The organism is Scandinavium sp. NPDC088450, from assembly GCF_044900545.1.
GTDB lineage: Bacteria > Pseudomonadota > Gammaproteobacteria > Enterobacterales > Enterobacteriaceae > Scandinavium.
Map to the genome: position 1 here is coordinate 1 of NZ_JBJDNI010000031.1, position 57,671 is coordinate 57,671.

50 protein-coding genes (1 of these 50 running past the window's edge) are annotated in these 57,671 nt (G+C 54.7%); 25 read left to right on the top strand and 25 right to left on the bottom strand.

Annotated elements, in window-relative coordinates; all coding sequences use genetic code 11:
• Positions 1–182: 182 nt before the first annotated feature.
• On the bottom strand, positions 183–2,888 hold the full coding sequence (gene malT / locus ACI2I2_RS21190) for an HTH-type transcriptional regulator MalT (RefSeq protein ID WP_404659773.1): 2,706 nt from the start codon (positions 2,886–2,888) through the stop codon (positions 183–185).
• A gap of 571 nt (positions 2,889–3,459) precedes the next feature.
• Here malT and malP point away from each other — a divergent pair.
• Together malP and malQ are read left to right on the top strand one after the other, a co-directional pair.
• Positions 3,460–5,850 (top strand): maltodextrin phosphorylase, encoded by a 2,391-nt coding sequence (gene malP / locus ACI2I2_RS21195; protein ID WP_404659774.1) that lies wholly within the window; start codon positions 3,460–3,462, stop codon positions 5,848–5,850.
• Between the two features lie 9 nt (positions 5,851–5,859).
• Positions 5,860–7,941: a 4-alpha-glucanotransferase gene (gene malQ, locus ACI2I2_RS21200; RefSeq protein WP_404659775.1), complete on the top strand. Its 2,082-nt coding sequence runs from the start codon at positions 5,860–5,862 to the stop codon at positions 7,939–7,941.
• A gap of 117 nt (positions 7,942–8,058) precedes the next feature.
• Here malQ and nfuA read toward each other — a convergent pair whose 3' ends face one another.
• Together nfuA and gntX are read right to left on the bottom strand one after the other, a co-directional pair.
• Complete coding sequence (gene nfuA, locus ACI2I2_RS21205) at positions 8,059–8,634, bottom strand: Fe-S biogenesis protein NfuA (RefSeq protein ID WP_330984985.1); 576 nt, start codon at positions 8,632–8,634, stop codon at positions 8,059–8,061.
• A gap of 58 nt (positions 8,635–8,692) precedes the next feature.
• Positions 8,693–9,361 (bottom strand): DNA utilization protein GntX, encoded by a 669-nt coding sequence (gene gntX, locus ACI2I2_RS21210; RefSeq protein WP_404659776.1) that lies wholly within the window; start codon positions 9,359–9,361, stop codon positions 8,693–8,695.
• Between the two features lie 42 nt (positions 9,362–9,403).
• On the opposite strand from gntX, the gene bioH reads away from it, so the two are divergent.
• Both bioH and ACI2I2_RS21220 read left to right on the top strand, forming a co-directional pair.
• Positions 9,404–10,177, top strand: a complete 774-nt coding sequence (bioH, locus tag ACI2I2_RS21215) for a pimeloyl-ACP methyl ester esterase BioH (protein ID WP_404659777.1) — start codon at positions 9,404–9,406, stop codon at positions 10,175–10,177.
• Positions 10,178–10,281: 104 nt separating this feature from the next.
• A complete protein-coding gene (locus tag ACI2I2_RS21220) occupies positions 10,282–10,551 on the top strand; it encodes a YdgH/BhsA/McbA-like domain containing protein (protein WP_404659778.1) in 270 nt (89 codons plus the stop codon).
• A 36-nt stretch (positions 10,552–10,587) separates the two neighbouring features.
• Here ACI2I2_RS21220 and feoC read toward each other — a convergent pair whose 3' ends face one another.
• From feoC to greB, 5 genes are all read right to left on the bottom strand, one after another.
• A complete protein-coding gene (feoC, locus tag ACI2I2_RS21225) occupies positions 10,588–10,827 on the bottom strand; it encodes a [Fe-S]-dependent transcriptional repressor FeoC (protein WP_404659779.1) in 240 nt (79 codons plus the stop codon).
• A 10-nt stretch (positions 10,828–10,837) separates the two neighbouring features.
• On the bottom strand, positions 10,838–13,156 hold the full coding sequence (gene feoB, locus ACI2I2_RS21230; RefSeq protein ID WP_404659780.1) for a Fe(2+) transporter permease subunit FeoB: 2,319 nt from the start codon (positions 13,154–13,156) through the stop codon (positions 10,838–10,840).
• Between the two features lie 29 nt (positions 13,157–13,185).
• On the bottom strand, positions 13,186–13,413 hold the full coding sequence (gene feoA / locus ACI2I2_RS21235; protein ID WP_404659781.1) for a ferrous iron transporter A: 228 nt from the start codon (positions 13,411–13,413) through the stop codon (positions 13,186–13,188).
• A gap of 343 nt (positions 13,414–13,756) precedes the next feature.
• Complete coding sequence (locus ACI2I2_RS21240) at positions 13,757–16,084, bottom strand: Tex family protein (protein WP_404659782.1); 2,328 nt, start codon at positions 16,082–16,084, stop codon at positions 13,757–13,759.
• 101 nt (positions 16,085–16,185) lie between these two features.
• Positions 16,186–16,659, bottom strand: coding sequence for a transcription elongation factor GreB (gene greB / locus ACI2I2_RS21245; protein ID WP_404659783.1), 474 nt, complete (start codon positions 16,657–16,659; stop codon positions 16,186–16,188).
• A gap of 226 nt (positions 16,660–16,885) precedes the next feature.
• Between greB and ompR the strand changes: the two genes are divergently transcribed.
• Together ompR and envZ are read left to right on the top strand one after the other, a co-directional pair.
• Positions 16,886–17,605 carry a two-component system response regulator OmpR gene (gene ompR / locus ACI2I2_RS21250; protein WP_001157751.1) on the top strand — a complete coding sequence of 240 codons (720 nt, stop codon included), beginning with the start codon at positions 16,886–16,888 and terminating at the stop codon, positions 17,603–17,605.
• Positions 17,602–18,954, top strand: coding sequence for a two-component system sensor histidine kinase EnvZ (envZ, locus tag ACI2I2_RS21255; protein ID WP_404659784.1), 1,353 nt, complete (start codon positions 17,602–17,604; stop codon positions 18,952–18,954). The genes ompR and envZ overlap by 4 nt, the downstream gene beginning before the upstream one ends.
• A gap of 114 nt (positions 18,955–19,068) precedes the next feature.
• On the opposite strand, the gene pckA is transcribed toward envZ, so the two are convergent.
• The 5 genes from pckA to ACI2I2_RS21280 form a co-directional block, all read right to left on the bottom strand.
• A complete protein-coding gene (gene pckA, locus ACI2I2_RS21260) occupies positions 19,069–20,688 on the bottom strand; it encodes a phosphoenolpyruvate carboxykinase (ATP) (RefSeq protein WP_404659785.1) in 1,620 nt (539 codons plus the stop codon).
• A 403-nt stretch (positions 20,689–21,091) separates the two neighbouring features.
• Positions 21,092–21,970 carry an Hsp33 family molecular chaperone HslO gene (gene hslO, locus ACI2I2_RS21265; RefSeq protein ID WP_404659786.1) on the bottom strand — a complete coding sequence of 293 codons (879 nt, stop codon included), beginning with the start codon at positions 21,968–21,970 and terminating at the stop codon, positions 21,092–21,094.
• A 23-nt stretch (positions 21,971–21,993) separates the two neighbouring features.
• The gene (gene hslR / locus ACI2I2_RS21270; RefSeq protein WP_404659787.1) at positions 21,994–22,395 is read right to left on the bottom strand and encodes a ribosome-associated heat shock protein Hsp15; all 402 of its coding nucleotides are present in this window, start codon (positions 22,393–22,395) and stop codon (positions 21,994–21,996) included.
• Between the two features lie 10 nt (positions 22,396–22,405).
• Positions 22,406–23,074: a GMP/IMP nucleotidase gene (gene yrfG / locus ACI2I2_RS21275; RefSeq protein WP_330984999.1), complete on the bottom strand. Its 669-nt coding sequence runs from the start codon at positions 23,072–23,074 to the stop codon at positions 22,406–22,408.
• Positions 23,075–23,142: 68 nt separating this feature from the next.
• Positions 23,143–25,290 (bottom strand): intracellular growth attenuator family protein, encoded by a 2,148-nt coding sequence (locus ACI2I2_RS21280; protein WP_404659788.1) that lies wholly within the window; start codon positions 25,288–25,290, stop codon positions 23,143–23,145.
• A gap of 319 nt (positions 25,291–25,609) precedes the next feature.
• On the opposite strand from ACI2I2_RS21280, the gene nudE reads away from it, so the two are divergent.
• On the top strand, positions 25,610–26,170 hold the full coding sequence (gene nudE / locus ACI2I2_RS21285; protein WP_404659789.1) for an ADP compounds hydrolase NudE: 561 nt from the start codon (positions 25,610–25,612) through the stop codon (positions 26,168–26,170).
• An 85-nt stretch (positions 26,171–26,255) separates the two neighbouring features.
• Here nudE and mrcA read toward each other — a convergent pair whose 3' ends face one another.
• Positions 26,256–28,808, bottom strand: coding sequence for a peptidoglycan glycosyltransferase/peptidoglycan DD-transpeptidase MrcA (mrcA, locus tag ACI2I2_RS21290; RefSeq protein ID WP_404659790.1), 2,553 nt, complete (start codon positions 28,806–28,808; stop codon positions 26,256–26,258).
• Positions 28,809–28,926: 118 nt separating this feature from the next.
• Between mrcA and ACI2I2_RS21295 the strand changes: the two genes are divergently transcribed.
• The 12 genes from ACI2I2_RS21295 (at position 28,927) to trpS (ending at position 38,975) form a co-directional block, all read left to right on the top strand.
• Complete coding sequence (locus ACI2I2_RS21295) at positions 28,927–29,649, top strand: pilus assembly protein (RefSeq protein WP_404659791.1); 723 nt, start codon at positions 28,927–28,929, stop codon at positions 29,647–29,649.
• A gap of 1 nt (position 29,650) precedes the next feature.
• Positions 29,651–30,190 (top strand): PilN domain-containing protein, encoded by a 540-nt coding sequence (locus ACI2I2_RS21300; RefSeq protein WP_404659792.1) that lies wholly within the window; start codon positions 29,651–29,653, stop codon positions 30,188–30,190.
• Entirely contained in the window at positions 30,174–30,596 is a 423-nt protein-coding gene (locus ACI2I2_RS21305) for a hypothetical protein (RefSeq protein ID WP_404659793.1), read from the top strand. The genes ACI2I2_RS21300 and ACI2I2_RS21305 overlap by 17 nt, the downstream gene beginning before the upstream one ends.
• Positions 30,589–30,984, top strand: coding sequence for a HofP DNA utilization family protein (locus ACI2I2_RS21310; RefSeq protein WP_404659794.1), 396 nt, complete (start codon positions 30,589–30,591; stop codon positions 30,982–30,984). Before ACI2I2_RS21305 ends, ACI2I2_RS21310 begins: the two co-directional genes overlap by 8 nt.
• Positions 30,902–32,137 (top strand): DNA uptake porin HofQ, encoded by a 1,236-nt coding sequence (gene hofQ, locus ACI2I2_RS21315; protein ID WP_404659795.1) that lies wholly within the window; start codon positions 30,902–30,904, stop codon positions 32,135–32,137. Before ACI2I2_RS21310 ends, hofQ begins: the two co-directional genes overlap by 83 nt.
• A 270-nt stretch (positions 32,138–32,407) precedes the next feature.
• Positions 32,408–32,929, top strand: a complete 522-nt coding sequence (gene aroK, locus ACI2I2_RS21320) for a shikimate kinase AroK (RefSeq protein WP_297196781.1) — start codon at positions 32,408–32,410, stop codon at positions 32,927–32,929.
• 171 nt (positions 32,930–33,100) lie between these two features.
• A complete protein-coding gene (aroB, locus tag ACI2I2_RS21325) occupies positions 33,101–34,189 on the top strand; it encodes a 3-dehydroquinate synthase (RefSeq protein WP_404659796.1) in 1,089 nt (362 codons plus the stop codon).
• A gap of 89 nt (positions 34,190–34,278) precedes the next feature.
• Entirely contained in the window at positions 34,279–35,583 is a 1,305-nt protein-coding gene (gene damX / locus ACI2I2_RS21330; RefSeq protein WP_404659797.1) for a cell division protein DamX, read from the top strand.
• Positions 35,584–35,704: 121 nt separating this feature from the next.
• The gene (dam, locus tag ACI2I2_RS21335) at positions 35,705–36,526 is read left to right on the top strand and encodes an adenine-specific DNA-methyltransferase (protein WP_404659798.1); all 822 of its coding nucleotides are present in this window, start codon (positions 35,705–35,707) and stop codon (positions 36,524–36,526) included.
• A gap of 20 nt (positions 36,527–36,546) precedes the next feature.
• The gene (gene rpe, locus ACI2I2_RS21340; RefSeq protein ID WP_404659799.1) at positions 36,547–37,224 is read left to right on the top strand and encodes a ribulose-phosphate 3-epimerase; all 678 of its coding nucleotides are present in this window, start codon (positions 36,547–36,549) and stop codon (positions 37,222–37,224) included.
• On the top strand, positions 37,217–37,978 hold the full coding sequence (gene gph / locus ACI2I2_RS21345; protein WP_404659800.1) for a phosphoglycolate phosphatase: 762 nt from the start codon (positions 37,217–37,219) through the stop codon (positions 37,976–37,978). Before rpe ends, gph begins: the two co-directional genes overlap by 8 nt.
• Positions 37,971–38,975 (top strand): tryptophan--tRNA ligase, encoded by a 1,005-nt coding sequence (trpS, locus tag ACI2I2_RS21350; protein ID WP_404659801.1) that lies wholly within the window; start codon positions 37,971–37,973, stop codon positions 38,973–38,975. The genes gph and trpS overlap by 8 nt, the downstream gene beginning before the upstream one ends.
• 70 nt (positions 38,976–39,045) lie before the next feature.
• Here the strand turns inward: trpS and ACI2I2_RS21355 are convergent, their stop codons facing one another.
• From ACI2I2_RS21355 to nirB, 4 genes are all read right to left on the bottom strand, one after another.
• Positions 39,046–39,213, bottom strand: coding sequence for a YhfL family protein (locus ACI2I2_RS21355; RefSeq protein WP_404659802.1), 168 nt, complete (start codon positions 39,211–39,213; stop codon positions 39,046–39,048).
• A 178-nt stretch (positions 39,214–39,391) separates the two neighbouring features.
• The gene (cysG, locus tag ACI2I2_RS21360; protein ID WP_404659803.1) at positions 39,392–40,765 is read right to left on the bottom strand and encodes a siroheme synthase CysG; all 1,374 of its coding nucleotides are present in this window, start codon (positions 40,763–40,765) and stop codon (positions 39,392–39,394) included.
• Between the two features lie 61 nt (positions 40,766–40,826).
• Positions 40,827–41,153 (bottom strand): nitrite reductase small subunit NirD, encoded by a 327-nt coding sequence (gene nirD, locus ACI2I2_RS21365; RefSeq protein WP_404659804.1) that lies wholly within the window; start codon positions 41,151–41,153, stop codon positions 40,827–40,829.
• Complete coding sequence (nirB, locus tag ACI2I2_RS21370; protein WP_404659805.1) at positions 41,150–43,693, bottom strand: nitrite reductase large subunit NirB; 2,544 nt, start codon at positions 43,691–43,693, stop codon at positions 41,150–41,152. The genes nirD and nirB overlap by 4 nt, the downstream gene beginning before the upstream one ends.
• A 241-nt stretch (positions 43,694–43,934) precedes the next feature.
• On the opposite strand from nirB, the gene ACI2I2_RS21375 reads away from it, so the two are divergent.
• Positions 43,935–45,251 carry a cytosine deaminase gene (locus ACI2I2_RS21375; RefSeq protein ID WP_404659806.1) on the top strand — a complete coding sequence of 439 codons (1,317 nt, stop codon included), beginning with the start codon at positions 43,935–43,937 and terminating at the stop codon, positions 45,249–45,251.
• Between the two features lie 7 nt (positions 45,252–45,258).
• Here the strand turns inward: ACI2I2_RS21375 and tsgA are convergent, their stop codons facing one another.
• Entirely contained in the window at positions 45,259–46,440 is a 1,182-nt protein-coding gene (gene tsgA, locus ACI2I2_RS21380; protein WP_330985019.1) for an MFS transporter TsgA, read from the bottom strand.
• Between the two features lie 279 nt (positions 46,441–46,719).
• Between tsgA and ppiA the strand changes: the two genes are divergently transcribed.
• From ppiA to ACI2I2_RS21400, 4 genes are all read left to right on the top strand, one after another.
• Positions 46,720–47,292 carry a peptidylprolyl isomerase A gene (ppiA, locus tag ACI2I2_RS21385; RefSeq protein WP_330985020.1) on the top strand — a complete coding sequence of 191 codons (573 nt, stop codon included), beginning with the start codon at positions 46,720–46,722 and terminating at the stop codon, positions 47,290–47,292.
• A 106-nt stretch (positions 47,293–47,398) separates the two neighbouring features.
• On the top strand, positions 47,399–47,998 hold the full coding sequence (locus ACI2I2_RS21390) for a putative adenosine monophosphate-protein transferase Fic (protein WP_404659807.1): 600 nt from the start codon (positions 47,399–47,401) through the stop codon (positions 47,996–47,998).
• 31 nt (positions 47,999–48,029) lie between these two features.
• Positions 48,030–48,593 carry an aminodeoxychorismate synthase component 2 gene (gene pabA / locus ACI2I2_RS21395; protein ID WP_404659808.1) on the top strand — a complete coding sequence of 188 codons (564 nt, stop codon included), beginning with the start codon at positions 48,030–48,032 and terminating at the stop codon, positions 48,591–48,593.
• Between the two features lie 79 nt (positions 48,594–48,672).
• Entirely contained in the window at positions 48,673–49,890 is a 1,218-nt protein-coding gene (locus tag ACI2I2_RS21400; RefSeq protein ID WP_404659809.1) for an aspartate aminotransferase family protein, read from the top strand.
• Between the two features lie 71 nt (positions 49,891–49,961).
• On the opposite strand, the gene ACI2I2_RS21405 is transcribed toward ACI2I2_RS21400, so the two are convergent.
• Positions 49,962–52,034, bottom strand: coding sequence for a YccS/YhfK family putative transporter (locus ACI2I2_RS21405; RefSeq protein WP_404659821.1), 2,073 nt, complete (start codon positions 52,032–52,034; stop codon positions 49,962–49,964).
• Between the two features lie 53 nt (positions 52,035–52,087).
• Entirely contained in the window at positions 52,088–52,720 is a 633-nt protein-coding gene (gene crp, locus ACI2I2_RS21410) for a cAMP-activated global transcriptional regulator CRP (RefSeq protein WP_000242758.1), read from the bottom strand.
• 306 nt (positions 52,721–53,026) lie between these two features.
• Between crp and ACI2I2_RS21415 the strand changes: the two genes are divergently transcribed.
• The gene (locus ACI2I2_RS21415; protein ID WP_330985025.1) at positions 53,027–53,431 is read left to right on the top strand and encodes an OsmC family protein; all 405 of its coding nucleotides are present in this window, start codon (positions 53,027–53,029) and stop codon (positions 53,429–53,431) included.
• Between the two features lie 171 nt (positions 53,432–53,602).
• Here the strand turns inward: ACI2I2_RS21415 and ACI2I2_RS21420 are convergent, their stop codons facing one another.
• The 4 genes from ACI2I2_RS21420 to ACI2I2_RS21435 all read right to left on the bottom strand — a co-directional run.
• A complete protein-coding gene (locus tag ACI2I2_RS21420) occupies positions 53,603–54,466 on the bottom strand; it encodes a phosphoribulokinase (protein ID WP_404659810.1) in 864 nt (287 codons plus the stop codon).
• Between the two features lie 36 nt (positions 54,467–54,502).
• Positions 54,503–54,721, bottom strand: a complete 219-nt coding sequence (locus ACI2I2_RS21425) for a YheU family protein (RefSeq protein WP_330985027.1) — start codon at positions 54,719–54,721, stop codon at positions 54,503–54,505.
• A complete protein-coding gene (locus tag ACI2I2_RS21430) occupies positions 54,718–55,740 on the bottom strand; it encodes a hydrolase (RefSeq protein ID WP_404659811.1) in 1,023 nt (340 codons plus the stop codon). Before ACI2I2_RS21430 ends, ACI2I2_RS21425 begins: the two co-directional genes overlap by 4 nt.
• Positions 55,741–55,837: 97 nt before the next feature.
• Positions 55,838–57,671: the 3' portion of an ABC transporter ATP-binding protein gene (locus tag ACI2I2_RS21435; protein ID WP_404659812.1), read on the bottom strand. 71 nt of this gene lie beyond the right edge of the window; only the last 1,834 of its 1,905 coding nucleotides appear in the window; the start codon falls outside the window, past its right edge — the gene reads right to left on this strand; its stop codon occupies positions 55,838–55,840.

Genomic DNA, 57,671 nt, shown 5'->3' on the forward strand with positions numbered 1-57,671 from the left:
CTGTAAAGGCACGATGAGGTCTCTTCTGTTTTGTTAGCGCAACCAGTAGATCACACTTCATCGTGCTTTTCACTTTTGTGGGGATACCTCAGCCCCAAGGGAGAGGGAATGGAATGTGCGGTTGTTTTGCACCCTCTCCCCGTGGGAGAGGGTTGGGGAGAGGGCATCAGGCCGCAGAGGACTTAAACCCCATACCCCATCATTTTCAGCAACTGCTGGGCATGTTGCACCGCCGCCTGGCGATGTGCCACGCCGAGCTTCTGATACAAATTGCGAATATGCGTTTTGATGGTCGTGGCCGCCACGTCCAGCTCTCCGGCAATCTGTTCATTGCTGTAGCCTGAATAAATCAGCCCTAACACCTGCCACTCGCGTTGCGTGAGGGGGCTGGTGCGGATCAGTTCCGGCACTTCAGGGTGATTCAGCAGACGTTCAACGAAGTTCTCGTCGAAATGCGCGAATTTATGCCGATGATGCTGGTTAATCTCACGCAGAATGCGCTGTGCACGATGCTGCTCCAGCTCCGGTAACGTGTTGAGCTGAATCAACTGACGCAGCTGCTGCGCCATCGCTTCACCTTCAATCACGAAGTGGCTGATAAAACCGGTGCGGTTAGCGAGCGTCAACGCTTCCATCAGCACGCGCTGGGCATCGTTCTTCCGGCTCGCCTGCCAGTAAAGCTGATTGAGCAGCAGCAGGTTGCGGTTGAGATCGCTCATCAGACGCAGGCTGCGGGCATTTTCATTGAGTTCTTCCAGCACGATTTCGGCGGGTTCAAATTCACCCAGCAGAATCTGTGCGCGGGCGATATTGCGCCACTGGCTTTGCAGGAAGTGGTTATTGGCAAACTCCGGTTTTGGCGTGTGGCGCAGCCAGTTGGCGGCGGATTTCTTATCGCCAATCATCTGCCAGTAAATCACGCGCACTTTATCGGCGTTCGAGACCCAATCGCTGTGATACTGCCCATTGCCGAGCAGGTTTTCCAGACGGTTGAGATGATTGCGGGCGTTATCCAGATCGCCACGCGCCAGCGAACTTTGTACCAGCAGCGCCAGGCATTGTAACTGCTGCTGAGGCTGGAAATTCGCCAGCACTTCCATTCCGTGACGAGCGCTCATTTCCGCTTCATCCAGACGCGCCCAGGCCCACAGCAGTTGCGCGCGAATGCGCAACAGGAACTCGTGCATCGGCAACTGTTCAAGATGTTGCTCGCGAATCAGCTGGAAGGCTTTTTCCTGAGTTTCCCACGCGGCTTGTAAAAAGCCCTGCGCGAACAGGATTTCGCCTTGTTGGATCAGGCTCCACAGCGCGTAGTGCCAGACCTCATGGCGACGCGCCATCTGTTCGGTTTGCTGCATCACCGCCAGCGACTTGCTGAGTTTCCCCTGGCAATGCAACACTTCGCCGTGTACCGAGGTGGCAACGATACGGCTGTAATAACTGGCGAGCGGCAATTCATCGAGCGCGACCATCGCCAGACGCTCGGCTTCATCAGGATTGCCATCGTTGATAGCAACCTGTGCCCTAAGGGCGTTGAAATCGGCGTGCATCGTCGCATCCATTTCGCCGCTCATCTCTGCTTCCGCGCGGGCCAGCAGCGTGTTCACTTCGCTGTAGCGATGCTGGCTCTGCATCAGCCAGGCCTGCAACAACACCAGGCGCGGGTTTTCCAGCAGGCTTTCCCACGGAAGGGCCGCCAAAGACTCTTCCAGCAATGAGAGTTCGCTGTGATGGAACAAGCCCCAGGCGTGATTGAGCAGAATGTCTCGCAGCATTTTTGCATCACCCGCAGACAGCGCGTGATGGATGGCTTCGCTAGGGAAGCCTTGCGCCATCCAGCTTTCGGCGGCAGAGCGGTGAATGTCTGGCAGTTCGGTAGCCAGTTCCCACTGGCAACGCTGACGCAGGAAGCTGCCAAACAGCGGGTGGAAGCTGAACCACTCGCCGGAGTTGTCCATGCGTTGCAAGAACAAACCCTGACGCTCGACTTCTTCCAGCCGCATTTGGCCGTTTTCTTCCCCGGTGACGCGCACAATCAGCGCATCGTTCATCGAGCGCAGCAGGGAGCTTTTCAGCAGGAAATGACGGGTCGGCAAATCCACATTATCCAGCACTTCATCCACCAGATAATCGGACAGATGGCTGGCGTTGATGCCTGCCAGACGACGCGCCGAGTGATGAACCGCACTGTTATTTTGACGAGCGGATAACGCAATAAGCTGTAACGCCGTTGCCCAACCGGCAACGTCATCACACATGCGGCTGCTTTCTGCGGCTTCAATCGGGGAGGTCAGACGGCAGTCGAAAAACTGCTTCGCCTCCTGGTGATTAAAGGCCAACTGCTGGCTGCCAATTTCGAGCAGCTGATCGCGCACGCGCAAATTGGCGATACCCAACTGCGGCAGATTTCGCGACAGCACGACCAGCGTCATGTTTTCCGGTTGATGGCGCAGGAAAAAGCGCATCGCATCGTGGATAACCGGGTTGGTTATCAGATGATAATCGTCAATCACCAGCAGCAGAGGTTTCTGCCAGGCGTTGAGTTCAATAAAAAGCTGCGCAAACAGCGAGGTCAGGCTGGCATATTGCCGTTTCTGCACCATGGTCTCACTGGCAGCACAATGGCCGCCGGTCGCCTGCTGAATGGCCGCAATCAGATAGCTGGCAAAACGTTCCTGCTGGTTATCTCCGTCATCCAGAGAGAACCAGCCCAGTTCGCTTTTCCCTGCCGCCCACTGTGAAATGAGAGTGGTTTTTCCGTATCCTGCCGGACTTGTTACCAGCGCAAGACGGTAATTGTTCGCGCCGGAAAGTTTCGCCAGTAACCGCTCACGAACCACTGTGTGTTCGAGGCGGACAGGGCGACTTAATTTTGACGGAATCAACATAGGGTTATCACTTCACTGTGAGAGTAAGAGGTTTGTTTTTTTCGCGCTTCGTAATTAATGTCTATTAAGGTCGGCCAATCGCTTAATTATTGCAAGTTATGTCCGAATTTTATGCTTATGATTTTGCACTCTGTCACAATTCTTAATGAAGGTTAAACGAAGACACTGAAACCGGTGCCAGTGCGCGTCGTTACTGGTTTTGCTAATTCGACGAAAATTTATTGAACCCCGGTTTTAATCAATAAGGTCATTCTTAAGCATTTATAATTCAGGGACGGGATAGTCAGAAAATAAAACATTAATCCGGTGGGGAATGCGGAATTATTATTACACGTAAGTAATCATTTCCAGCATTTCACCTATTTAGCCAAACGATCGTTCACCGTTTGCAACAATCCTGGAGTAAAACTGAGCAGAACCGGTGTGAGAGGCTAACGTTATAGTGGCGGCGATCACACTTCTCGCTCATCCCTGCTACTCCTCCCTGGCTAATGCCCGCCAGGATGAGGACGTTGGCAGGGTAGCCTGGCACACTAGCTCTAACGTTTTAGCTAACAGGATTGGACCCCTTATGTCACAGCCAACCTTCAATAAAGAACAGTTTCAGGCTGCGCTGACGCGTCAGTGGCAGCGATATGGCCTCCAGAGCGCGACTGAAATGACGCAACGTCAGTGGTGGCGCGCCGTGAGCGGTGCCCTGGCGGAAATGCTGGCGGCGCAACCCGTGGCGAAGCCTGAGAAGAACCAGCGCCATGTGAACTACATTTCGATGGAGTTCCTGATTGGCCGTTTGACGGGCAACAACTTGCTGAACCTCGGCTGGTATCAGGAAGTCACTGACGTGCTGAAAGGGCACGATATTTCGCTGACCGACCTGCTGGAAGAAGAAATTGACCCGGGTCTGGGCAACGGTGGGCTGGGGCGACTGGCCGCATGTTTCCTGGATTCGATGGCGACAGTCGGCCAGTCCGGTACGGGTTATGGCCTCAACTATCAGTACGGTCTGTTCCGTCAGTCTTTTGCCGACGGGCAGCAGATGGAAGCGCCGGACGACTGGCACCGTAACAGCTACCCTTGGTTCCGCCACAACGAAGCGCTGGACGTGCAGGTTGGCATTGGCGGTAAAGTGGTGAAAGGCCACTGGGAACCCGCATTTACCATGGTCGGCCAGGCGTGGGACTTGCCTGTTCTGGGCTACCGTAATGGCGTGGCTCAGCCGCTGCGTCTGTGGCAGGCCACGCATGCACATCCGTTTAACCTGACGAAATTCAACGACGGCGATTTCCTGCGTGCTGAGCAGCAGGGTATCGACGCCGAAAAACTGACGAAAGTCCTCTATCCGAACGACAACCATCTGGCGGGCAAAAAGCTGCGCCTGATGCAGCAGTACTTCCAGTGTGCTTGTTCCGTGGCTGATATTCTGCGTCGCCATCATCTGGCGGGCCGCAAGCTGGCAGAGCTGCCGAAGTTTGAAGTCATTCAGTTGAACGACACTCACCCGACAATCGCTATCCCTGAACTGCTGCGTGTGCTGATTGACGAGCATCAGATGAGCTGGGACGACGCCTGGGCTATCACCAGCAAAACCTTCGCCTACACCAACCATACACTGATGCCAGAAGCGCTGGAGTGCTGGGATGAGAAGCTGGTGAAAGCGCTGCTGCCGCGTCACATGCAAATCATCAACGACATCAACAAGCGCTTTAAAGTACTGGTCGACAAAACCTGGCCGGGCGACGACGCTGTTTGGGCGAAGCTGGCTGTGGTGCATGACAAGCAGGTTCGCATGGCGAACATGTGCGTGGTGAGCGGCTTCGCGGTCAACGGTGTGGCGGCGCTGCACTCTGATTTGGTGGTGAAGGACTTGTTCCCGGAATATCACCAGTTGTGGCCGAACAAATTCCATAACGTGACCAACGGCATCACGCCGCGTCGCTGGATTAAACAGTGCAACCCGGCGCTGGCGGCGCTGCTCGATAAGAGCCTGAAAAAAGAGTGGGCCAACGATTTAGACCAGTTGATCAACCTGGAAAAATACGCTGACGACGCGAAATTCCGCAAAACGTATCGCGACATCAAGCTGGCGAATAAACAGCGCCTGGCGGAGTTTGTGAAGCACCGTACCGGGATTGAAATTAACCCTGCGGCAATTTTCGATATTCAGATTAAACGCCTGCACGAATACAAGCGTCAGCACCTGAACCTGCTGCACATTCTTGCGCTCTATAAAGAGATTCGCGAAAACCCGAAAGCCGACCGCGTGCCACGCGTGTTCCTGTTCGGTGCCAAAGCCGCTCCGGGGTACTACCTGGCGAAGAACATCATTTTCGCTATCAACAAAGTGGCTGAAGCGGTCAACAACGACCCGAAAGTCGGCGACAAGCTGAAGGTCGTGTTCCTGCCGGATTACTGTGTGTCGGCGGCTGAAATGCTGATCCCGGCGGCGGATGTTTCCGAGCAGATTTCCACAGCGGGCAAAGAAGCTTCGGGTACCGGCAACATGAAGCTGGCACTGAACGGCGCGTTAACCGTCGGTACGCTGGACGGCGCGAACGTTGAAATTGCGGAGAAAGTCGGCGAAGAAAACATCTTCATTTTCGGCCATACCGTGGAAGAGGTGAAAGCCCTCAAGGCCAAAGGCTATGACCCGCTGAAGTGGCGCAAGAAAGACAAAGTGCTGGATGCGGTGCTCAAAGAGCTGGAAAGCGGCAAGTACAGCGACGGCGACAAACATGCGTTTGACCAGATGCTGCACAGCATGGGCAAGCAGGGCGGCGACCCGTATCTGGTGATGGCCGATTTCGCGGCTTACGTGGAAGCACAGAAGAAAGTCGACGAACTGTATCGTGACCAGGAAGCCTGGACGCGTGCGGCGATCCTCAATACCGCGCGTTGCGGCATGTTCAGCTCGGATCGTTCTATCCGTGATTATCAGAGCCGTATCTGGCAGGCGAAACGTTAAGGGAGCGCTATGGAGAGCAAACGTCTGGACAATGCCGCGCAGGCGGCGGGCATCAGCCCAAGTTACATCAATGCCCACGGCAAACCTCAGTCAATTGGTGCCGACACCAAGCGACGTTTGCTCGACGCAATGCATCACAGCTCAACGGCCACCAAAGTGGCCGTCACCCCGGTGCCCAACGTGCTGGTCTTCACCCACGGCAAGAAAATGTCGTTAGCAGTGGAAGGCAACGGTGATTATCACTGGCTGCTGACCACCGAAGAGGGCGCGCAACATCAGGGCAATGCCAGCGCGGGTAAAGCGCTGACGCTTCCGTCTCGTTTGCCCGAGGGCTATCACACGCTGACATTAACCCAGAGCGAAAGCCGTTGGCACTGCCGGGTGATTGTTGCCCCTGAACGCTGCTATGAACCTCAGGCGTTGAAGCAGGGCAAAAAGCTGTGGGGCAGCTGCGTGCAGCTCTACACCTTACGTTCTGAACATAACTGGGGAATCGGCGATTTCGGCGACCTGAAAGTGATGTTGCCGGAAATCGCCCGTCGCGGCGGCTCGTTCATCGGCCTCAACCCGATTCATGCGCTTTATCCTGCGAACCCGGAAAGCGCCAGCCCTTACAGCCCTTCTTCACGCCGTTGGCTGAACGTGATTTATATCGACGTGAACGCGGTAGAAGATTTCCGCCAAAGCAAAGAAGCGCAGGAGTGGTGGACACTGCCGACCACTCAGCAGACGCTGAAATCTGCCCGTGATGCCGAGTGGGTGGATTACGCGACTGTCACCGCATTGAAAATTACTGCTCTGCGCATGGCATGGAAAGGGTTCTCAACACGCGACGACGACCAGATGGCGGCCTTCCGTCAGTTCGCGCTCAATGAAGGTGAAAGCCTGTACTGGCAAGCGGCGTTTGATGCGCTGCACGCTTATCAGGTTAAAGAAGACGAGATGCGCTGGGGCTGGCCAGCCTGGCCGGAAGCGTATCAGGATATCGACAGCCCGGAAGTGAAAGCGTTCTGCGAGAAACATGCCGACGAAGTGGATTTCTTCCTCTGGCTGCAATGGCTGGCCTGGTGCCAGTTCGCCGCCTGTTGGAATGAATGCCAACAGCACGAGATGCCGATTGGCCTGTATCGCGACCTTGCGGTTGGCGTGGCGGAAGGCGGGTCGGAAACCTGGTGTGACCGCGAGCTGTATTGCCTGAAAGCCTCCGTTGGCGCACCGCCGGATATCCTCGGGCCGCTTGGGCAGAACTGGGGTTTACCGCCGATGGACCCGCATATCATTACTGCCCGCGCCTATGAGCCGTTTATCGATTTGCTGCGGGCCAATATGCAAAACTGCGGCGCACTGCGTATCGACCATGTGATGTCCGTCCTGCGTTTGTGGTGGATACCTTATGGCGAAACCGCTGACCACGGCGCGTATGTGCATTATCCGGTGGACGATTTGCTGTCGATTCTGGCGCTGGAGAGCAAACGTCATCAGTGCATGGTTATCGGGGAAGATCTCGGCACGGTGCCGGTGGAAATCGTCGGCAAACTGCGTAAGAGCGGCGTCTACTCCTACAAAGTGCTCTATTTCGAAAGCGACCACGAGAAGACATTCCGCGCGCCAAAAGCGTATCCAGAGCAGTCGATGGCCGTGGCAACGACGCACGATTTGCCGACGCTCAGAGGCTACTGGGAAAGCGGGGATTTAACGCTGGGTAAAACGCTGGGCTTATATCCGGATGAAGTTATCCTGCGCGGCCTGTATCAGGATCGCGAACTGGCGAAGCAAGGTTTGCTGGAAGCACTGCATAAATACGGCTGTTTGCCAAAACGCGCCGGGCATAAAGCAACGCTGATGAGCATGACCAGCACGCTAAATCGCGGGATGCAGCGTTATATCGCAGACAGCAACAGTGCGCTGCTGGGCCTTCAGCCGGAAGACTGGCTGGACATGGCCGGGCCGGTCAACATTCCGGGCACCAGTTACCAGTATAAAAACTGGAGACGCAAGCTTTCCACCACTATAGAAGCGATGTTCGCCGATGAGTCGGTGAATAAGTTGATTAAAGATTTGGATAAGCGTCGGAAGGCGGCGGGGAAATAAAAGAGCAAGCGGGTCGCGAAGAATTCGTAGGCCCGCGCAAGCGAAGCGCCGCCGGGCGAAAATGCCTGATGGCGCTGCGCTTATCAGGCCTACATGAATGCAGGCCTGCAAGCGAAATCAGTAGTAAGAGTGCTCACCACGCTGGTGTTCAGTCAGGTCACGAACGCCTTTCAGCTCAGGGAATTCGTTCAGCAGCTGCTTCTCGATCCCTTCTTTCAGCGTCACATCCACCATTGAACAACCGTTACAACCGCCGCCGAATTGCAGGATCGCAAACCCTTCATCGGTGATTTCCATCAGCGAGACGCGACCGCCATGGCCGGCAAGCTGCGGGTTAACCGTCGCCTGCAGCATGTACTCAACGCGCTCCATCAGCGGGGCATCGTCAGAGACTTTACGCATCTTGGCGTTTGGTGCTTTCAGCGTCAGCTGAGACCCTAACTGATCGGTCACGAAGTCGATGTCCGCATCTTCAAGATACGGCGCGCTCAGCTCATCAACGTACGCGGTCAGCAGGTCAAATTTCAGGGCAGTGTCGGTGGCTTCCACCGCATCCGGCGGGCAGTAAGAAACACCGCATTCAGCGTTTGGGGTACCAGGATTGATCACAAATACACGGATTTGTGTCCCTTCTTCCTGATTCGCCAGCAGTTTGGCAAAGTGCGCTTGTGCAGCATCGGAAATACGGATCATAGCTTTGGCCTAATAGTTGACTACTTTAGTCGGTTATAATACGCCCATCACAGAGGGTCTACAAGGTGCGACACAGGCACCATACCTGAACTGACGCGGCGCCGTTTTGCAAAAGCAGGCGGGAAAGCTCGGCTACGGTGGTACCGGTCGTGACGACATCGTCCACAAGGGCGATATGGAGACCCCTAACCGCAAATTCAAGCTGAAAGGCATTTTTCAGGTTCTGCCTGCGTAACCTCGCGGAAAGCTGATGCTGTGTGGCTGTCGGCCGTATTCGGCGTATCGCTTCTGGCTGATAACGAATGCCAAGCCAGCGGGAAAGGGGTTGGCACAGCAAGTCTGCCTGGTTGTAGCCTCGTCGCCAGTGGCGGCGTTGCCATAAAGGGACGGCGACCAGCAAATCCGCGGTCTGCGGTTGCTCTTTTATCCTCAGCAACAATAACCTCGCCAGCGCTCGTGTGAGTTCGGGCTTGTTACTGAACTTCCAGCGCTTAATCAATGTGGACAGCGGGGCGACATAATCGTTGACCGTCACCAGCGTTTGCCAGGGCGGTTCGTGGCGTAAGCAGCGTCCACACACCACCGTTTTGCTGGTGGCGGGCAATCCACATTGCGGGCAAAGTGAGAGGCTCGAACTCACCGCGCGTGTGCAGCGAGAGCAGATGCCCCAATGCGCCAGCGCCAACGGCATTTGGCATAGCCAGCACGAGCCGTGGACTGATAGCATATCGCTTCCTCCTTTTAGAACAGTGAACGGGAACAGTAACGGATGAACGACATCGGGTGGCAAACCAAAGGCGAAGGAAATACGCATCTTGTGCTGCTGCACGGATGGGGGCTGAACGCGGAAGTCTGGGATTGCATAACCTCTGAACTCAGCTCGCATTTCACACTGCATTTGGTCGACCTGCCAGGGTTTGGTCGCAGTCAGGGTTTCGGGGCGATGTCACTGGAAGCGATGACGGAGACGGTGCTGGCAAAAGCGCCGGAAAAAGCCGTCTGGCTCGGCTGGAGTTTGGGGGGCCTTGTGGCAAGCCTTGCTGCACTTACGGCACCTGAGCGAGTGCAGGCGCTGGTTACGGTCGCGTCCTCGCCTTGTTTCTGCGCCCAAACGGAGTGGCCGGGAATCAAACCGGAAGTGCTTTCTGGTTTTCAGCATCAGTTGAGTGAGGATTTCCAGCGCACGGTCGAGCGTTTTCTTGCACTGCAAACGATGGGCACAGAGAGCGCGCGTCAGGATGCTCGAAAACTGAAAAGCGCGGTGCTGGCACTGCCGATGCCTTCGACAGAAGTGCTAAACAGTGGCCTCGAAATCCTGAAAACGGCTGATCTGCGCGACGCGCTGACTACCCTGAAAATGCCGTTCCTGCGGCTGTATGGTCATCTCGATGGCCTGGTGCCGCGCAAGGTGGTGCCACTGCTTGATGCGCTGTGGCCGCAAAGCCAGTCTTACGTTTTTCCTAAAGCGGCACATGCTCCGTTCATTTCGCATCCCACCGAATTTTGTCAGCAGCTGCTGGCGCTCAGGCAGGTGATTCTCTGATTTTTAAGGCAAACTGGCGAAAATTCCATTAGCGACAATACTTAGTGAAGCGCTGTGTTTTTGCTACAGCGTTCACATAAAATGGTCATATGGAGAGTACGGCTATGAAATTTGCTTCAGGTATTGTTGCGGCACTGGTTATGGGCTCCATCTCTTTTGGCGCTTTTGCGGCTAAAGAAATTTCTAAAGAAGATGCGGCGAAAATGAACCTGACCAAAATTGGTTCGGTGACCACTTCGCGTACGACTTCGCCGATGGACGCTAAGCGCGACCTGTCGAAGAAAGCCGATGAAAAAGGCGGGACGTATTTTGTGGTGATTGCGGGTGAGAAGAACGAGAAAACCGTTCACGCTAACGCAGACGTCTACAAGTAAAAGCAAAAAGCGGGCTCAGGCCCGCTTCTTCTTTTTTTAGGACTGAAGAACCCACCACTCCCTAACGCAGGCTTTCCCTTCCGGGCAACTTTTACAGCTTCCGCTCAAACACTCAGAGACATCGTCCGTCACGCGCTTCGCTTTACCCATCGCTTCCAGACGCAGCAACATGGCTTCAATCATCGGCTGCGGCGTGTGCAGGACATGGCTGAGCTGTTGCACCTCCATTCGTCCTTGTAGCGCCAGCGTATCCCGCAGTTCAATCATCGAAGCCATAATGCATTCCTTAGTGGCAGTCGCCAGCCGGGCTGTTACAGCAGCTTTCGACCGTTTTGCGAGTGGCCAGCAAATTCACATTCACCCGGCTACGAGCGCGGCGCAACAGGCCAATGACCACAACGTTGAACAGCACCACGGCCAGAATACAGACCAGGCTATAACGCGGATGCTGCTGGAAGCTGCTGACCTGATAGAACACTGTGGAGAGTGAGTACGCGATATTCAGGCCCCACAGCACTGAGAAGCCCATCCAGCCACGGCTCGATTCACGGGAAATTGCGCCCATCACCGAAATGCACGGGATATAAAGCAGAACGAAGATCAGGTAGCTGTAGGCCGCCGCGGCGCTGCCAAATTTGCTGCTCATCACGCCCATCGCGCCGGTCGCCATTTCACCGTCGCCTTTACTGGCTTCAATCGGGTTAGCCAGCACGCTCAGGCTGAAGGTGTCTTTCAGGCTTTGCCAGGTTTCCCCTGCGGCGGCACCCAGTTCATCCAGCACATTAAACGTCGCCGGGTCGAACGCTTCCTGTTGGATATTTTCGGCGGTGTAAAGCGTGTTCAGTGTACCGACCACCACTTCTTTCGCCATCGCACCCGTGAACAGGCCTACTGTCGCCTGCCAGTTATCTTCATGCACACCAATCGGCTTGAACAGCGGGGTTATCACGCGGCTGACAGAGGCCAGCGCGGAATCGTTGATATTGTCCGCCGCTTTACCGCTCAGCGTGAAGCTGTTCAATGCGCTGAGGAAGATGCTGACAATCACAATCACTTTACCGGCACGCAGGACAAAGCCTTTCAGGCGCTGCCAGGTTTGAATGATCAGGCTTTTCAGATGCGGAACGTGATAAACCGGCAGCTCCATCACAAACGGTGAAGCCTCCCCACGCATGATGGTGTGCTTGAGCATCAGGCCGGTCAGGATAGCCATCACAATGCCCAGCACATACAGCGAGAACACCGCCAGCGCGCCTTGCTGGCCAAAAAAGGCCGCAGCAAAAACGGCGAAGATAGCCAAGCGTGCGCCACAGGACATAAACGGTGCCATCATGATGGTCATCAGACGCTCACGCGGAGCATCCAGCGTGCGTGCACCCATCACCGACGGCACGTTACAGCCAAAGCCGACAATCAGCGGCACGAAGGATTTGCCCGGCAGCCCCAGCGACTGCATCAGGCGGTCCATCACGAACGCCGCACGCGCCATGTAACCGGAGTCCTCAAGGAACGAGAGGAACAGGTACATCATGCCGATTTGTGGCACCAGCGGCAGTACGGTGTTGATCCCGCCGCCAATCCCCTGTGCGAGGAAAATCGTCAGCCATTGAGGGAAGTGCAGGGTAGCGCCAACCCACTGAATGCCGTGAATAAAGAGAGCGACCGAACCGCCGTCAAAAATCGGCTGTAAAGCTCCGCCAATGTTGATCGCCAGCAGGAACATCAAGTACATGACGAACAGGAAAATCGGCAGACCGAGGAAACGGTTAAGAATGACTTTATCGACCGCGGTGGTGAACCGGCTCGGTTCGGCGGTAAGGGTGTTACTGACCACGTCGCACACGGCGGCGATGGTTTGATAACGGGCATCGGCGATATGCAGCGCCGGATCGTCCATCTCGGTTTTCAGCCGAGCTTCTGCCACATCGAGTTGCTGCGCGGCTTCACCAGCGTAATTGCGGCTGTAAATATCGCCTTCGAGCATTTGCAGGCCTAACCAGCGACGCTGCTTTAATGGCATTTCTGGGCTGATAGCCTGCGCCAGCCAGTCGGCTTCACGCAGCAGCGGTTTGGCGTAATGCACCAGCTCGATATCGTCGTTGGCCTGATGGCGGTCGATGCTCATCTTCAGGGCTTCAATGCCGCGGCCACGGGTCGACACCAGCGGAATAACGGGGCAGCCAAGACGTGCAGCCAACGCATCCACTTCAATGCGAATTTGTTGCTTCTCGGCGATATCCAGCATGTTCAGCGCCACGATGCAGGGAATGCCCAGTTCCAGCAATTGCAGCGTCAGGTACAGGTTGCGTTCAAGGTTGGAAGCATCCACCACGTTAATCAGCAAATCAGCATCGCCACTGAGGATGTAGTGGCAGGCAATTTGTTCATCCAGCGAGGTTTGTGAAGAGATGGTGGTCAGCGAATAGGTGCCGGGCAGGTCAACCAGCGTCACCTGATGGTCGGTGGTGCTGAACTGGCCTTCTTTACGCTCAACGGTGACACCCGCCCAATTCCCGACTCGCTGGCGTGCGCCAGTCAGCTGATTAAATAAAGTCGTCTTTCCTGAATTGGGGTTGCCAATTAAGCCAAGGGTTAATTTTTTCATAGGAATAAACTCGCTGTCTCTGGCAGGAATTAACGGCTCAGCGCTTCTGTTTCAATCAACGCCAGGTCTTTTTTGCGTAATACGAGGCTGACGCGGCGAGTTTCAATATGCACGGGATCGCCAAGAGGGGCGACGCGAACCACATGAAAAGAAGACCCAGGCAACATGCCAAGGGAAAGTAATTTCTGCCGGTAAGCCGGGCTGATGTCTGCAGAGAACCCGGTGATCTTCCACGTACTGTCTGGAGTGAATTGCATAAGACCTGCTTTGTTCGCTAACCGATTAACTCTTCATTCGCGCCGGATGGCGGATGAAACCAACGATGATGCCAACAGGGAAAGGATAAAATATCAACAGTGACGATGATAATGAGAATGGTTAACGCCTTCAATCCATAAACTGTGACCGAATGTTGAAACGGGGCTTAATTCACAGGACTTTTGACATGGCTCAATATTTACTGCGCTTGCGAGTGTTTACGAAATAGTGCAGTTGTTACCAGGATGAAAATAAGTGCGAGCAGAATTCGGGAAAGAGTAAAAATATCTGTCTGGCGATGAGAAAGGCCCTCTGAAATAAGAGGGCCTGTACAGAAGAGAATTATTTCTTCTTAAGGGCGGCAGCCAGTGCGTCCATCATGGCGCTGTTGCCTGCTGGCTGAGCTTCACGTCCGCGTGGTTTTGCCGCTTTCGCTGCCGGACGGTTGTTTTGCTCACGCCCGCCACCACTGCCACGACGCGAATTCGTATCGCCTGGTTGTTCGTCTAAGCGCATGGTCAGTGCGATGCGCTTACGTTGCAAATCCACTTCCAGCACTTTCACTTTGACGATATCGCCCGCTTTCACCACGGTGTGCGGGTCTTCAACGAACTTGTCCGCCAGCGAAGAGATGTGGACCAGACCGTCCTGGTGCACGCCGATATCGACAAACGCGCCAAAGTTAGTGACGTTAGTCACCGCGCCTTCCAGCACCATGCCTGGCAGCAGGTCATTCATAGTTTCCACGCCGTCGGCAAACTTCGCGGTTTTGAATTCCGGACGTGGGTCACGGCCTGGTTTTTCCAGCTCTTTGATGATGTCGGTGACGGTCGGCAGACCGAAACGCTCATCGGTGAAATCTACCGCTTTGATGTTGCGCAGTTCGTTGCCGTTGCCCATCAGGTCTTTCAGCGCCTGCTGAGTGGCCGCCAGAATACGCTCCACCACAGGATACGCTTCAGGGTGAACCGTGGAGGCATCGAGCGGGTTATCGCCGTGGTTGATACGCAGGAAGCCCGCGCACTGTTCAAAAGCTTTTGGCCCCAGACGGCTGACTTTCAGCAACTGCTGACGGTTCTGGAACTGACCGTTCTCGTCACGCCAGGAAACGATATTCTGCGCCATCATGCGAGTCAGACCAGCAACGCGAGTCAGCAGCGGAACGGAAGCCGTATTGAGGTCAACACCGACGGCGTTCACGCAGTCTTCTACCACCGCGTCCAGTTTACGTGCGAGCTGAGTCTGGCTGACGTCGTGCTGATACTGGCCTACGCCGATGGATTTCGGATCGATTTTCACCAGCTCTGCCAGCGGGTCTTGCAGGCGGCGTGCGATAGAGACCGCACCACGAATGGACACGTCGAGATCCGGGAATTCCAGCGCCGCCAGTTCAGAGGCGGAATAAACTGACGCGCCTGCTTCACTGACGATAACTTTCTGCGCGGTGACTTTCGGGAACTGCTTCTGCAGGTCGAGGAAGAAACGCTCGGTTTCACGCGAAGCCGTACCGTTACCAATCGCCACCAGTTCAACATTGTGCTTTTCGCACAGTGCGGCAACCGCGACAGCGGCTTTTGCTGCCTGGCCGGTGTGAGGATAAATGGTGTCCGTCGCCACCAGTTTGCCGGTGCCATCCACCACGGCGACTTTTACGCCGGTACGCAAGCCGGGATCGAGGCCCATGGTGGCTTTCAGGCCAGCAGGTGCGGCCATCAGCAAGTCGTGCAGGTTACGGGCGAAGACGTTAATCGCTTCGTCTTCCGCGCGTTCGCGCACGGTGCCCATCAGTTCGGTTTCGAGGTGCATCAGCACCTTGATGCGCCACGTCCAGCTCACCACGCCTTTACGCCAGCTGTCTGCCGGAGCATTGTTGAGGCGCAGGCCCAGATGGTCGGTGATGATTTGTTCGCAGTAGCTCTCTTTCGGCGGTTCATCAAACTGCGGATCGGCGTTCAGGGAAAGCTGCAAAATCCCTTCGTTGCGACCGCGGAACATCGCCAGCGCGCGGTGAGAAGGCACACTGGAAATCGGTTCGTGATGATCGAAGTAATCGCGGAATTTCGCGCCTTCTTCCTCTTTGCCGCTGACGACCACGGCCACCAGATGGGCATTCTTCCAAAGATATTCACGGACTTTCGCCAGCAACTGCGCGTCTTCAGCAAAGCGCTCCATCAGGATGTAGCGTGCGCCATCCAGCGCGGCTTTGGTGTCGGCCACGCCGTTATCGGCATTGATAAATTTGGCGGCTTCCGTTTCCGGATCGTGCGACGGCTCGTTCCACAGCAAATCGGCCAGCGGCTCAAGGCCTGCTTCAATCGCAATCTGCCCGCGGGTGCGGCGCTTCGGTTTGTACGGAAGATAAAGGTCTTCCAGCTCGGTTTTGCTCAGCGTACCGTTAATGGCTTTTGCCAGTTCGTCCGTCAGCTTGCCCTGATCGTCAATCGACTTAAGAATCGACTGGCGACGCTCTTCCAGTTCGCGAAGATAGCCAAGACGAGTCTCCAGATTACGCAGCTGGGTATCGTCCAGCCCGCCGGTGACTTCCTTACGATAACGTGCAATAAACGGCACGGTGTTCCCTTCATCAAGCAGACGAACGGCAGCTTCTACCTGTTCGTTTCTGGCCTGAAGTTCACCCGCAATAATGCGGCAGAGCGACTCTTTCATCATGGCAATATTTCATCGGTGGAGTGAAAAACAGGGGATAGTTATACGGATTGACCGGCAAAATTACCAGCTATCCGCCGTCCTATCAGAGTGTTCCGGGCGAGTTATTTAACGTACTCGATCTCATTGACATACCAGGTCGCTTCGCCGCCAGGCGTCTGCACCAGCGCCAGATCGCCGACTTCTTTTTTCAGCAGCGCGCGGGCCATCGGGGAATCGATCGAGATGTAATCTTTGCGACCAAAAATCTCGTCATAACCGACAATGCGAAAGCGCTTCAGATCGCCGTCGTCATTTTCAATTTCGACCCACGCGCCGAAGAACACTTTGCCTTCCTGCTGCGGGGAGTAATCGACAATCTTCAGATTTTCCAGGCACTTTGTGAGATAACGTACCCGACGGTCAATTTCACGCAGACGCTTTTTGTTGTACTGATAGTCAGCGTTTTCACTGCGATCGCCCAGGCTCGCGGCCCAGGTCACCTTTTTGGTGACTTCCGGACGCTCTTCACGCCAGAGGTAATCCAGCTCTTTTTTTAACTTCTCATACCCTTCGCGGGTGATTAGCGGCGTTTTCATAGTAATGCTACCTTGTGACTACCTGCTGTTGCGCACATTTTGCCTCAAAGCAGACGCGAGTTGGCTAAAAAATAGTTTTCTGTGATGAAATGTACAGATAAGCTGCTGTTAAATATGCTTTGTAACAATTTCGGCTAGAATTTATACCAGATTTAGCTGGAGCGTAGCGTAGGCTTTTTTGAGAATACGCACTCTGATTGTTGCGAACCTTCTGGGAGTAAAACCAATGCAAGAGAATTATAAGATTCTTGTTGTGGATGACGACATGCGCCTGCGTGCGCTGCTCGAACGTTATCTGACCGAGCAAGGCTTCCAGGTTCGAAGCGTAGCCAACGCCGAACAGATGGACAGACTGTTGACCCGTGAATCCTTCCATCTGATGGTGCTGGATTTGATGCTGCCTGGCGAAGATGGCCTGTCTATTTGCCGCCGTCTGCGTAGCCAGAGCAACCCGATGCCGATCATCATGGTGACGGCGAAAGGGGAAGAAGTTGACCGTATCGTGGGCCTGGAAATCGGTGCCGACGACTACATTCCTAAGCCCTTCAACCCACGTGAACTGCTGGCGCGTATCCGTGCCGTGCTGCGTCGTCAGGCGAACGAACTGCCAGGCGCCCCTTCGCAGGAAGAAGCGGTGATTGCCTTCGGTAAATTCAAACTGAACCTCGGCACCCGTGAGATGTTCCGTGAAGATGAGCCAATGCCACTGACCAGCGGCGAGTTCGCGGTCCTGAAGGCGCTGGTGAGCCATCCGCGTGAACCGCTGTCTCGCGATAAGCTGATGAACCTGGCGCGTGGCCGTGAATATTCGGCAATGGAGCGTTCCATCGACGTACAGATTTCTCGTCTGCGTCGTATGGTGGAAGAAGATCCTGCGCATCCGCGTTACATTCAGACCGTGTGGGGTCTGGGCTACGTGTTCGTGCCGGACGGTTCTAAAGCATGAGGCGAATGCGCTTCTCACCACGAAGTTCATTTGCCCGAACGCTGCTTCTCATCGTCACCTTGCTGTTCGCCAGCCTGGTGACGACCTATCTTGTGGTGCTGAACTTCGCGATTTTGCCGAGCCTTCAGCAGTTCAATAAGGTGCTGGCCTACGAAGTTCGTATGCTGATGACCGACAAGTTGCAGCTCGAAGACGGCACCCAGTTAGTGGTGCCGCCGGCTTTTCGTCGTGAGATTTACCGCGAGTTGGGCATTTCGCTCTACTCCGATGAAGCAGCGGAAGACGCAGGCTTACGCTGGGCGCAACATTACGAATTCCTTAGCCAGCAGATGGCGCAACAACTGGGTGGCCCAACCGAAGTTCGCGTTGAGGTTAACAAAAGCTCGCCGGTGGTGTGGCTGAAAACCTGGTTGTCACCCAACATCTGGGTGCGCGTTCCGCTGACAGAAATCCATCAGGGCGACTTCTCGCCGCTGTTCCGCTATACCCTGGCGATTATGCTGTTGGCGATAGGCGGCGCGTGGCTGTTTATCCGCATACAAAACCGACCCCTTGTCGATCTCGAACATGCTGCCTTGCAGGTCGGGAAAGGCATCATTCCACCGCCACTGCGTGAGTATGGCGCGTCGGAGGTGCGGTCGGTCACACGAGCCTTTAACCATATGGCGGCTGGCGTGAAACAGCTAGCCGATGACCGTACGTTGTTGATGGCAGGCGTAAGCCATGATTTGCGCACACCGCTGACCCGTATTCGTCTGGCGACGGAAATGATGGGCGAAGAGGACGGCTACCTCGCGGAATCCATCAACAAGGATATCGAAGAGTGTAACGCCATCATCGAGCAGTTCATCGACTACCTGCGCACAGGCCAGGAGATGCCAATGGAACTGGCAGACCTCAATGCCGTGCTGGGCGAAGTGGTGGCTGCAGAGAGCGGCTACGAGCGTGAGATTGAAACCGAGATGCAGGCAGGTGAAATTCCTGTGCGGATGCATCCATTGTCAATCAAACGTGCCGTTGCCAACATGGTGGTGAATGCCGCTCGCTACGGCAATGGCTGGATAAAAGTCAGCAGCGGCAGCGAACCGAACCGCGTGTGGTTCCAGGTGGAAGACGACGGTCCAGGCATCAAACCTGAACAGCGTAAACATCTGTTCCAGCCATTTGTTCGCGGTGACAGCGCACGCAGTACCAGCGGTACAGGCCTTGGCCTGGCGATTGTGCAGCGTATTATCGACAACCATAACGGCCTGCTGGAAATTGATACCAGCGAGCGTGGTGGGCTGTTGATTCGAGCGTGGTTGCCGGTGCCGGTTGTGCGCACGTCCAGCGGCACCAAAGAGAGTTAAAAAAAGCTCGACGGTGAAATAAACAAAAAGGCCTTCTCTTTGGAGAAGGCCTTTTCTATTTACACCCTCTCCCTGTGGGAGAGGGTTGGGGAGAGGGCATCAGACCGCACGGTGTTACAGCCGTGGTCCAGCCTCAACCAATGCCGCACCCGCAGGGGTGTCGGTGTACTTCTCAAAGTTTTCCACAAACAGTTTTGCCAGCGTTTCTGCTTTTTCCTGCCACTGTTCTGGAGACGCGTAGGTGTTACGCGGGTCCAGAATATGTGTGTCCACGCCCGGCAATTCGGTCGGGATTTGCAGGTCAAACATCGGCAGGGTGAAGGTTTCGGCTTCATCCAGCGAACCGTCAAGGATCGCGTCGATGATCGCGCGGGTATCTTTGATAGAGATGCGCTTGCCAGTGCCATTCCAGCCAGTGTTCACCAGATAAGCCTGCGCGCCAGAAGCCTGCATACGTTTCACCAACACCTCAGCGTACTGGGTTGGGTGTAGCGACAGGAAAGCCGCGCCGAAACAAGCAGAGAAGGTTGGCGTTGGCTCGGTGACGCCGCGCTCGGTGCCTGCCAGTTTCGCTGTGAAGCCAGACAGGAAGTGATACTGCGTCTGGTTCGCCGTCAGGCGGGAAACCGGCGGTAACACTCCGAAGGCATCAGCGGTCAGGAAAATCACTTTCGTCGCATGGCCTGCTTTCGACACGGGCTTAACGATGTTGTCGATGTGGTAAATCGGGTAGGAGACGCGAGTATTTTCGGTCTTCGACGCATCGTCAAAGTCGATGCTGCCATCGGCACGCACGGTGACGTTTTCCAGCAGCGCATCACGGCGGATCGCGTGGAAGATGTCCGGCTCGGCTTCTTCAGACAGACGAATGGTCTTCGCGTAGCAACCGCCTTCAAAGTTAAACACGCCGTCATCATCCCAGCCGTGTTCGTCATCGCCAATCAAACGGCGTTTCGGATCGGTGGACAGGGTGGTTTTGCCTGTACCCGACAGGCCGAAGAACACCGCCACATCGCCTTTTTCGCCGACGTTCGCTGAACAGTGCATCGAAGCAATGCCTTTCAGCGGCAGCAGGTAGTTCATGATGGAGAACATGCCTTTCTTCATTTCGCCGCCGTACCAGGTGCCGCCAATCAACTGGACACGCTCGGTCAGGTTAAACGCCACGAAGTTTTCAGAGTTCAGGCCCTGTTCCTTCCACTGCGGGTTGGTGCACTTCGCGCCGTTCATCACCACGAAATCAGGCTTGAAGGTCGCCAGTTCTTCATCGGTTGGGCGAATAAACATGTTTTTCACGAAGTGGGCCTGCCATGCCACTTCAGTGATAAAGCGCACGCACAGACGGGTGTCGGCGTTGGCGCCGCAGTAAGCGTCGATAATAAACAGGCGCTTACCAGAAAGTTGATGGGTGACGAGTTGCTTCAGATGCTGCCAGGTTTCAGGGGAGAGCGCTTTGTTGTCGTTCTTGCCTTTACCTTTATCTGCCCACCACACGGTGTCGCGGGTGGTGTCGTCACGGACAATGTACTTATCTTTCGGCGAACGGCCGGTAAAGATACCGGTGTCGACATTGATAGCACCAAGATTCGTCAACACGCCTCGCTCGTACCCTTCCAGATTGGGGTTGAGCTCTTCCTGATACAGAGTGTCGTAATCGGGGTTGTAGACGATATCCTGAACGTCGTTGATACCATAAGCCTTGAGATCCTGCGGGGTAATACCATTAACACGCATGTCACTGCTCCTTAGCCAAATGTTCTGCTAATGATTGTAGGGTTTTTCAGAGGTTTCTTACCGCGACGAGGCTCATAGAATTGCGTATCCGGACTGATGTCAAACTAACGGAAAACACGGTGACTCCTGTCACGAGGCGAGACAGATTATGGCAGGAAACGTTTTTGAATGGGGGGAAATGTTCTTAAACGGTTAACGAATGGTTTAATGAACTGATGGAATGTGAATGTAATCGCATTCCTGAAAGAAAATGACGAAAGCGTTACAGCAAAAATCGATTCACTTCTCGAGGTAAAAAGCAAAAAGGCGACCCCTGGTTGCCTTTTTTAGTGTTTGCACCCTCTCCCCGTGGGAGAGGGCCGGGATGAGGGGGCCAGAGCGCATTGGCTATGGCCAATCAGCATCAATGAATCTGCGGGTCTGCCGGAGAAGCGTTGTTACGAATTTCCGCAATGTCCATGGCGTTGAAGACGTAATGGCTACCGCAGTAATCGCAGTGCATATCGATTTCACCGTCATCGGCCAGGATGCTATCCACTTCTTCATCTGGCAGGGTTCGCAGCGCATCGGCACAGCGTTCACGGGAGCAGGTGCATTTAAACTCCACGTCCTGCGGATCGTAGACCGTCACTTCTTCTTCATGGAACAGGCGCCACAGCACATCGTTCGCTGGCAGGCCGAACAGCTCTTCCGCTTTGATGGTGTCGGCCAGGGTTGCCAGGTGTTCAAAGTCCTGGGCCTGAGCGTTTTGCGCTGGCATTACCTGCAGCAGAATGCCGCCTGCTGCCATTTTGCCTTCGTGCTCACCGGTACGGATGATCAGACGCGTTGGCAGCTGTTCAGAACGCAGGAAGTAATCTTCCAGGCAGGCCGCCAGCGTATCCCCTTCCAGACCGACCACTCCCTGATAACGCTCGCCTTCTTCTGGCGCAATGGTGATCACCAGATAGCCGTTACCGACCAGCGTTTTTAAATCGGCATCTGCAGGAATATCACCCTGGACACGAGCCACACCGCGCAGCTGCTGATTGTTGTTACCGTTAATCACCGCCAGCGACATTGGGCCATCGCCCTGAAGTTGCACCGTGATATCCCCGGCAAACTTCAGCGTGGCAGTCAGCAGGCTGGTAGCAACCAGCAGCTCGGCCAGCACGTTCTTCACGGGCTGCGGGTAGTTGTGGTTTTCCAGCACCTGGTCCAGCGTTTCGGTGACGGTGACCAGTTCGCCGCGTACGGCCACGTTTTCAAACAGATAGCGGTGTAATTGATCGTGTTGAATCATCGTTTTCTCTCTTAAGGGGACGGTTACTCGCTGTCCCCATGTTTAAATCTCATCAGGTCGCGGCGCTCTTTTTTATCAGGGCGACGATCCGGGTGCGGCATAGTCAGCGCATTCAGCTTACGGGCGACGGCCATTTTTTCCCGTTTCTCGATACTTTCCGCGGTCTCTTCATACATCAGAACCGCTTCAGAGGCTGGGCGACGCTGCTCGGAAATACTTTTAACAATCACCGTGCGTTCGTCATTTCCCTGACGAAGCGTCAGTGTGGCGTTCAGCTCCATTACTTTGCCCGGCTTGCTGCGCTGGCCGTTGTAGTGAACTTTGCCGCCTTCAACCATCTCTCGCGCCATGGCGCGGGTTTTGTAGAAGCGGGCCGCCCAGAGCCATTTATCCAGCCGGACGGCTTCTGTGGGCTTCTCTTTCATGGTTTCTCCTTCACCGAATCGCGGGGATCAGCCGACGATAATCGTTCAGTGCCGGGTGGCGTTGATACTGCTTTTCTGCCACGCCAGAATCCGGATTGGTGACACCCAGGCAATAACGAATGCCGAATAACGCTGCGGCATCCAGAATGGGCTCGCTGTCGTCAATAAACACCGTTTTGTGCGCGTCTAACGCTGTCTCTTTTGCGACGGCACGCCACAGGCGCTGATCTTCTTTCGGATAACCAAATGTGTGGGTGGAAAGTAATAAATCAAGGTGTGAAGCCAGGCCGGTATGTTCCAGCTTCACCGCCAGATTGTGTGGATGCGCATTGGTGAGCAGCACCCGACGCTTCCCGCTGGCCTTCAGAGCATCCAGAAAAGGGACTGTGTCTTCGCGAAGCACGGCATTTGGGCCTTGCGCGGTGGTCATGGCGCAGATATCCAGCCCAAGACGGTCGCTCCAGTAATCCAGACAGTACCAGTTTAGCGTATGCTGCACGGCGTGATATTCCTGACTGATCCGCAGCTTCGCTTCTTCAACGCTGAGGCCGTTTTGCGCGCCATAGGTTTCAGGAACCAGCTTTTGCCAGAAATGGGTGTCGAAGGCGAGGTCGAGAAGAGTACCGTCCATGTCCAGCAAAACGGTATCCACCTCTTGCCAGGCGATATCAAAATGCATGTTGCGTCTCCAGCCGAAGAATGCGCGACAGGGTATCACACCGATCGCGCTTGCGGGAGCAGGGCGGGTTAGCTGTCTGAGCTTTCCTGGCGCAGGGCCTCACTGGAAGGGATCAGCACCGGATTGATACAGCTATCGTAATACTTCTGTATTTCCACCCTGCGCATACGATGGCGTTGATAGCGTCGAATGGCCTGCAGGCCGTTCCAGATAAAGCACGCCAGCATGGCCAGCATTAGCAGCGTGGTACTGATATAACGCCACAGCCCGGAACTGTCCGGAATGCGATGCAGATTAATGTGGCGGGTGCCGTTTGCATCGGTGGTCAGGTTAGTGACGATACCTTCTGCCACGAATGGGGTGTGCATGAGCATTCCGGCCAGACGCTGAAACTCAGCCCATTGCTCGTGAGCTGGGTAATCATAGAGAGAAACGGACGGCCAGGGCTGCGAGACCAGGTCGCTGCCTTCGTCACTGGAAATCAAAAAGCCGCCCGGAGCAGGGCTGTTTAACGCCTGTGCCGCTCGTGCGGTTTCGCGCATCACAAACGGTGCAGTGGAGGTGGTGACCAGATTATCCAGCGATTCCGCGCTAACCGGGCGAAGCAGAACGTTAACGCCGTCGAGCTTGCCGGAGCTGGCTCGCTTGGTCAGCGTTTCCCAGTCACGGGTATTACCGAGGTTAACCAGCGCATTCTTCAGGCGCGCACAGTCATCTTCAGCGGAACACAAATCTTTCGTTTTCAGCACGATGTCGGCGAAATCATCCAGCAGCACCATGCCTGATTTCTGAATGGCGGAGCGCAACGCCGGACTCACGCGAGAGCTGTCATCCGGAGTAGGATGCAACTGACGGTTCACTGCCTGCATCAGAGCCGTGGCCTTGGTGACCACTTCAGATTCCGGCAGCGGCAGCGGAGGCGCATCGTTCCAGATAATTTGTGAACAATCGAACGGCATAAACGGCGAGCTTTCCTGCGCCGTCCAGGTGCCTGGCGAATGAATATTGCACATGCCGGTACCGGTGATATGCAGCGTATCGCCCACGCGCACGCCCGCTTTATCGAGCTGACTCACGGTAGTGGCTTCAATCGTCTGCGCGCCTTTCAGCCACGACAGCGTGAATTTAAATGGCATCCCCAGTGGAACGCTAATCCACAGCATCAGCACAATCAGCAAGGCTCCGCCCGCGATAATGGCGCTACGCAGCCAGTGCTGAAGCGGGAAATGTTTTACTTCTTCGTGCAGGGATAAAAAGCGCCCCTGACGAACGACATGCCGGTCCAGGTAAATATCGATATCCGTTTGCTGGCCTAAATCCTGGCCGATATACGGCTGCCAGTGGCGCGGATAAATCAGATCAATAATGCCCAGCGAGATATTGTTGATCTGCTCCTGGTCGTTTTCCCCAAACAGGCCCCAGCGCTTCGGTGTGCCGCGCAGGCAGTGAATTTCCCGCAGCGATGTTTTGGACGGCGGCGCAAAAAGCCCCCAAAGCCCGAAGGCCAGCAGCAACACTGCACCGCCAGCCACCCAGGGCACAAAGACCTCTGGCACCATCAAAGCGCAGAAGAACAACAGGAAAGCGCCGACGATAAGAAACGCTTCACGTAAACCGTCCGGACGGCTCAACGCGTACTCTTCGCGGGTTTCCTGGCGAATATTCAGCAGCTCAATCTGTTCGCTTTCTTCACCACGAATGGAAGCCTGAGTGGCAGGGCGTTGCTCAAGGGCGTAACCGCGCGCTTCTTGCTTGTGGTCCTGAAGAGTATGCCCGTTAAGCGAGATGACCAGCGGCAGCGAATCGGTGTGGATAAGCTCCACCGTGTTTTCATCGTTGATGTACTGTTCCCAGAACGGCGGGAGATGAATTTCAACGGAATCGAGGAAGTAGCGCCATTTGTTCGGATCGTCGGTGGTGATCCCGTAGCGAGTGATCGACCGGGTGACGCAGTAGACGGTGTTGCTTTGGGCATTGAGGGCTAACGCTGTCGGCGCGACAGTGGCACCGGAAGCGGGCACTTCCAGCGTGCGGCTCAGCCCTTCGAGATAACTTTCGGCGGCAGCGCGTTCATCCGCGCTCAGCTTACGCGTGGTCGCGCCCACAAAAGCATGCAGTCGGGGAAGTCTTCCGTGTTGTAAGCGCTGTCGATAAAACCACCCTGCAAGCAATGCGCAGACCAGCATAGCAGCGAGGAGAATCAAAAAGGTGCCCATGCTTTTCCCATCATACTTATTCTTACAGGTTTCGTCGGTTGCCCATTAACACAGAACGTGAGCCCGTAGTTAGCTATCGGCACGCATCACCCAGAACTTGAAAGATTAATTACGTTCTGACGCAACATTTGAGGATATCAGAGGTCAGTAAGTGCGAATATCAGCAAATTCTCAAATTCATTGCAACCTCTTGACTTTTTGATCAAAAAAGTGACTCAGGCAAAAAGTTATGCGAATGTAAATACATAGCACCAGGAATTGCCTAAACTGTGCGGCATGTCGCACAATTACCCTGTTATCACCCAAAACTCAGGTCACCATGGATAAACCATTAACAAAACCCACCCTGCATAAAGTTGAAACCGTTGCTCGTTCACGGCTGTTTACTGTGGAAAGTGTGGACCTGGAATTCAGCAATGGCGAACGCCGCGTGTACGAAAGAATGCGCCCTTCTACCCGCGAAGCCGTGATGATAGTGCCGATTGTTGACGATCACCTGGTCCTCATCCGCGAATATGCCGTGGGCACCGAATCGTACGAATTAGGCTTCTCTAAAGGGCTGATTGACCCCGGTGAAAGCGCGATGGAAGCGGCAAACCGCGAGCTGAAAGAGGAAGTGGGCTTCGGGGCGAATCAGCTGACGTTCCTGAAAAAGCTCAGCATGGCACCGTCCTACTTTTCCAGCAAAATGAACATCATCGTTGCCGAAGACCTCTACCCTGAGTCATTGCCGGGCGATGAGCCAGAACCGCTGCCTCAGGTTCGTTGGCCGTTAGCGAATCTGATGAGCCTGCTGGATGAACCGGACTTTAATGAAGCCCGCAATGTCAGCGCATTGTTCCTTGTGCGCGAATGGCTGAAAGGGCAAGGGCGCTTGTAGCGACCTGATATCCTCTGCCGTAGGGCGAGGATGCAAACATAAAAAAACGGCGACCTCAGGGCCGCCGTTTTGCTTTTTATCCGGGTCAGAATAGCTCGTGTGCTTCACCGTTATCAATGAGCGTGGTGCCGACTTCATGCACGGCTTGCTGTGTCGGCTGCGTCCCTTCAATGAAGTACTCTTCACGGCTGTTACCGCCGTTAGCCAGTTGGCCTGTACCCCGATCGATATTGATGGTGACCACGCCTGCCGGTGGCGTCAGCGGTTGCTCTGGCACGCCGTCCAGCACGGCTTTCATAAAGGCATCCCAGGCCGGTTGTGCGCTCTTGGCACCGCCTTCGTAACCTGAAATCTGATCTTTAATCGCCCCGGAGGCCGTGGTGCGGCCAAGGTCACGACGATGATCGTCAAAGCCAATCCACACAGAAGTGACTACACCAGGGCCATAACCCGAGAACCAGGCATCTTTCGAGCTGTTGGTTGTCCCTGTTTTACCGCCGATATCATGACGTTTAAGATCTCGGCCTGCACGCCAGCCTGTTCCCTGCCAGCCTGGTTCACCAAAGATATTGGTATTCAGGGCGCTCTTAATCAGGAACGACAGCGGAGTGCTGATCACGTGCGGGGCGTATTCCTGACCGCCGCTGCGTGCAACCAGCGCCTGGTTCGCCTGCTCAAGGCTTGGCATTGGCACGGAGGAATTCTGAGGCTCCTGCGAGGTGGCGACATCTTCAACGTCCTGATTTTCCAGCACGTTGGATTTCGGCGTATCGCCGTAAATCACCGGAATATCGCAGTCTGCACAAGCTATCTTCGGTTTGGCCTCAAAAATCACGCCGCCCATATCATTCTCAATCTTGCTGATGAAATACGGGTCAATCAGGAAACCGCCGTTAGCCATCACGGAATAGCCGCGAGCTACCTGCAGTGGCGTAAAGGAAGCAGAACCGAGCGCCAGTGATTCGGTGCGAACAATGTTATCCGCCGGGAAGCCAAAGCGTTGCAGATATTCTGCGGCGTAATCCACGCCCATCGCTCGCATCGCGCGAACCATCACCACGTTTTTGGACTGACCCAGTCCCTGACGCAGGCGAATTGGACCCGCATATTGTGGCGGTGAGTTCTTAGGACTCCAGTCTGAACCAGCACCGGCATCCCAGCGTGAAATTGGCACGTCGTTCAGCATGCTGGCCAGCGTCAGGCCCTTATCCATCGCGGCGGTGTACAGGAAGGGTTTGATGTTGGAACCAACCTGACGCAGCGCCTGAGTCGCGCGGTTAAATTTGCTCTGGTTGAAATCAAACCCACCGACCAGCGCAATGATGGCGCCGTTTTGCGGATTGAGGGACACCAGCGCGGAGTTCACATCCGGCACTTGCGCCAGCCACCAGCTTTCACCCACCTGACGAACCCAGATTTGTTGACCTGTCTGCACGACATCCGTCACTTTACGCGGAGTTGGGCCTTGCTGAGTATCAGAACGATACTGACGCGCCCAGCGCATGCCGTCCATGCTCAGCGCGATGGAGGTACCGTCCGCCATCATCACGGTGGCTTCCTGAGGATTTGCAGCTGTCACCACGGCAGGCTCAAGCGGCCCATAGGTTGGCAGGCTCTTCAGGGAGTCGGTGATTTTCTTGCTGTCCCACGGGGTTTCGCCAATTTTCCACAGCACGTTGGCTGGGCCGCGATAACCATGGCGCATGTCGTAATCCATCACGTTATTACGCAAAGCGGTTTGTGCGGCTAACTGATCTTTGCGGGTGATGGTGGTGTAGATGCGATAACCGTCTTCATACGCCTTTTCACCGTAACGGTGATACATCTCCTGACGCACCATTTCCGTGAGGTAAGGGGCAGAGAAGGCGATTTCCGGCGCATGGTAGCTGGCATCAATCGGCTGACCGACGGCTTCGTTGTATTGCGCCTGAGTAATGTAATTTTCGCTCAGCATGCGCGACAGGACGACGTTACGACGGGCTGTGGCTCTGTCCATCGAATACAGTGGGTTGAAGGTCGACGGTGCTTTAGGCAGACCGGCAATGACGGCCATCTCGCTAAGCGTGAGTTGATCGACCGACTTACCAAAATAGACCTGCGCCGCAGCGCCCACGCCATAGGCACGGTAGCCGAGGTAAATCTTGTTCAGGTAGAGCTCAAGAATTTCGTCTTTGTTCAGCAACTGCTCAATGCGAATCGCCAGAAAGACTTCTTTGATCTTACGCGTCAGGGTCTTTTCAGGGCTGAGGAAGAAGTTACGCGCGAGCTGCTGAGTAATGGTACTCGCCCCTTGCGAAGCGTGGCCGGAGAACAGGGCTACGCTTGCCGCACGGAAAATCCCTACCGGGTCGACGCCGTGGTGCTCGTAGAAGCGGCTGTCTTCTGTCGCAATGAAGGCTTTGACCAGTTCAGGCGGCATTTGACTGAGCGTGACGGGAATACGGCGTTTTTCACCGTACTGAGCGATGAGCTCGCCATCAGCACTGTAGATCTGCATCGGGATTTGCAGGCGCACGTCTCTGAGCGTGGCAACGTCAGGCAGCTGCGGCTCAATGAATTTGTAGAGGCCGTATATCGAGCCTGCTCCCAGCAGAATGCAACAGACTGCAAGGATGAATAAATACTTTACGAACTTCACCGGAGATTTCCCATTAAGTGGCAATTGGGCAGTTTATAAACAAACGCGCGGTAGTATAAAGGCAAGCCTGAAGCATTGATATAGCCGGAATGGTTTGAAGGATAAGGAGATCGTAAGAATGACTTACAGTCACTGGCAAGCAGGGTTGCACTTTCAGCAAGATAGCGTGGTCTGTGTTGCGCTGCAAAGAACACGGTTTGGGTTGGCATTACGCCGTTGGTGGCAAATTCCCCTCGCGGGGGAGGTAACGGAGCCAAAGGTGATTGCGGCGTTATGCAAAATTCGGCGTGAAATGCCGCGTTATCACAGGATAGCCGTTGCGCTTCCCGCTGCCGATACGCTGCAAAAACAGTTACCCCCGCCACAAATGCGCTTACGGGAAAGCGAGCAGGTTCAGTGGATAGTGAACACGGTTTCGCAACAGCTTGAGATGCCCGCCAACACGCTCGCTTTTGATTTCCACGATACGGACGCCAACAGCTATAGCGTGACAGCCGCGCGCCGAAGGGACATCAGCCTGCTGCAACAGCGCTTGCGTGCCGCCAGGTTGAATCTGTTTGCTATTACGCCGGATGCCTGTGCGCTGCAAAACTTCCTGCCCTGGATTTCAGAGGCGGTGCCGGGCTTGTGCTGGCGCGAGGGAGATCACTGGCTTTGGGCGACGCGTGAAAGCTGGGGAAGCAGCGCTGAACAGCTAGACGAATTTCTGCCTTGTACTACGCAGTTCCTGGTTGGGGAAACGTTCAATCCGTGGTTTCCGTTAAACCAGCTCCAGCCGCCTCTGCCCGAAAGCGGAGACGCTTTTGCCATCGCATTGGCGCTGGCTGTGGGAGGGAGCTGAGATGCGGCGTCCGGTGAATTTGCTGAGCTGGCGGGAAGCGAGACGCCGCCGCTGCGTGCGGTTTTGGCTGATGATGTTTTCCGGCCTCTGGCTGGTGGCCATTCTCCAGATAGCTACGGGGCGGCTGGCGCACAGCCAGTTCTTAGCCTGGCAGGAAGTGTATCGCGCAAATGAACGGGAGTTATCAGCGTTATTGGCTAATAAGGAGAAAGCGCTTCGCGAACACCAGCAGCGTTGGGCAGCAGCTCAGGCCCATGAACTCAGGCGAAAACAGACCGCGAACTGGGAAGTCATGTTGCTCACTCTGGCCGAAAAGCTGCCCGATCAGGCATGGCTTACCGCGTTGCAGTGGCAGGACAATCAGTTTGCGTTGACGGGCATGGCGATGCGTTTCCCTGCGCTTTCGTCCGTCGATCAAATGGTAAAAAGTTTACCCGGCTTTGCTTCCGTCATACCGGGGCCCACCCGCCAGGATAAGCAGGGGCGGTGGCAATTCAGTTATCAGCTGCGAATGGGTGAGGCTGATGTTGGCGCTCGCTGATCGCTGGTGTGACTTGCGCGCATCTGCACGCCTTGGAAGCTGGATACTGATGCTTTTAGTGGCGGCCATTGTCTGTGTGATTTGCTATCAGTCTCCTGAGCGGCAGCCGTCAGGCCACAGCTTACAGGCGCAATGGCGCAAAGTGATGCCATTACGGTTAGAGCAAAATCCATTCCCTCTCTCGAAAACGGTGCCGTTTTCCGCTCTGGCATTTCAGCGCAGTCTGGTGAGCTGGCAGCCAGCGGCTGCCGGAGGGGAGCTGGTGCTGGAAGGAGAGTGGTCAACGCTAATGGGGGCGTTTAGCCAACTTGCCGCAAGTGACAGAGCCATCAAAGCCTTCAGCTTCCAGCCTGAAAAAGGAAGCTTAAGGATAACGCTGCAGCTGGAGTCCATTGGCAATGAATAGCTGGCGCGTACTGCTTTTGGTCTTTATTCCCGGGTTATTAGGGATGCGCGACCCTTTCCAGATCCCGGAAGATAAGTGTTCTGTTTCTCAGCTAGCGATGTGGCATTACCGCGGCATGGCTGACTTTGGCGGGCTAGTCACCGGCATTGTGCAGGATGCCGAAGGGAAATGGCATCGCCTGCGGCCAGGGCAACAACTGGAGAACCGGTGGACAGTCTCTGGGATCACTCTGGAACAGATTGATCTCACCCTTAATGCAGAGTGCGAACCCTCGCAGTGGCGTTGGGTTAAAGAAGGAACGAACCATGATTCGAAGGATACTGCTAGGGCTGCTGTGCCTGACGACAGTCGCCATAGCGAAAGAAAAAACCGTCACGCTGGTGGTTGATGAGGTGCCCGTTGTGCAGTTGCTTCAGAGTTTAGCTGGGCTTGGCGAGCGTAATATTGTGATAGCGCCGGACGTGAACGGGCAAATTTCGCTGCAGTTGAACAACGTGCCGTGGAAGCAGGCCTTACAGACGGTGCTCAACAGTGCGGGTCTGGTGCTTGAAACCCGAAGCAACATCCTGTTTGTTCATACTCGGGGTTGGCTGGCAGAGAAACAGGCCCAAAACGAAGCCGAACACCAGAAGCAGCAACTGGCCTTGCCGCTGAAAGGCCAAAGCGTTGCGGTGCATTACGCGGATGCCACCGAACTCGCGAAAGCCGGAGAGAAACTGCTGAGCAGCAGAGGCACGTTGACGGTAGATAAAAGAACCAACCGCTTGCTTATCAAAGACGACGAGGCGCACCTGACAGAGTTGCTCGCCTGGGCCGCAGAGATGGATGAGCCCGTCGGCCAGGTGGAGCTCACGGCGCATATTGTCACCATGACTGAAAAAAGCCTGCGTGAGCTTGGCGTGAAGTGGAGTCTTGCTGAGGCAGAGGGCGGAGTGGGTTCAGGCAAAGTGACGACGTTGTCTGCTGATCTCTCTGTAACGGATGCCACAACGCATGCCGGGTTTAACATCGGCAAAATCAGCGGGCGTCTGCTGGAGCTTGAACTCTCGGCGCTGGAACAAAAGCAGCAAGTGGAGATTATCGCCAGCCCTCATCTATTAGCTTCCCATCTGCAACCGGCGAGCATTAAGCAGGGCAGCGAAATTCCGTATCAGGTGTCCAGCGGCGACAGTGGGGCGACATCGGTTGAATTTAAGGAAGCGGTACTGGGGATGGAAGTGACGCCAACGGTATTACAAAAGAACCGGGTGCGTCTCAAACTGAAGATAACGGAAGATATGCCGGGTCAGGTACTGCAACAGGCCGATGGCGAAGTGTTGGCGATAGATAAGCAGGAAATTGAAACTCAGGTGGAAGTGAAAAGCGGTGAGACGCTGGCATTAGGCGGCATTTTCTCGCAGAAGAACAAGTCCGCACGAGACAGCGTGCCGCTGCTTGGGGATATTCCGTGGTTGGGGCAATTGTTCCGTCATGATGGCAAAGATAGTGAGCGACGCGAACTGGTCGTCTTCATCACACCGCGTATTATTTCTGTGCAATAAACGTTTTCAGGCAAGGCTTTTTCTTACTGAACACGTTTCAGGTGTTTGACGTGAGACCGGATTTAGCATACAAGGAGTACCGATTTGAGAGTCGGCACCCTGCAAAATCCGGTAATGATTAAAGTTGCCAAACCTGCCGGAGTATTGAGATAATTTTCAGTCTGACTCTCGCACTATCGCTTATGAGGTTTCAGTTCATGTCCAGCGTCGTCCAAGGTGTTCACGGCGCGGGTTTATTATTAACGAAATAGTCTTAGTAGTACCGAAAAAATGGCAGAGAAACGCAATATCTTTCTGGTTGGGCCTATGGGTGCCGGCAAAAGCACTATTGGGCGCCAGTTAGCTCAACAGCTCAACATGGAATTCTACGATTCTGATCAAGAGATTGAGAAACGCACAGGCGCTGACGTGGGCTGGGTCTTCGATGTCGAAGGCGAAGACGGTTTCCGTGATCGTGAAGAAAAAATCATCAACGAGTTGACGGAAAAACAGGGTATTGTGCTGGCTACTGGCGGCGGCTCTGTGAAATCCCGTGAAACACGCAATCGCCTCTCCGCCCGTGGCGTCGTTGTGTATCTTGAAACAACGATCGAAAAACAACTGGCACGCACTCAGCGCGATAAAAAGCGTCCGTTGCTGCAGGTTGAAACGCCTCCGCGTGAAGTTCTGGAAGCCCTGGCGGGTGAACGCAATCCTCTGTATGAAGAGATTGCTGATGTCACCATTCGCACTGACGATCAGAGCGCGAAAGTGGTGGCAAACCAAATTATTCATATGCTGGAAAGTAACTGATTCTGGTTAGCGCTATACGGCATCGTTCAAGCTGCATCATGGCGGCAACGGCGTGAACTCTTGCTGGCATAGGCCAGCAACCGTGGCGCAATAAGCCAGTGATAAAAAGCAGCCTGAAGGATAGCGTGTAGCTCGCCAGCGAATTCAAGCAATTAAGGTGGACGTCGCGTTATGGAGAGGCTCACTGTAACTCTCGGGGAACGTAGTTACCCGATTACCATCGCGGCTGGTTTGTTTAACGATCCAGCTTCCTTTCTGCCACTGAAATCCGGCGACCAGGCTATGCTGGTCACCAATGAAACACTGGCGCCTGTCTATCTGGACAAGGTGCGATCGGTGCTTGAGCAGGCTGGCGTGAAAGTCGACAGCGTCATCATTCCGGACGGCGAGCAGTACAAAACGCTGGCGGTGATGGACACCGTTTTCACCGCATTGCTGCAGAAACCGCACGGTCGCGATACGACGCTTATCGCGCTGGGTGGTGGGGTAGTGGGCGATCTGACAGGATTTGCCGCTGCCAGTTATCAGCGCGGCGTGCGCTTTATCCAGGTGCCGACCACGCTCCTCTCTCAGGTTGATTCCTCCGTTGGAGGCAAAACAGCCGTTAACCATCCTCTCGGTAAGAACATGATTGGCGCCTTCTGGCAGCCGGTGAATGTTGTTGTCGATCTCGATTGCCTGAAAACTCTACCTGCACGCGAGCTCTCCTCGGGTCTGGCTGAAGTTATCAAGTACGGCATCATTCTGGATGCAGAATTCTTCTCCTGGCTTGAAAACAATATCGATGCTTTGCTCGCGCTGGATGAAAAAGCAATGGCTTACTGCATTCGTCGTTGTTGTGAGCTGAAAGCCGAAGTTGTTGCGGCAGACGAGCGAGAAACAGGCTTACGTGCTTTACTGAATCTGGGGCATACCTTTGGTCATGCTATCGAAGCCGAAATGGGCTACGGTAACTGGCTGCACGGTGAAGCTGTCGCGGCCGGTATGGTCATGGCGGCGCAGGCTTCTGAACGTCTCGGTCAGTTTGCAGCACAGGATACTCAGCGTATTATTGCTTTGCTTAAGCGTGCAAACCTCCCGGTTTCCGGGCCGCAAGAGATGTCTGCCGAAGCTTACCTGCCGCACATGATGCGGGATAAAAAGGTGCTCGCAGGCGAAATGCGTCTGGTCTTGCCGCTGGCAATTGGCAAAAGTGAAGTGCGTGGTGGTGTGGCGCACGATGTGGTTCTTGGCGCTATTGCTGATACTCAGCAGGCGTAACTAATAAGAAAGGTCATGCCGCTGTTGCGGCGTTATAACTTCAGGTGATGTGCAGTGTCGTTGGCATAAGCCTTTTAGTGGGGTGTTAAATGGATGAATTCAAACCAGAAGACGAGCTGAAACCCGATCCCAGCGATCGTCGTGCTGGTCGTTCCCGTCAGTCTTCCGATCGTGAAAACGATCAGCAGATCAACTTCGATGAGGTTGATTTAGACTCAGACGAGCGCCGTCCGGCTCGCACACGTAAGGTGCGTGACGAGCGCGAAGAGGAAGAAGAGTATTACGAATCTGATGACGACGGCGAGGAAGAAGCCCCCGTTGAGCGTCGTCCACGCAAACGCAAAAAAATGCCTGCCCGCAAACCGGCTTCTCGCCAGTACATCATGATGGGTCTGGGCATTGTCGTTCTGCTGGTGCTGATTATCGGCATTGGTTCTGCGCTGAAAGCGCCGTCCACGTCTGGCGAGCAAGCGTCGACGTCCGGTGAGAAGAGCGTCGACTTGTCGGGAAGTAATGGCTCTCCTGCAGATCAGGCAAATGGTGCCCAACCTGCGCCAGGCGCGACGCCAGCGGGACAAGCCGCAGGAAATCCACAGCAGGATGTTTCTCTGCCGCCCATTTCCTCAACCCCAACTCAGGGTCAGAATACCGTTGCGCCTGATGGTCAGCAGCGCGTTGAAGTTCAGGGCGACCTGAATAATGCCCTGAATCAGCAGCAAGGTCAGATTGACAGCGCGGTGGCGAATTCCACTCTGCCGACTGAACCTGCCACTGTTGCACCTGTTCGTGGCGGCAGCGCTCCGCGCCAGGCGACCACCAGTACTGCAGAAACGGCACCAGCGGCAACTTCACGCCCTGAACGTAAGCACACGGTGATTGAGCCGAAGCCGCAGACTAAGCCTCAGGCCACAGTCAAAGCTGAGCCAAAACCTGTTGCCCAGCCGAAGCGTACAGAAACCACGACTGCAGCCACCAGCACGCCAGTCAAACCGGCAGCGCCAGTTGAAGCGGCAAAACCAGCCGCCACCGCAGCAGCAAAACCTGCGGCGACAGCGGCTCCGGCAGCAACGGCAACGGCTTCTGCAGCCACAGGCGGCAAAGAAACCGGTGATGTCGGTTCCCTGAAATCTGCACCTGGTAGCCATTACACGCTGCAGCTCAGCAGTTCGTCGAACTACGACAACCTGAACAACTGGGCGAAGAAAGAGAATATTCAAAAATATGTGGTCTATCAGACCACCCGCAATGGTCAGCCATGGTATGTGCTGGTGAGCGGCGTTTATGCTTCGAAAGACGAAGCGAAACGCGCAGTTACCGCATTACCAGCGGATGTCCAGGCGAAAAACCCGTGGGCAAAACCGTTGCATCAGGTTCAGTCTGATCTGAAGCAGTAGTTGTCCATGACACAGCGCCTTCAGTCTGCATTCGCGGGCTGAAGGCGACTGTGTTTTTAAGCGCAGGATGCTGTAGGAGCTTTTTCTCCTCAGCCGGGGAAAGTGTAAGCAGTCAGACAGCATGAAAAAAAATCGCGCTTTTTTGAAATGGGCAGGGGGGAAATACCCGCTGCTTAACGATATTGAAAAACATTTGCCGAAGGGCGAGTGTCTTATCGAGCCCTTTGTCGGGGCCGGTTCTGTGTTCCTCAATACCAGCTATTCCCGCTACATTCTGGCGGATATCAACAGTGACCTGATTGATCTCTACAACATCGTTAAAACCCGCACCGACGAATACATTCGCGAAGCGCGCCTGATGTTCACTCCCGCTCATAATCAGTCTGAAATCTATTATCAACTGCGGGACGAGTTTAATCAGTGTAAAGAGCCGCTGCGTCGCGCGGTGCTGTTTTTGTATCTGAATCGCCATGGTTACAACGGGTTATGCCGTTACAATCTGAAAGGCGAGTTCAACGTGCCGTTTGGGCGCTACAAAAAGCCTTACTTCCCGGAAGCGGAACTGAACCATTTTGCGCAGAAGGCGCAGCACGCCGAGTTCTATTGCCTGTCTTACGAAGCGTGCATGGCAATGGCGAATAAAGAGTCGGTGGTCTACTGCGATCCGCCGTATGCACCGCTCTCAGCGACCGCCAATTTTACCGCCTACCACACCAACAGCTTCACGCCAGACCAGCAAAAGCACCTGGCGGAAATGGCAGAAAAGCTGGTCAGTAAGCAAATACCGGTGTTAATTTCGAACCATGACACGCCCGCCACTCGTGAGTGGTACAAAGCGGCGAAGCAATATCAGGTCAAAGTGCGTCGCAGTATCAGCAGTAATGGCGGCACACGAAAGAAGGTGGATGAACTGTTGGCGCTCTATCGCCCGGTTGCCCCATAAACGTTTTCAAGGAGATGCGGATGAAACAGTATTTGATTGCCCCGTCGATTCTGTCGGCCGATTTTGCCCGTCTGGGTGAAGACACCGCGAAAGCCCTGGCGGCTGGCGGTGATGTCGTCCACTTCGACGTAATGGATAACCATTATGTGCCGAACCTGACGATGGGTCCGATGGTGCTCAAATCCCTGCGTAATTACGGCATCACCGCTCCGATTGATGTGCACCTGATGGTCAAACCGGTCGATCGCATTATCCCGGACTTTGCCGCGGCAGGCGCCAGCATTATCACTTTCCATCCTGAAGCGTCGGACCACGTCGATCGCTCGTTACAGCTGATTAAAGAACACGGCTGTAAGGCCGGTCTGGTGCTCAATCCTGCGACCTCGCTGAGCTTCCTGGATCACGTGATGGATAAACTCGACGTGATTTTGCTGATGTCCGTGAACCCAGGTTTTGGTGGTCAGTCCTTTATTCCTCACACGCTTGAAAAGCTGCGCGAAGTGCGTCGCCGCATTGATGCGTCAGGGCGTGATATCCGCCTGGAAGTGGACGGTGGCGTGAAGGCCGCGAATATCCGCGAGATTGCCGCTGCAGGTGCCGATATGTTTGTGGCTGGCTCGGCCATTTTTGACCAGCCAGATTACAAGAAAGTGATTGATGACATGCGCAGTGAACTGGCAAAGGTAAGTCATGAGTAAATTCGATTCTATCCGCGGCGTGGCTTTTGATCTCGATGGCACGCTGGTTGACAGCGCTCCGGGCTTAACGGCCGCTGTGGACAGCGCACTGTATGCGCTGGAATTACCGACGGCAGGCGAAGAGCGTGTTATCACCTGGATTGGTAACGGGGCCGACGTTCTGATGGAACGCGCGCTGACGTGGGCGCGCCAGGAACGTGCTTCGCTGCGTGCGCAGCAGGGCAAACCGTCTGTTGATCATGACGATATTCCTCAGGAAGAGCAGCAGCGCGTACTGCGTAAGCTGTTTGACCGTTACTACGCAGAATTTGCCGAAGAGGGCAGCTATCTGTTCCCGGCAGTGGCCGAAACGTTAAGCGCGCTGCATGCCAAAGGCTTGCCGCTGGCGCTGGTCACCAACAAGCCCTCACCGTTTGTTGCTCCTATACTGGAAGCGCTGGATATCGCGAAATATTTCACCGTGGTTGTCGGTGGCGATGACGTGCAGAACAAAAAGCCGCATCCGGAACCGCTACTGTTGGTGGCAGGAAAATTATCCCTTGCGCCTGCAGAGCTGCTGTTTGTGGGCGACTCACGCAATGATATTCTTGCCGCGCAGGCTGCTGGCTGCTGCTCAGTGGGCCTGACCTATGGCTATAACTACGGCGAAGCGATTGCCGACAGCAATCCCGATGTCGTCTATGACCGTTTTAACGATTTGTTGCCCGCACTCGGGCTCCCGCACAGTGAAATTCAGGAAGTGAAAAATGACTAAGCCCATCGTATTTAGTGGCGCACAGCCGTCCGGTGAATTAACCATTGGTAACTACATGGGTGCGCTGCGTCAGTGGGTCAACATGCAGGACGACTATCACTGCATCTACTGCATCGTTGACCTGCATGCTATCACCGCCCGTCAGGACCCAGAAAAGCTGCGCAAAGCGACACTGGACACCCTTGCGCTGTACCTGGCCTGCGGTATCGATCCTGAGAAGAGCACCATCTTTGTTCAGTCCCATGTGCCAGAGCACGCACAGTTAGGCTGGGCACTGAACTGCTACACCTATTTCGGTGAACTGAGCCGTATGACGCAGTTTAAAGACAAGTCAGCGCGCTACGCCGAAAACATCAACGCCGGTCTGTTCGATTACCCGGTGCTGATGGCGGCCGATATTCTGCTGTATCAGACCAATCAGGTGCCGGTTGGCGAAGACCAGAAACAGCATCTGGAGTTGAGCCGTGATATCGCTCAGCGCTTCAATGCGCTGTACGGTGAGGTGTTTAAGGTGCCTGAGCCGTTCATTCCGAAATCTGGTGCGCGCGTGATGTCACTGCTGGAGCCGACCAAGAAGATGTCTAAGTCCGACGATAACCGCAACAACGTTATCGGCCTGCTGGAAGATCCGAAATCCGTGGTGAAGAAAATCAAACGTGCAATGACCGATGGCGATGAGCCACCTGTTGTGCGCTACGACGTACAGAACAAAGCGGGTGTGTCCAACCTGCTGGATATTCTCTCCGGTGTGACGGGCAAGACGATCCCAGAGCTGGAGCAGCACTTCGAAGGCAAGATGTACGGCCACCTGAAAGGTGAAGTGGCTGATGCCGTGTCTGGCATGCTGAGCGAATTGCAGGAGCGTTACAACCGCTTCCGCAACGACGAAGCTCTGCTGAATAAAGTGATGAAAGACGGGTCTGCTAAAGCACGCGAACATGCTTCCAAAACGCTGAAAGCGGTGTATGAAGCGATTGGGTTTGTGGCGCATCCGTAAGGCCAGACGCTAAAGACGAAAAAAAACCGGGATTGCCCGGTTTTTTTATCGCTAACAATCGCGGTAACGCTTACTCGTCTGCCGGGCCACAGCCGCCGATGATTTTGGAAATAGAAATGGCTGGGTGCAGCAGGTAATCGTAGCTACAGGATTTATTTTTGTTCTGGATGCTGCCGGTGCAAGCCGTCAGGGTGGAAATAACAGCCAATAAGGCAAACGCTTTAACCATGTTTTTCATGCCAATATCCCTTTCATTTTTAAGTTATCTTCAATGCGGAGAATAACGCCGGGGCGTCTTTTCTCCGCTGGGGATTTAAGCACAGAAGAGGGGGATAAAGCGGATTGCAGGGGGCGTTTTTGCCGTCTGAATACGGACTTGAAAACACCCCGTTACTCATTCAGGTAATGGCTAAATATCAGTGAGTTGAGAACCAGTTCAGTTTTTCTCGCAGCGCGACAACGCGCCCAACGATAATCAGCGCCGGGCTGGCCACTTGTTGTGCCAACGCGGAAAGCTCATCCAGCGTGCCCGCAACCACGCGCTGTTTGATAGCCGTGCCGTTCTCCACCAGTGCGACAGGCATATTCGCCTCCATACCGTGTTCTCGCAGTTTTTCGCTGATGGTCGCTGCCTGATTAAGCCCCATATAGAACACCAGCGTCTGTTTTTCTGCCGCCAGATTATGCCAGTCGAGTTCAGTGCCCGTTTTCAGGTGGCCGGTAACCAGACGCACGCTTTGGGCGTAATCACGGTGCGTTAGTGGGATACCTGCGTAGGCAGAACAACCGGATGCAGCGGTAATCCCCGGTACAACGGAGAACGGAATACCTGCATTACACAGCGTTTCCAGCTCTTCGCCACCACGCCCAAAGATAAACGGATCGCCACCTTTGAGGCGCACCACGCGTTTCCCTTTCTGCGCTTCACGCAGCAGAATTTGGTTAATCTCTTCCTGCGGCACGCAGTGATAGCCAGCACGTTTGCCCACAAACACCCGGTCAGCATCGCGGCGCACCAGATTCATAATGTCGTCGGACACCAGACGGTCATAGACCACGATATCCGCCTGCTGAATTTGCTGCAGGCCCTTTAGCGTCAGTAGCCCCGCATCGCCAGGCCCTGCGCCAACCAGCACCACTTCACCGCGGTTATCCAGCGGTTCGTTAAGCAATTGCTTAGTGGTGGTTTGCACGGCCTGTTCGTCTTGATTCGCCAATGACTGAGCCAGGCGATCGTTGACGAACAGCTTTTCCCAGAAGCGGCGACGCTCACCCACGGTAGCAAACTGTTGTTTGACACGTGAGCGAAGCTGGCCTGCGAAATGGGCAACCTGACCCAGATGCTGCGGCAACAGAGACTCTAACTTTTCACGCAGTAAACGTGCCAGAACCGGGGAGGCGCCGCCCGAAGAAACAGCGACCATCAGCGGGGAACGGTCGATAATGGACGGCATGATGAAACTGGCCTGTTTAGGCGCATCGACCACATTACAGAATATCCGCCGTTTTTCCGCTTCTTCACTGACTTGATGATTCACCGCATCGTCATCCGTGGCAGCAATAGCCAGCCAGCTTTTGTCGAGCAGAGTGGTATCAAATTCCCCTTCAACCAGTGTCAACATGCCCGCTTCCGCCCAGACGTGGAACTGGGGCGCAAACTCGAGAGCATTGACCGTCAGCCGCGCGCCTGCGTCCAGTAACAGACGGGCTTTACGTTCGGCAACGTCACCACCGCCGACTAGCAGGCAGTCGCGTTCGCGCAGTTGGCAGAAAATGGGTAAGTGATCCATGGGCGTCTCGCAGCAATGAAGGGGAAAGAAGTCCGGCGGCAGAACGCCGCCGGAAGGGTCATCAGGCCTTTAATTGTACCTGACCGTCTTTAACGCGCACCTCAAAATGTGCAATCGAATGGTTTTCATCTTCCATGCACAGCCCGTCGCTGAGGCGGAAGCGCTGCTTTTTCAGCGGACTGGCAACCCACAGCTCACCGTTGTGCTCCGCAATCAGCCCGCGCGAGAGGACGCTGGCGCGGAAGAACGGGTCAATGTTGCTGATAGCGAACACCTGTTCGTCATGATACGGGCGGAAAATCGCGACTTGCTCTTGGCCGAGCAGCGCGCAGACGCCGGTCTGAGGCAGGATCTCGTCGATGTTGCAGATATTTACCCACTGGCTCATGCGTTTTCCTCCACCAGAGTGACCGGGATGCGTTCGTACGGGGTTGCCGGGCGATGCTGTTCGCGCTCAGGCACAACCTGCACGTTTGGATCGCGCTGCTTGCTGTTCACAAAGTGCTGGAAGCGGCTTTGCGCAGCCGGGCTGTTGACCGTCTCGGTCCATTCACAAGCAAAGGCGGCACGCAGACGAGCCAGCTCTTCTTCCAGATGGTCGTTGAGGCCAAGCTTATCGTCGATGATGACGGCTTTCAGATACTCGATGCCGCCTTCCATGTTATCGAGCCACGGTGCGGTACGGGTCAGTTTGTCCGCGGTACGGATGTAGAACATCATGAAGCGATCGAGGTATTTGATCAGCGTGTCGTGGTCGAGGTCTGCGGCCAGCAAATCGGCATGGCGAGGTTTCATCCCGCCGTTACCGCAGACGTACAGGTTCCAGCCTTTTTCTGTGGCGATGATGCCCACGTCTTTGCCTTGAGCTTCCGCACATTCGCGGGTACAGCCAGAGACGCCAAACTTCATTTTGTGTGGTGTACGAATGCCTTTATAACGGTTTTCCAGCTCAACGCCGAAGCCCACGCTATCGCCAACGCCGTAGCGGCACCAGGTGCTGCCCACGCAGGTTTTTGCCATACGCAGTGCTTTGGCATAGGCATGACCGGTTTCAAAGCCAGCGTCGATCAGCTGACGCCAGATTTCCGGCAGATCGTCTTTCTGTGCACCAAACAGGCCGATACGCTGAGAACCGGTGATTTTGGTGTAGAGATTAAATTCCTGCGCGATACGGCCCACAGCCATCAGGCCGTCTGGGGTGATTTCACCGCCAGCAGAACGAGGGATCACCGAGTAGGTGCCATCTTTCTGGATATTGGCGAGGAAGTTGTCGTTGGTGTCCTGCAACGGCGTGTGCTGAGGCTTGAGCACATATTCGTTCCAGCAAGACGCCAGCAGGGAACCGACCGTCGGCTTACACACTTCACAGCCGTAGCCTTTGCCGTATTTTGTCAGCAGTTCGTCGAAGGTTTTGATCCCTTCCACGCGAATCAGGTGGTAGAGCTCCTGACGAGAGAAGGCGAAGTGCTCACAGAGATTGTTGTTCACTTCAATGCCCTGTTTCGCCAGTTCTGCATTCAGAACCTGTGTCACCAGCGGGATACAACCGCCGCAGCCGGTGCCCGCTTTGGTTTCGGCTTTCAGCGCCGCAACAGTGTGGCAGCCTTTATTGATGGCACTGACCAAATCGCCTTTGGTGACGTCAAAACAGGAGCAAATCTGCGCGCTGTCTGGCAGTTTATCCACGCCGATGGCCGGTTTACCGCTTGCTGCATGAGCCGGCAGAATCAGTGCGTCCGGATTTTCTGGCAGTTCGATAGCGTTCAGCACCAGTTGCAGAAGGTTGCCGAAATCGCTGGTGTCGCCGACCAGTACCGCACCGAGCAGGGTTTTGTTATCCGGGCTGACAATCAGACGTTTGTAGACTTCTTTGCTTTCGTCGAGGTAAACGTAGCTGCGTGCGCCCGGTGTGCGGCCATGTGCATCGCCGATGCCGCCGACATCAACGCCCAGCAGCTTCAGCTTGGCACTGAGGTCTGCGCCTTCAAATGTGTTTTGGTTGCCGAGGATGTGGTCCACAGCCACCTGCGCCATTTTGTAGCCTGGCGCGACCAGGCCGTAAACGCGGTTATTCCAGCTGGCACATTCGCCGATCGCGTAGATATCCGGATCGGAGGTCTGACAGGTGTCATTGACCATGATCCCGCCGCGCTGACCGGTTGCCAGACCGCATTGGGTGGCTAGTTTGTCACGCGGGCGGATGCCAGTTGAGAAGACGATAAAGTCGATTTCGAGTTCGCTGCCATCGGCAAAGCGCATGGTTTTGCGCCCTTGAGTCCCTTCCTGAACGATCTCTTTAGTGTTCTTGCTGGTGTGGACGCGTACGCCCATGCTTTCGATTTTGCGCTTCAGCTGGTCGCCGCCCATCGCGTCAAGCTGTTCGGCCATCAGCATCGGGGCAAATTCGATGACGTGGGTTTCAACGCCGAGGTTTTTCAGTGCGCCTGCGGCTTCAAGGCCGAGCAGGCCGCCGCCGACCACTGCCCCACGTTTGCTGCGACGAGCACAGGCTTCAATGGCGTTAAGATCTTCGATAGTACGGTAGACGAAGCAGTCCTGAGTATCAGAGCCTTTGATCGGCGGGATCCACGGATAGGAACCGGTCGCCATGATCAGTTTGTCATAAAAGACAGAGCGACCCGCGCTTGAGTGAATCACCTTTTCCTGACGGTTAATGGTGATGGCACGCTCACCAATCAGCACCTTGACGCCGTGTTTCTCATAAAAGCCTTCGCGCACCAGCGAAAGTTCTTCCGCAGTATGGTGAGAGAAGTATGATGAGAGATGCACGCGGTCGTAGGCGATACGGGGTTCTTCACAGAAGACGGTAATCTCGAACTGATCTGCTGGCGCTTTATCGAGTAAATCCTCAATAAAGCGGTGGCCGACCATGCCGTTACCGATAATTGCGAGTCTGACTTTGCTCATTTTTGCCTCGATTTCTTTTCTATTACCGCCTACCTTAACGATTCAGCAAGGTGACTTATTGATGTGAATCAATTTCGCCTTTAGCTACCACCTAAGTAGTATCAGGTTGATTTGTCAGGATTTTTATAAGTTACGGAAATACCAGACTTTTCTGTGGTGCTGAAATAATGTACAAAAAGTGCGGGTTTTAACCTAAAAATGTATTAGGGCGCGTCGTGCGCCACTCCTGGGGGAGATGAGGATGGGAAGCACACCGTTGTGGTTGATTGAAAACGCTCGTTTGCCTGGGCGTGAAGGTCTGTGGCAGCTCGGTATTGAAGACGGTCGGTTCCAGTCGATTACTCCTATGGGAGAAACTCGCCATGAGAGCTTAGAGGTACTCAATGCTCGCGGTGGGTTGGCTATTCCACCTTTTATTGAACCTCATATTCACCTTGATACCACCCAGACGGCGGGCGAGCCAAACTGGAACCAGTCAGGCACGCTGTTTGAAGGCATCGAACGTTGGGCGGAACGCAAAGCGCTGCTCACCCATGAAGATGTGAAAGCGCGAGCGTGGAAAACCCTGAAATGGCAGATTGCCAATGGCATCCAGTTTGTCCGTACTCACGTTGATGTGTCGGACCCGACGCTTACGGCACTGAAAGCCATGCTGGAAGTGAAGAAGGAAGTCGCGCCGTGGGTGGATCTGCAAATTGTGGCATTTCCACAGGAAGGCATTCTTTCCTATCCCGACGGCGCAGCGTTGCTGGAAAAAGCGCTGGAGTTAGGGGCCGATGTCGTGGGGGCCATTCCGCATTTTGAATTCACGCGCGAGTACGGCGTGGAATCGCTGCATATCGCTTTTGCTCTGGCCAGGAAATACGACCGTCCGTTGGATATTCACTGTGATGAAATTGACGATGAGCAGTCGCGCTTTGTCGAAACGGTCGCTGCACTGGCGCTGAAAGAAGGCATTGGCGCTCGCGTCACGGCCAGCCACACCACCGCGATGCACTCCTACAACGGGGCATACACTTCGCGCCTGTTCCGTCTGCTGAAAATGTCGGGCATTAACTTTGTCGCCAACCCGCTGGTCAACATCCACCTGCAAGGCCGTTTCGATGATTATCCTAAACGGCGCGGAATCACTCGCGTGAAAGAGCTTCTGGGCGCGGGCATTAACGTTTGTTTCGGTCATGATGATGTGTTTGACCCGTGGTATCCGCTTGGAACCGGCAACATGCTTCAGGTGCTGCATATGGGGCTGCATGTCTGCCAGATAATGGGTTATCAGCAGATTAACGAGGGCCTGAACCTGATAACGCACAACAGTGCCAGAACGTTCGGTTTGCAGGATTACGGCATCGAAGTGGGGAACAGCGCTAATCTGATTATTCTGCCAGCCGAAAATGGCTTTGAAGCCGTGCGCTGTCAGGTGCCGGTTCGCTGGTCAATTCGTCAGGGGCGAGTGATTGCGTCTACGCAACTGGCGCAAACCTGGGTGCAAATGGATAAAGGCGGGGAAGAGGTGTTCTTTACCAAAAATAGCCCCTTCGGCGAACGCAAAGGGGCTTAACAGACGCTTAGTGGCCTGCTACCGCATTATGCTGGCGGTGGCGAGTCACAAAGCCAAGGATAAAGCACATCACGAACACCACGGCATACAGTCCGTTTGCGGTGTGTAGCGCAGCCAGCGGGCCGCTGTGGGCCACAATCGGGCCGGTGACGACAAACGTCAGCATGGTGCCGATGGTGCCGCAGGTCAGAATGAAGTTCACCAGTTTTGGCGAGGCAACTTTGGTCTGCAGGGAACCCAGGGTGATGATTGAGGTGTAAATCGCGCTGGAGAAGAAGCCGAGGCACAGAATGAACCATGGCATATGCTCCGGCGAGCCGTTGATGAACAAATACATCAGCACGGCGGCGGCACCTGCCAGCACGGTCAGAATGCGTTGCAGGTCGAAGAAGCGCAGGATAAAGCTAAACGCCCACATGCCCAGCATGTAAGACATCCAGAACTTGCTCACCAGCTCACCCGCATCGCTCAGGCTCATGCCCAGGCCTTTCGCATATTCAGGCACCCAGGCAATAAAGCCCAACTGACCGAGGATGTAGCACAGGGCCGCCACGGCGAGGAACAGCACGCCGATTCCCCATTTTTCTTTTGCCACAGGCTGCGCGTTGGCTTCAGCTTTCTTGCCCAGTACCGGGAAATCGCAGCCAAAAGTCAGAATGAAAATCGCGACATATACCAGGCCAATGCAGGCGTAAACCCAGTACCACTCAATGGTGCGAGCCAGCAGATACGCGGCCACCATCGGGAAAATCATCCCAGCCATACTGAAGAAGGAATCGGTGAACAGCAGACGAGCACCGCGCTGACGGCCTTCGTACATGTGGGTAATGAGGAAGGTACCAATCGACATCGTTATCCCACTCACCAGCCCGAGCACGAACATCGAGGCAGAGAACAGCGCCAGGCTGTGACTCACCATCAGGCCAGCGATCGCCGCCAGCATCAGGACGAAGCCAAAACGCAGCTGCGTTTTCAGCGGAACAATTTCCATCAACCAGGCGTTAAGGAAAATAGAGATCAAAATACCGGCATTGAGGAACGTGAAAGTGTTGCTCATGCTGGACACCGGCAGGTGGAAATAGTCGGCGATATTGCCCATCACCATCCCGGTGACAATCACCAGCGCCCCGGTCAGGGCGTAGGAGAAGAAGCTGATCCATGTGAGCTTGATACGATTGCTGTTAGTCATGACTGGCCTGTGAATAGAACTGTAAAACGCATTGACAATGCGTGGGGTGTGCAGATTTTATGCGTTAGCGTGACGGAGGCAAATGTTTATTCTGAAAATGATGAAATTAATCTTAAAGTGACGAGACTCGTATCACATTTTTGTGGGGCGTCAAATAAAATCCACTACGTTACATCTGTTTCTGATAAGTAAACTTAAGTAAAAGGCTGGTTTGTCAGCCGAACGCCTTTTAGAATCAAGCGATTCGCATTCTCTACCGTTCCCGTTTAAGGAATTCACATGCTCAAATCTACCCTGGCTGCCGTGACGGCTGTTTTTGCACTCTCTACAATTTCCCCTGCAGTTCTGGCGGCAAAAGCAGATCCGCACGTTTTACTGACAACGTCTGCCGGTAATATTGAGCTGGAACTGAATAGCCAAAAAGCGCCTGTTTCTGTCGAAAACTTTGTGAACTATGTGAACAGTGGGTTCTATAACAACACCACCTTCCACCGCGTGATCCCGGGCTTTATGATTCAGGGCGGCGGCTTCACCGAGCAGATGCAGCAGAAGCAGCCAAATCCACCGATCAAAAACGAAGCTGACAACGGTCTGCGTAATACTCGCGGTACCATTTCGATGGCGCGTACTGCGGATAAAGACAGCGCAACCAGCCAGTTCTTTATCAACGTGGCAGACAACGCGTTCCTGGACCACGGCCAGCGTGATTTTGGCTATGCGGTCTTTGGTAAAGTTGTGAAAGGCATGGATGTGGCCGATAAGATTTCTCAGGTGGCTTCTCATGACGTGGGTCCATACCAGAATGTGCCAACAAAACCGGTAGTTATCCTGTCTGCGAAAGTCCTGCCGTAATCTCTTCTCTCGCGGGCTAACCTGCCCGCGTCATTCTGACCTTTCTGCGTAACCCGAAATTGCTGCTTATACTTGTGGCACAAGGGGAACCGTCAGGGAGGTCCAGATGAAAAAGCTCACCGATAAGCAAAAAATTCGCCTGTGGGAAAAGCGACGAGCTCGCTCGTTTGCGAGCAGCGGTCGGCTGGATGTACCTGAGCCTCACGCACAGGATGCGCTTTTCGCCCAGCGTGTGGAAACCCTCGAACTCGGTCCGCTGCATCGTGGTTTGCCGTGGCTGTGCGCCATTCACCAGCAGATTTTCCAGGATGCCTGGGATTGGGCAGGGGAATTGCGCGAAGTCGATATCTCCCGTGGTGAGACCCGTTTCTGCCATTTCGAGTACATCGAAAATGAAGGCAACGACCTGATGCAGGAACTGGAAGACGAACACTACCTCGTTGGGCTGCCCAAAGAGGCATTTATTCAGCGGCTGGCACACTACTACTGTGAGATTAATGTGCTGCACCCGTTCTTTGTCGGCAGCGGCCGTGCACAGCGTGTGTTCTTCGAACAATTGGCTATTCACGCCGGATATGTGCTGGACTGGGGCGTTGTTGACCCGGAAAGCTGGAGTCAGGCAAATCAGAACGGGGCGTTGGGTGATTTGCAGCCGTTGACTGACCTGTTCACTAAAGTGGTAAGCGAAGCGCAGGAAACTGAGTAGAATAGCGCGGTTTGCTGTCACCGGAGCCGCTATGATCCTGCTTATCGATAACTATGATTCGTTTACCTGGAACCTCTACCAGTATTTTTGCGAGCTGGGCGCCGAGGTGGTTGTCAGGCGCAATGATGAGATCAGTCTCGATGAGATAGCGCAACTGGCACCCGCAAAAATCGTCATTTCGCCCGGCCCTTGTACGCCAGATGAATCCGGGATTTCGCTCGACGTGATCCGCCATTACGCTGGCAAACTGCCTATTCTGGGTGTTTGCCTCGGTCACCAGGCGATTGGCCAGGTATTCGGCGCGACCATTGTTCGGGCTGCCAAAGTGATGCACGGCAAAACCTCTCCGATAACGCATAACGGCACCGGTGTCTTCAGCGGGTTGAATAATCCCCTCGCGGTGACTCGTTACCATTCTCTGGTGATTGACCCGCCGACACTCCCTGCCTGTTTTGAGATAACCGCAAGCAGTGAAACCGGCGAGATCATGGGCATTCGCCACCACGAATGGGATCTCGAAGGCGTGCAATTCCACCCTGAAAGCATTCTCAGCGAGCAAGGACATCAGCTGCTGGATAACTTCCTTAAGCGGTAAATGCACTTGCCATGATGTGATTTTTTATGCATATTTCGTGATTATATTTTCATAATCATGCTGCGTAAGAGGTTTTGACATGGCGAGTGAACAAACGGCAATTACCCGAGCAACTTTTGACGAAGTGATCCTGCCCATTTATGCCCCGGCAGAGTTTATCCCGGTGAAAGGGAAAGGGAGCCGTATCTGGGATCAACAGGGCAAAGAGTATGTTGATTTTGCCGGTGGGATTGCCGTTACTGCGCTGGGCCACTGTCACCCCAGACTCGTCGAAACCCTGAAAAGCCAGGGCGAAACGTTGTGGCACACCAGCAACGTTTTCACTAACGAACCTGCGCTGCGTCTGGGGCGTAAGCTGGTGGCATCGACATTTGCTGAGCGTGTGGCGTTTATGAACTCCGGCACTGAAGCGAACGAAACCGCTTTTAAACTCGCTCGCCACTATGCCTGCGTGCGCCACAGCCCGTTCAAAACCAAAATCATCGCTTTCCATAACGCCTTCCATGGCCGCTCCCTGTTTACCGTGTCCGTTGGCGGGCAGCCGAAGTACTCTGACGGCTTTGGGCCAAAACCTGCGGATATCATTCATGTTCCGTTCAATGACCTGCATGCAGTGAAAGCGGTAATGGACGATCATACTTGCGCTGTTGTCGTTGAACCTATTCAGGGTGAAGGTGGTGTGACGGCGGCGACGCCTGAATTTCTGAAAGGCCTGCGTGAACTGTGCGACGAGCACAAGGCGTTGCTGGTGTTCGACGAAGTGCAGTGTGGCATGGGGCGTACCGGTTCGCTATTCGCGTATATGCACTACGGCGTGACGCCGGATATTTTGACCAGCGCTAAAGCCCTGGGCGGCGGTTTTCCTGTCAGCGCTATGTTAACCACGGAAGAGATTGCCAGCGCTTTCCACGTGGGATCACACGGGTCAACTTACGGCGGCAACCCATTAGCCTGTGCGGTAGCGGGGACAGCTTTCGACATTATCAACACCCCGGAAGTGCTGGAAGGTGTGAAGGCGAAGCGTGAACAGTTCGTGAAGCACTTGCAGCAGATTGACGCTGAACTGGATGTTTTCAGCGATATTCGCGGCATGGGCTTGCTGATTGGTGCCGAGCTTAAGCCTCAGTTCAAAGGGCGTGCGCGTGATTTCCTGCATGCAGCAGCTCATGAAGGTGTGATGGTGCTGAATGCCGGGACTGACGTGATGCGTTTCGCGCCGTCACTGGTGGTTGAGAGCGCTGATATCGATGAAGGGATGAAGCGTTTTGCTGCAGCGGTCAGAAAGATTGTTGGCTGACGTTTCGCCCGGCGGCACTGCGTTTGCCCGTCTGTAGGCCTGTGCAAGCGAAGCGCCGCCAGGCAGAGTTTCTACGTCCGCCGTTTCAACCAAATCCCGTGATGTGGACGTTGACGCCAGGCCACCGACGAAATGGTGTGCATGGTATTCAAATGGCCAAGTATCCGCTGTAAATGCTGTTCCATGGTGCTTAACGGGCCGTGGGATAGCGTATCCAGTGACTCCATAATATTGGCGTCTCCACTTCCACCTGCCTCGTCATACTCCAGACGCTGCTGACACCGTTGCAGCGCAATCTCACAAGATTCCAGATACTGTTGGGCCAGCGACTCCGTCAGCATGTTGTGCTCGCGGGCAAGCGTGGTCATGGCGTTAATATGCTCGACAATAAACTGGCTGTGAGTCACCCACAGCTTCATGTCGGCAAGATAGCGCGAGTTGAAGCCGGGTTCCTGCATCGCCTGATTAAGCGAGTTGAACAATGCGTTATGAGCCTGATTCACACGCATGCGCTGATAGGCAAGGGTTGGCGCTTGCGGGTCGTTGCTGAGAATAAGACGTAAGGCATCCTGATCGGCTTCCAGCGCTTGCTGGGCATTTTTGCGCAGCAGGCCGCTTTGCCACTGCGGCCACAGCCAGACCATGCCACCAAAGGCAATCAGGCAGCCGATAAGCGTGTCTATCAGCCGGGCAACAATAAATTGATCCCCGTTGAGCGTCAGCAACTGGATGGTGTATACCGCCGTCACCGTAAAGCCCACTGTCGCCCAGCCGTAACTTTTACGGATGATGAGGTAGCTTATGAGGGTAATCACCAGCATCGCCGCCAGTGCATAGCCCTCTGGGGCATGAAAGTGCAGGGTGATGCCCGCGATGACCAATCCAGCCAGCGTGCCTGCCGCCCGGTGAAAAATCCTTACTCGCGTCGCGCCATACCCGTTTTGTGTGACCAGCAGGACAGTCATCAGGATCCAGTAAGGTTTGGGCAGGTGCAATGCAGACCCCATCAGGCTGGCGATGCTCAGCATTACGCTGATTCGCGCAGCATTACGCAGTGCCGGGGACTTCAGTGAAAGATAACTTTTGAGTGCTGCAAAGACCGGCAAGCGGCGTTCGTTATCCGCCATTAAATCACGCGGATAGAGCGGGCGCTGGAGGCGCAGCACTCTGGCTATGCGGCTGAAATGCCAGGCGCAGAACTGGCCCACAGGATTATCGGGATGCTGACGGGCGATTTTCTCCAGCGCGCCAACCTGCTTGTCCATTGAGAAACGCTGGGGAAAACGGTGGTAGAGAATATCGTCGGCCATCACGCGCAGGCGCGTGGCGATGGTTTGGGCATTCCAGCGGATGACAGCTTCAGCATGGCTTCGCTCAACCAGCTTTTGGACTTCTGCCGGTTGGTGCAGGCTGACGGAGATGTGCTCCTGCAAATCAAGGCCCATCTGGAAGGAGCGCAGCAGGCGTTTGTAATCATGGTTCTTATTGGCCGCGAGCATGTGAAGCTGTTGGTAGCACTGGGTAATCAGGTCGACGGCTTTTTGCTGGCGCGCCAGCAGTGGCGGCAATGCTTTCTCTGGGTCGGTGTGCTGGGTCAGCAGGCTGTACTTGGCTTCGCAGTAATCCGCCAGTTGGCGATACAGCAAGCTCAGCGATTCGCGCAATGGCTGTTCACGCCACATCCAGAACCAGAACCAGTTAAACAGGCCATACCAAAGTGTGCCGAGGGCATAAATCAGCAATGGCTCCCAGACTGGCATGTTGCCCGCAAGGCTCAGGGTAAAAATCGCGGCGATGAGAGACGCGGGCAGTAAACGGGCATGCAGAGAGCTTATCTCGGCCGTTACGCCAAGCGTCATCGCGAGAACGGTCAGGATCAGTGGTAAGGGGAGGCTCTGCGCCAGCAGTAACTGAACCGCGAGACTGCAGCCCGCGAACAACGAGCCACCAATAATCAGGCGTTTGAAAAAGCGTTTGTGCGGCGTATCGAGACCGGCAATGTTGCAGCAGGCGGGAACTAACGAAAACAGCAAACCGTACTTGAGATACCCCAACATCAGGCCGATAGCCACGGGCGTACAGAGCACCAGGGTTTGCCGCAGTGCGTAGTTAATTTCCGGGTGATAAATTAGCCTGCGCCACATAGCGGTAGAGACAAAAATGGCGTATTGCGCGAACAATACGCCATTTATCGAGCTTAGCGGGTGCCGTAAACGACGATGGTCTTACCGTGGGCGGAGATCAGGTTCTGATCTTCCAGCATTTTCAGAATACGGCCAACGGTTTCACGGGAACAACCCACGATCTGACCGATTTCCTGACGGGTAATTTTAATCTGCATACCGTCCGGGTGGGTCATGGCGTCGGGTTGTTTCGCCAGGTTCAGCAGCGTCTGTGCGATACGGCCCGTTACGTCGAGGAACGCAAGGTTGCCAACCTTCTCAGAAGTGACCTGCAGGCGGCGAGCCATCTGCGAAGAGAGGCGCATCAGAATATCTGGGTTGACCTGAATCAACTGACGGAATTTTTTGTAGGAAATTTCGGCCACTTCACAAGCGGTTTTCGCCCGAACCCAGGCACTACGCTCCTGGCCTTCTTCGAAGAGACCAAGCTCACCAATGAAATCGCCCTGGTTGAGGTAAGAGAGGATCATCTCTTTCCCTTCTTCGTCCTTGATGAGTACAGCAACTGAGCCTTTCACGATGTAGTACAGCGTTTCTGCTTTTTCACCCTGGTGAATCAGCGTGCTCTTCGATGGGTACTTATGAATGTGGCAATGAGACAAGAACCATTCAAGGGTAGGGTCTGTTTGCGGTTTGCCAAGCACCATGCGCGGTTATCCTCTGTTATAAGCTGTCTCCAGTGGCAGACACGACACTGCCGCTGGCTTTGCAATCGTATCCTTCCCTGTGCCTGGGAAGTCGGCTGTCGAATTATGCAGCAGCCTGTAATGTGGTGTCCTCTGCGTGCACGCAGCACTTCACTGCATGACTGTAGCATCCCGACTGTTTTAGCATAGCTTTTGCTGCGTGTCTCCTGGTGTCTCGCTTCAGCATGACGCACATCTCCTTCCGTTGCGAGTTTTGTTATGTGCGCGTAATCTGAGAGGAAATTTGCAACTTCGGAGTTAAAAATTATGCAAGCACGTGTGAAATGGGTTGAGGGTTTAACCTTCCTGGGCGAGTCTGCTTCTGGCCACCAAATTTTGATGGACGGTAACTCTGGAGACAAAGCACCGAGCCCGATGGAAATGGTGCTGATGGCGGCGGGGGGATGCAGCGCAATCGACGTGGTGTCAATTTTGCAGAAAGGGCGTCATGACGTGAAAGATTGCGAAGTGAAGCTGACCTCTGAGCGTCGTGAAGAAGCGCCACGTATGTTTACGCACATTAATCTGCACTTCATCGTAACGGGTAAAGATCTGAAAGAAGCGGCGGTCTCTCGTGCGGTGGATTTGTCGGCAGAAAAATACTGCTCTGTGGCGCTGATGCTGGAGAAAGCCGCGAAGATCACCCACTCGTTTGAGGTGGTTGAGGCTTAAAACCAGATGCCCGGTGGCGCGATGCTTACCGGGCCTACGCCGTTTGGTAGGCCGGTGCAAGCGTAGCGCCGCCCGGCAAATTTGTGCGGCCTGATGCCCTCTCCCCAACTCTCTCCCACGGGGCGAGGGAGCAAACACTAAAAACCTTCTGGTAAGAGAAGATTTTGCAGTTTACCTCCTTCCATCCATTAACCGCTCAACCAGCGGTGTCATGATCAACTCCATAGCCAGCCCCATTTTCCCTCCTGGCACAACCAGCGTGTTCATGTGTGAAATGAACGAGCCTTGCAGCATCGCCAGCAGCCAGGGGAAATCGATGTCGCCCAGATTCTGGAAATGGATAACCACAAAGCTTTCATCCAGCGACGGAATACCTTTAGCGGCGAACGGGTTAGAAGTATCGACCGTGGGCACGCGCTGGAAGTTGATATGTGTGCGCGAGAACTGCGGCGTGATGAAATTGATGTAATCCTCCATGGAACGCACCACGGAATCCATCACCGCTTCACGAGAATGCCCGCGCTCGCTGGTGTCTCGCGTCAGTTTCTGAATCCATTCCAGGTTCACAATCGGGACTACGCCAACCAGCAAATCAACATGCTTTGCCACATCATGCTGAGGCGTCACCACGCCACCGTGTAATCCTTCGTAGAACAGCACGTCGGTGGGTTCCGGCAGTGGCTGCCAGGGCGTGAATGTTCCGGGTACCTGATTCCACGGCACGGCTTCATCATAGGTATGCAGATATTTGCGCGACTGTCCGCTGCCACTCTGGCCGTAGGTGATAAACGTCTGTTCAAGCAAACCGAAGTCATTGGCATCCGGGCCGAAATAACTGATATGACGGCCCATATCGCGCGCTTTACGGATTGCCATGTCCATTTCAGGGCGGGTGTAGCGATGAAAACTGTCCCCTTCGACTTCGGCGGCGTTTAAATTGAGCTGAGCAAAGATTTTACGAAAGGCGAGGCTGGTGGTGGTGGTCCCCGCGCCGCTGGAGCCGGTCACGGCAATCACCGGGTATTTGGCAGACATAACGACTCCCTGGGTAAGCAGTGGTAATGAGTATAGTCAGCCGCGAAATTGAGTGCGGGTCATTAAGTTGACGGTCTCGTGCAGTTCGGACCACACCAGAACAACTTCCCCGCTTTGCAATTGCTGTTTGACGTCGGCGACTTTATCTTCGAGCGAACGTTCATGTTCACCATAATCGGTGCCTTCGCGCAACACAAAGCTTTCAATCAGGTTTTCCAGCGTTTCGGGAGCCAGGTCCTGCCAGGGAATGATCATGCGATAGCTCCAAGAAAACGGGTCAGCCAGTCTGGAATGCGTTTTTCCAGCCACATTTCGGGATGACGCAGTGTGCCGCCGACAAAGCCAACATGCCCGCCGTATTCGGTGAGCTGATACTGGATATTCTTCGGCAGTTCTTCCTGTGCGGGAATGGAGTGGTGATCCATAAAGGGATCGTCTTTGGCGTGAATAATCAGCGTCGGTTTGGTTATCTGACTCAACACAGGCATGGCGCTGCACTGGCGGTAATAGTCGATAGCATCGGCGAAGCCGTGAATTTTCGAGGTGATCAGATCGTCAAACTCGCGAATACGGCGAACGCTTTTCAAACGCTTAAGATCGACCGGCAGCGTGCCAGGATAAGCCTTCAGCTTGCGTGAGGCATTGGCTTTCAGCAGATTCAGCAGGTAGCGCTGATAAACGCGGGAAAAGCCTTTGTCCATGTGATAGCTGCAAGCTTCGAGCATAAAGGGCGCAGAAACGATCACGGCGGCATCCAGCGGCGTCGCGTCGCCTTCTTTAGCTAACAGACAGCCAAGCATGTTGCCCCCCAGCGAGTAGCCGACCGCTGCCGTAGGCACTTCGCCAAATTCACGTTTCAGCCAGGAGAGGAACCAGGTGCCATCTTCGGTTTCACCGGAATGGTAAATACGATCGTTGCGGTTAGGTTCCCCGCTGCAACCGCGAAAATGCATCACCACACCAAGCCAGCCACGCTGCTGTGCTGCATGAATCAGGCCATGAGCGTAAGGGCTGTAAAGGCTGCCTTCAAGGCCGTGAAAGACGACCAGGCGCGGTTTGTGACGCGCCTGATTAGGATCTTCACTCCAGGCCAGATCGACAAAATCCCCATCCGGAAGTTCCAGGCGTTGCCAGTGCGGCGTGAACAGCACTTTGCGACGGATCAGGCGCGGCAGCATGGTCTGCAGGTGGCAGTTGCGCACGCCTTTCATCGGCACGAAAGTGTCGTTCTCTTCAGGTGGGACTTCAAATTCTACAGGGGTGATCTGGGCCATACTGTTACGCTGTTGTGATGAAAATCCTGTCTACTATACCGCCACCTCAGTTTCATGCTTATGAAATCGAGGCGCGGTAGGCTTTTGTTGAACTTATTTAGTCTTCCTGGAGCATTTTTTCCAGTTGTTCCTGAGCATCAAGCCAGGCCATTTCGCACTCTTCCAGCCCTGATTTTGCGCTGGCCTGTTGTTGCAGGCACTCCGTCAGTTCTGTTTTACGAGCCTGATCATACAGTTCGCTGTCACCCAGTTTTTCTTCAGCGGCGGCGAGTTTCGCATTGAGTTTTTCCATCTCTTTTTCCAGACGGGCTATCTCTTTGCGCAGCGGCTGGGTCAGCGTGCGTAACTCTGCTTCGCGACGTTTCTGGTCTTTTCGCGCCTGGGCGCTGTTGGCGTTGTCTTTTGGTGCTTCGTCAGGCTGGCTTTCCTGTTTCTGAACGTCCGTCAGCCACTGTTGATAATCTTCCAGATCGCCATCGAAAGGTTCCACTTTCGCATCGTGAACCAGATAGAGGTCATCGGTAGTAGAACGTAACAGGTGGCGGTCGTGCGACACCACAACCAGCGCGCCTTCAAACTCAATCAGCGCTTCGGTCAGGGCTTGACGCATGTCGAGATCCAGGTGGTTGGTCGGTTCATCGAGCAGCAACAGGTTAGGGCGCTGCCAGACGATTAGCGCCAGCACCAGACGCGCTTTTTCGCCTCCGGAGAAACGACGTGTCTCTTCGCTCACTTTATCGCCCTGGAAACCAAAACCGCCGAGGTAATCGCGCAGTTGCTGTTCCAGCACTTGCGGTGCCAGCCTGACCAGATGTTGAAGCGGTGACTCATCGGCGCGTAAAAATTCGAGCTGATGCTGGGCGAAGTAACCGAGCTTGATGCCTTTCGCCAGACCGATTTCACCGCTTTGCGGGGCCAGTTCACCGGCCAACAGTTTGATCAGCGTTGATTTGCCTGCACCGTTTCGACCGAGCAAACCAATACGCGAACCCGGGACCAGGTTGAGTTTGATGGAGTCGAGAATGGTACGGTCGCCGTAACCGGCACTGACTTTTTCCATCTTCAGCAGCGGATTGGGCAGGCTCTCTGGCTCGCGGAAGCTAAAGTGGAACGGGTTATCGACATGCGCCGGAGCAATCAGCTCCATGCGTTCCAGCATTTTCACGCGGCTCTGGGCCTGCTTGGCTTTCGACGCTTTCGCTTTAAAGCGGTCAATAAAGCTCTGCAAATGCGCCACTTTCTGCTGCTGGCTTTCATACATCGACTGCTGTTGAGACAGGCGTGTCGCGCGCTGGATCTCAAAAGAAGAGTAGTTGCCGGTGTACTCGAACATCGACTGCTGTTCGATATGAATAATTTTGCCCACCACCGGATCAAGGAAATCGCGGTCATGGGAAATCAGGATCAGCGTGCCCTGATAGCTCTTCAGCCACTTCTCCAGCCAGATAACGGCGTCAAGATCGAGGTGGTTAGTCGGTTCATCGAGCAGCAGCAGGTCGGAACGGCAAATCAGCGCCTGCGCAAGGTTGAGGCGCATACGCCAGCCACCGGAGAAATCACTGGTAGGTCGCTCTAACTGTTCATTGCTGAAACCCAGACCATGCAGCAGGCTGGACGCGCGTGAACGAATGGTCCACGCATCGATAGCATCCAGCTTGCCATGAACGGTGGCGATGGCATGACCGTCGTTGCGCTCATTCGCAGCGTTCAGTTCCGCTTCAAGCTGGCGGTATTCGCGGTCGCCATCGATAACATAGTCGAGCGCAGGCTGCGGCAGGGCAGGGGTTTCCTGATTCACCCACGCCAGTTGCCAGTTGCCCGGATAAGTGAAACTCCCGCCATCGGCGCTAATCTCGTTCTTTAATAGCGACAGCAGCGTGGATTTGCCGCAGCCGTTCTTTCCCACCAGACCGACTTTTTGCCCAGGGTTA

What these genes read in the sequence shown, in the direction of transcription:
- ACI2I2_RS21415 (WP_330985025.1), top strand. Translation starts at nt 53,027, where the DNA reads ATGCAAGCACGTGTGAAATGGGTTGAGGGTTTAACCTTCCTGGGCGAG.
- ACI2I2_RS21390 (WP_404659807.1), top strand. Translation starts at nt 47,399, where the DNA reads ATGAAAAAGCTCACCGATAAGCAAAAAATTCGCCTGTGGGAAAAGCGA.
- nfuA (WP_330984985.1), bottom strand. Translation starts at nt 8,634, where the DNA reads ATGATCCGTATTTCCGATGCTGCACAAGCGCACTTTGCCAAACTGCTG.
- hslO (WP_404659786.1), bottom strand. Translation starts at nt 21,970, where the DNA reads ATGATTCAACACGATCAATTACACCGCTATCTGTTTGAAAACGTGGCC.
- ACI2I2_RS21405 (WP_404659821.1), bottom strand. Translation starts at nt 52,034, where the DNA reads ATGTGGCGCAGGCTAATTTATCACCCGGAAATTAACTACGCACTGCGG.
- ACI2I2_RS21430 (WP_404659811.1), bottom strand. Translation starts at nt 55,740, where the DNA reads ATGGCCCAGATCACCCCTGTAGAATTTGAAGTCCCACCTGAAGAGAAC.
- malP (WP_404659774.1), top strand. Translation starts at nt 3,460, where the DNA reads ATGTCACAGCCAACCTTCAATAAAGAACAGTTTCAGGCTGCGCTGACG.
- trpS (WP_404659801.1), top strand. Translation starts at nt 37,971, where the DNA reads ATGACTAAGCCCATCGTATTTAGTGGCGCACAGCCGTCCGGTGAATTA.
- ACI2I2_RS21310 (WP_404659794.1), top strand. Translation starts at nt 30,589, where the DNA reads ATGAATAGCTGGCGCGTACTGCTTTTGGTCTTTATTCCCGGGTTATTA.
- gntX (WP_404659776.1), bottom strand. Translation starts at nt 9,361, where the DNA reads ATGCTATCAGTCCACGGCTCGTGCTGGCTATGCCAAATGCCGTTGGCG.
- ACI2I2_RS21400 (WP_404659809.1), top strand. Translation starts at nt 48,673, where the DNA reads ATGGCGAGTGAACAAACGGCAATTACCCGAGCAACTTTTGACGAAGTG.
- ACI2I2_RS21355 (WP_404659802.1), bottom strand. Translation starts at nt 39,213, where the DNA reads ATGAAAAACATGGTTAAAGCGTTTGCCTTATTGGCTGTTATTTCCACC.
- ompR (WP_001157751.1), top strand. Translation starts at nt 16,886, where the DNA reads ATGCAAGAGAATTATAAGATTCTTGTTGTGGATGACGACATGCGCCTG.
- envZ (WP_404659784.1), top strand. Translation starts at nt 17,602, where the DNA reads ATGAGGCGAATGCGCTTCTCACCACGAAGTTCATTTGCCCGAACGCTG.
- greB (WP_404659783.1), bottom strand. Translation starts at nt 16,659, where the DNA reads ATGAAAACGCCGCTAATCACCCGCGAAGGGTATGAGAAGTTAAAAAAA.
- feoA (WP_404659781.1), bottom strand. Translation starts at nt 13,413, where the DNA reads ATGCAATTCACTCCAGACAGTACGTGGAAGATCACCGGGTTCTCTGCA.
- crp (WP_000242758.1), bottom strand. Translation starts at nt 52,720, where the DNA reads ATGGTGCTTGGCAAACCGCAAACAGACCCTACCCTTGAATGGTTCTTG.
- malT (WP_404659773.1), bottom strand. Translation starts at nt 2,888, where the DNA reads ATGTTGATTCCGTCAAAATTAAGTCGCCCTGTCCGCCTCGAACACACA.
- ACI2I2_RS21220 (WP_404659778.1), top strand. Translation starts at nt 10,282, where the DNA reads ATGAAATTTGCTTCAGGTATTGTTGCGGCACTGGTTATGGGCTCCATC.
- aroB (WP_404659796.1), top strand. Translation starts at nt 33,101, where the DNA reads ATGGAGAGGCTCACTGTAACTCTCGGGGAACGTAGTTACCCGATTACC.
- yrfG (WP_330984999.1), bottom strand. Translation starts at nt 23,074, where the DNA reads ATGCATTTTGATATCGCCTGGCAAGAGGTGGATACCGTTTTGCTGGAC.
- ppiA (WP_330985020.1), top strand. Translation starts at nt 46,720, where the DNA reads ATGCTCAAATCTACCCTGGCTGCCGTGACGGCTGTTTTTGCACTCTCT.
- pabA (WP_404659808.1), top strand. Translation starts at nt 48,030, where the DNA reads ATGATCCTGCTTATCGATAACTATGATTCGTTTACCTGGAACCTCTAC.
- ACI2I2_RS21295 (WP_404659791.1), top strand. Translation starts at nt 28,927, where the DNA reads ATGACTTACAGTCACTGGCAAGCAGGGTTGCACTTTCAGCAAGATAGC.
- damX (WP_404659797.1), top strand. Translation starts at nt 34,279, where the DNA reads ATGGATGAATTCAAACCAGAAGACGAGCTGAAACCCGATCCCAGCGAT.
- nirD (WP_404659804.1), bottom strand. Translation starts at nt 41,153, where the DNA reads ATGAGCCAGTGGGTAAATATCTGCAACATCGACGAGATCCTGCCTCAG.
- ACI2I2_RS21240 (WP_404659782.1), bottom strand. Translation starts at nt 16,084, where the DNA reads ATGATGAAAGAGTCGCTCTGCCGCATTATTGCGGGTGAACTTCAGGCC.
- feoB (WP_404659780.1), bottom strand. Translation starts at nt 13,156, where the DNA reads ATGAAAAAATTAACCCTTGGCTTAATTGGCAACCCCAATTCAGGAAAG.
- ACI2I2_RS21300 (WP_404659792.1), top strand. Translation starts at nt 29,651, where the DNA reads ATGCGGCGTCCGGTGAATTTGCTGAGCTGGCGGGAAGCGAGACGCCGC.
- rpe (WP_404659799.1), top strand. Translation starts at nt 36,547, where the DNA reads ATGAAACAGTATTTGATTGCCCCGTCGATTCTGTCGGCCGATTTTGCC.
- malQ (WP_404659775.1), top strand. Translation starts at nt 5,860, where the DNA reads ATGGAGAGCAAACGTCTGGACAATGCCGCGCAGGCGGCGGGCATCAGC.
- cysG (WP_404659803.1), bottom strand. Translation starts at nt 40,765, where the DNA reads ATGGATCACTTACCCATTTTCTGCCAACTGCGCGAACGCGACTGCCTG.
- ACI2I2_RS21375 (WP_404659806.1), top strand. Translation starts at nt 43,935, where the DNA reads ATGGGAAGCACACCGTTGTGGTTGATTGAAAACGCTCGTTTGCCTGGG.
- tsgA (WP_330985019.1), bottom strand. Translation starts at nt 46,440, where the DNA reads ATGACTAACAGCAATCGTATCAAGCTCACATGGATCAGCTTCTTCTCC.
- ACI2I2_RS21305 (WP_404659793.1), top strand. Translation starts at nt 30,174, where the DNA reads ATGTTGGCGCTCGCTGATCGCTGGTGTGACTTGCGCGCATCTGCACGC.
- feoC (WP_404659779.1), bottom strand. Translation starts at nt 10,827, where the DNA reads ATGGCTTCGATGATTGAACTGCGGGATACGCTGGCGCTACAAGGACGA.
- bioH (WP_404659777.1), top strand. Translation starts at nt 9,404, where the DNA reads ATGAACGACATCGGGTGGCAAACCAAAGGCGAAGGAAATACGCATCTT.
- dam (WP_404659798.1), top strand. Translation starts at nt 35,705, where the DNA reads ATGAAAAAAAATCGCGCTTTTTTGAAATGGGCAGGGGGGAAATACCCG.
- hofQ (WP_404659795.1), top strand. Translation starts at nt 30,902, where the DNA reads ATGATTCGAAGGATACTGCTAGGGCTGCTGTGCCTGACGACAGTCGCC.
- gph (WP_404659800.1), top strand. Translation starts at nt 37,217, where the DNA reads ATGAGTAAATTCGATTCTATCCGCGGCGTGGCTTTTGATCTCGATGGC.
- nirB (WP_404659805.1), bottom strand. Translation starts at nt 43,693, where the DNA reads ATGAGCAAAGTCAGACTCGCAATTATCGGTAACGGCATGGTCGGCCAC.
- nudE (WP_404659789.1), top strand. Translation starts at nt 25,610, where the DNA reads ATGGATAAACCATTAACAAAACCCACCCTGCATAAAGTTGAAACCGTT.
- ACI2I2_RS21280 (WP_404659788.1), bottom strand. Translation starts at nt 25,290, where the DNA reads ATGGGCACCTTTTTGATTCTCCTCGCTGCTATGCTGGTCTGCGCATTG.
- hslR (WP_404659787.1), bottom strand. Translation starts at nt 22,395, where the DNA reads ATGAAAGAGAAGCCCACAGAAGCCGTCCGGCTGGATAAATGGCTCTGG.
- ACI2I2_RS21425 (WP_330985027.1), bottom strand. Translation starts at nt 54,721, where the DNA reads ATGATCATTCCCTGGCAGGACCTGGCTCCCGAAACGCTGGAAAACCTG.
- aroK (WP_297196781.1), top strand. Translation starts at nt 32,408, where the DNA reads ATGGCAGAGAAACGCAATATCTTTCTGGTTGGGCCTATGGGTGCCGGC.
- ACI2I2_RS21420 (WP_404659810.1), bottom strand. Translation starts at nt 54,466, where the DNA reads ATGTCTGCCAAATACCCGGTGATTGCCGTGACCGGCTCCAGCGGCGCG.
- pckA (WP_404659785.1), bottom strand. Translation starts at nt 20,688, where the DNA reads ATGCGTGTTAATGGTATTACCCCGCAGGATCTCAAGGCTTATGGTATC.